The organism is Thioclava sp. ISO4 (assembly GCF_058105145.1).
In genome coordinates this window covers 2,755,172-2,811,175 of the sequence record NZ_CM176571.1, presented here as the reverse complement: position 1 = coordinate 2,811,175, position 56,004 = coordinate 2,755,172, and the positions used below count along the sequence as shown (strand labels likewise).

Here is a 56,004-nt window from a genome sequence, read left to right as displayed (position 1 = left end):
GCGAGCGCGGGCTGAGCCCCGAACGCCATGCCGAGCTGGCGCATCAGCTCGGCTTCGACCGCCCGCTCTGGCAGCAATATCTCGATTTCATCTGGCAACTCGCGCACGGCAATCTCGGCGACAGCCTCGTCACCCACAAGCCGGTGCTGGGCGAGTTCTTCGCGCTCTTCCCGGCCACGCTTGAACTGGGCATCTGCGCGATGTTCCTCGCCGTCGTGATCGGCGTTCCGATCGGCGTGCTGGCCGCGATCAAGCGCGGCTCGTGGTTCGATCAGGCGACGATGGGTACGGCGCTCGTGGGCTATTCGATGCCGATCTTCTGGTGGGGCCTGCTGCTGATCATCCTGTTCTCGGGCATCCTGCAATGGACGCCGGTCTCGGGGCGCATCTCGCTGATGTATTACTTCCCCAACGGCACCGGCTTCATGATCTGGGACGCGCTGATGTCGGGGCAATCCGGCGCGCTGACCTCGGCGCTGAGCCACCTGATCCTGCCTGCGGTCGTGCTCGCCACGATCCCGCTCGCGGTGATCGCGCGCCAGACCCGTTCGGCGATGCTCGAAGTGCTGGGCGAGGATTACGTGCGCACCGCGCGCGCCAAGGGGATGCCGCCGCGCCGCGTCGTGGGCGTCCACGCGCTGCGCAATGCGATGATCCCGGTTATCACCACGATCGGCCTGCAGGTCGGCATGCTGATGGCGGGCGCGATCCTGACCGAGACGATCTTCTCCTGGCCGGGCATCGGCAAATGGATGGTCGATTCGATCTCGCGGCGCGACTACCCCTCCGTGCAGGGCGGGCTGTTGATGATCGCGCTGATCGTGATGTTCGTGAACCTGATCGTGGACCTGCTCTACGGTCTGATTAACCCGCGTATCCGGCATAGGTGAGTGACATGTCCGAAGTGACCGAAACCGATATCCCGGCCGGCACGCGCCGCGCGCAATTCGCCGAGTTCTGGTTCTATTTCAAAGAAAACCGTGGGGCCGTGATCGGTCTGGTGGTGTTCGCGTTGATCGCGCTGGCCGCGATCGCGGCGCCGCTGATCGCGCCCTTCGATCCCGACACGCAGTTCCGCGACGCGCTTCTGGCGACGCCGCTGACGCATGATGCCAACGGCACCTTCCTGATCGGCACCGATGCGGTCGGGCGCGATATCCTCTCGCGCCTGCTGTTCGGCGCGCGCTTCTCGCTGTTCATCGGCGTGATGGTCGTGCTGCTCGCGCTCTCCGTGGGGGTGATCCTCGGCCTGCTCGCCGGTTGGTTCGGCGGCTGGGTCGACACCGTGATCATGCGGGTGATGGATATCATCCTCGCCTTCCCGTCGCTGCTGCTCGCGCTTGTCTTCGTGGCGGTGCTGGGCCCGGGGCTGATCAACGCGATGATCGCCATCGCCATCGTCTATCAGCCGCATTTCGCGCGTCTGACCCGCGCCGCGGTGCTGTCGGAGAAGAACCGCGATTACGTCATGGCCGCTCAGGTCGCGGGCGCGGGCCATATGCGCCTGATGTTCCGCACGGTGCTGCCGAACTGCCTCGCGCCGCTGATCGTGCAGGGCACGCTGAGCTTCTCGAACGCGATCCTCGACGTGGCGGCGCTTGGCTTCCTCGGCATGGGCGCACAGCCGCCGACCCCGGAATGGGGCACGATGCTGTCGGAAGCGCGCGAGTTCATCCTGCGCGCCTGGTGGGTCGTGACCTTCCCGGGTCTCGCGATCCTCGTGACCGTGCTGGCGATCAACCTGATGGGCGACGGCCTTCGCGACGCGCTCGATCCGAAACTGAAGCGGAGCTAAGCCAATGTCCTTGCTGAAAATCCGCAATCTCACCGTCGAATTCGACACCGCCCAAGGCGCGTTCCGCGCCGTGGACGGGATCGATGTCGAAGTCTCGGGCCGCGAAGTGCTCGCCATCGTGGGCGAATCCGGCTCGGGCAAATCGGTCTCGATGCTCGCGGTGATGGGGCTCTTGCCGCCCACCGCGACGATCACCGCCGACGAGATCACCTATGACGGGCGCGACATGCTGAAAATGTCGGGCCGCGAACGTCGCCGGATCATCGGGAAAGAAATCTCGATGATCTTCCAGGAGCCGATCTCTTCGCTCAACCCCTCCTTCACCTGCGGTTTCCAGGTCGAGGAAGTGCTGACGCGTCACCTTGGCCTGAAGGGCAAGGATGCCCGCAAACGCGCGCTGGAGCTGTTCGAGCAGGTGGGCATTCCCGAACCCGAGCGGCGGCTCAACAGCTATCCGCACCAGCTTTCGGGTGGGCAGTGTCAGCGCGTGATGATCGCGATGGCCATCGCCTGCAAGCCGCGCCTGCTGATCGCCGACGAGCCGACCACCGCGCTCGACGTGACGATCCAGAAGCAGATCCTCGATCTGCTGATGAGCCTGCAGGAGGAATATGGCATGGGGCTGATCATGATCACCCATGACATGGGCGTCGTGGCCGAGACCGCCGACCGCGTCTCGGTCCAGTTCAAGGGCCGCAAACTGGAGGAAGCCGACGTGCTCTCACTCTTCGAGAACCCGCAGCATCCCTATACGCGCGCGCTTCTGGCCGCGCTGCCGGAGAACGCGACCGGGGACCGTCTGCTGACCGTCGCCGATGGCTGGGAGGGCGTGCAATGACTGTGATCCTCGAAGGGCGCGACATCACGCGCGACTACATCGTCTCGGGCGGGTTCCTGCGCGGGGCGAAGACGATCCGGGCGCTGCACGGCATCTCGTTCTCGCTCGAGAAGGGCAAGACGCTGGCCATCGTCGGCGAATCCGGCTGCGGCAAGTCCACGCTGGCGCGCATCCTGACGCTGATCGACCCGGCCAATTCGGGCGATCTGTATATTCAGGACGAGAAGATCGACATCAAGGAAACCAAGGTGACGTCCGCCTTGCGCGCCAAGGTGCAAATCGTCTTCCAGAACCCCTATTCGTCGCTCAACCCGCGCCAGAAGGTGGGCGAGGTTCTGACCGAGCCGCTGATCATCAACACCGACATCCCCGCCAAGGAGCGCCGCAAGCGCGCCGAGGAGATGCTGGAGAAGGTCGGCCTCGAGCGCCAGCACTACAACCGCTACCCGCACATGTTCTCGGGCGGTCAGCGCCAGCGGATCGCAATTGCGCGCGCGCTGATGCTGAACCCGCAGATCCTCGTGCTGGACGAGCCGGTCTCGGCGCTCGATCTGTCGGTGCAGGCGCAGGTGCTGAACCTGCTCAAAGACCTGCAGGACGAGTTCGACCTGTCCTATATCTTCGTGAGCCACGACCTCTCGGTCGTGCGCTATTTCGCGGATGAGGTGATGGTGATGAATGCGGGCGAGGTGGTGGAATACGCCTCGCGCGATCAGATCTTCGCCAATCCGCAGCACGAATATACCAAGACGCTGCTGGCGGCGACGCCGATCGCCGATGTCGAGAAAATCCGGGAGCGGGTCGAGCGCCGCAAGGCGTTCTTGGCTGCGGAGAGCTGAGGGCAGGGCCCCTTGCGGGCACTTGCTAGTTAGGAAAAGGCCCGGGGCGATGCGCCTCGGGCCTTTTCGTTTTGTGAAGGTTTTGCTGCTCACACCTTGGCGCGGGCGACCAGCCCGGGCCGCGCCCGAGCCTCCCCCCGGGAGGGCGCATTGGCGATGTCGTCGCGGGCCCACGCGTCGTCCGGGCTTGCGAGATAAACCGCCCAGCCACAAGCGCATCAACGCGCCCACCCAAGGCTCGGGCGCGTCCCTTATCTCCCGGTCCACTCAGGCGCGCGCTTCTCCAGGAAAGCCCGCGCGCCTTCGGCTGCGTCCTCGCTCGCCATCACGGCTTTCAAGGTCCGCGCGTTCTCCTCCCAAAGCGGGTCGACCGCGCGGCGCTCGATCTCGCGCGACAGGCGCAGGGTCTCGCGCAGGGCGAAGGGCGCGTTCTTCGCGACTTCCTCGGCCAGTGCGAGCGCGGCTTCGAACGCCTGCCCGGCCTCGGCGCGGCGGGCGATCAGGCCCAGATCCCATGCCTCGGCGGTGTCGAACAGCCGCCCCGTCAGCAGCAATTCGCGCGCCCGGGCCGGGGGGATGAGGCTCGCGAGCCGCAGCGCGCCGCCCGCGCCCGCCACCAGCCCGCGCAGCACTTCGGGCAGGCCGAAGCGGCAGCCGTCTTCGGCCACGATCATGTCGCAGCCCAGGGCGAGTTCGAATCCGCCTGCGAGCGCGGCGCCGTGGCAGGCGGCGATGATCGGCTTGCTGCGGTGGGATTCCGTCAGGCCGCCGAAACCGCCTTCAGCAAATAGTAACTCCTCGACCTTACCTTCGGTGAAAGCGGCGAGGTCCATCCCTGCGCAGAACACTGCGCCTTCGCCGCGCAGGATGCCGATCTGCAGCGCGTCATCCGCTTCCAGACGGGCCACCGCCTCGGCCAGGGCGTGGCCGGCCTCGGCATTGATCGCGTTGCGCCGCTCGGGGCGGTTGAGAGTGATGATCGCGATATTGCCGCGGGTCTCGAAGAGGACGGGGCTCATAGGGCGGGCTCCTTGGGTAGGCGGGCGCGTAGCGCGTTGCGGATGATCTTGCCGGTGGTGGTCACGGGCATGTCGTCGATCACGTAGATCGCGCGGGGATATTCGTATTTCGCAAGCCGCGCGCGGACATGGGCGGCAAGGTCGTCGCGCAAGGCTTCGGTGTCGGTGTGGCCGGGGCAGAGCGTGACGAAAGCCGCGACGATCTCGCCGCGCAGCGGATCGGGCTGGCCCACGACGCCCGCCATCTGCACCGCCGGATGCGAGATCAGGCAATCCTCGATCTCGGCGGGGCCGACGCGGTAGCCGCCGGTCGAGATGATGTCGTCGTCGCGCCCCTTGAAGCGCAGCCGCCCACCGTCGCCGCTGACGCCCCGGTCGCCGGTCAGCAGCCAGCGCCCGTCGAGGCCGGTCACGAATTTCGCCTCGGTCGCGTCGGGTTGGTTGAAATAGCCCAGAAACATCACCGGGTCGGGCGCGCGCACCGCAATCGCGCCTTCTTGGCCATCGGGCAGAACCTGACCTGTCTGGCTGTCGACGATCGCGACCTCATGGCCCGGCACCGGCCAGCCCATCGCGCCGGGTTCGGGCGCGTCGAGGCTCGCGGCGGACGACACCACCATGTTGCACTCCGTCTGGCCGTAGAATTCGTTGATCGTGACCCCAAGCGCCTTGCGCCCCCAGTCGAGGAGCTGCGCGCCCAGAGGCTCGCCCCCCGAGGCGACCGAGCGCATATCGAGGCTCCACGACAGGCTCTCGGGATCGGCCTTCATCATCTTCAGCGCGGTTGGCGGCAGGAAGGCATTGCGCACGCTCAGCCGCCGGATCAGATCGGCGGCGGCCTGCGCCGAGAACTTGCGGAAACGGCAGGCCACGACCGGCACGCCGTGATGCAGCGCGGGCAGCAGCACGTCCAAGAGCCCGCCAATCCAGGCCCAATCGGCGGGCGTCCAGATCCGGTCGCCCTCCTGCGGAAGGAAATCATGGCTCATCTCGACGCCGGGCAGGTGGCCCAGCAGCACCCGGTGGGCATGAAGCGCGCCCTTCGGATTGCCCGTGGTGCCCGAGGTGTAGATCAGCACGCCAGGGGTCTCGGCGCTGGTATCGACGGGGGTGAATTCGGGCGTGGCCGCGGCGAGGGTCGCGTTGAAATCGGCCACGCCTTCCGCGCCGGTCCCGCCGTCATCGGTGACGAAGACGGTCTGCAGATCGGGCAATTCGGAGCGGATCGCGGCGATCACCTCGTAGCTCGCCGGGTCGGTCACCAGCACCCGCGCGCCGCTGTCGCGCAGCCGGTGGAGCAGCGCCTCGGGGCCGAACAAGGTAAACAGCGGCAGCGAGACGCAGCCCGCCTTGAAGGCTGCGATATGGGCGATGGCGGTCTCGCGGCGTTGCGGCAGCAAGATCGCCACCCGGTCGCCGGTCTCGCGCCCATCGCCGCCCACGCCCAGCCCGGCCAGCACATTGGCGAAGCGGTTGGACGCCGCGCGCAAGGCGCCGAATGTGGTCTCGCGCACCGCGCCGTAGCCGTCCTCTTCGACCTCGATCAGCGCGACGCGGTCGGGCTCGCGCGCGGCCCATTTGTCGCAGGTGTCGACGCCGATATTGTAGCGTTCGGGTATGTCCCATCGAAACGCAGCCCGCGTGGCCGCGTAATCCTTGCCGCGTGACAGCACCGGCTTTCCTCCCATTTTGCAAGCGGCGCGGGGGCCGCTCTCCTCCGCGCGCTAACAAAGCGTGGACGGGGCGGAATGTCCATCTCTGCTCACGGGCTCGTGAGGGGTGCCTCGGGCGCAAGCCGCCCCGCCGCCAGCGCGCTCAATCCCACCATCACAGTCGCGGTGATCATCACGGCGGGCAGCCCGCCCATCTGGTAGCTCAGCCCCGACAGCAGCGTGCCGATCAGCCGTCCGCCCGCATTGGCCATGTAGTAGAAGCCCACATCCATCGTCACCCGCTCGGCCTGCGTGAAGGCGAGGATGAGATAGGAGTGGAGCGAGGAATTCACCGCGAAGATCGCGCCGAAGGTCAGCAGGCCCGCCACCAGCACGGTGCTGAGCCACAGCGATGGCGTCGGGTCGATCAGCACGGCGGCGCTGAGCAGCGCAGGCACCGCAAGCAGCGCCAGCGCCCAGTGCCGCGCGGCCCCGATCAGCGCGCCCTCGGGGCGGGACTTGGCCTTCAGGATGCGCGGGGCGGCGGCCTGCACCGCGCCGTAAAGGATGATCCAGAGCGCCATGAAGGTGCCCACGAGGAAGAAGGCCGCGCGGTCGCCCGCGTGTGTGCCGTCCGACAGCACCGCGTAGAAATAGATCGGGATGCCGACGACGAACCAGACGTCGCGCGCGCCGAACAGGAAGACCCGCGCCGCCGACAGCCAGTTCACATTGGCCGATTTCGAAAAGACTTCAGAGAATTTCGCGCCCTTGCGCCCGCGCGGCAGGCCCGGTGGCATCGCCACGACGATCGCGGCGAGGATCAGCGCCAGCACCACCGCCATCGCGACCACGGCGTAATCGAAGCCGAGCGCCGCGAGAAGTGCCGCTCCCAGCAGGAAGCCCACGCCCTTCACCGCATTCTTCGACCCGGTCAGCACCGCGACCCATTTGAAGAGCCCGCCCTTGCCGGTCGGCGCCAGCAGCTTCACCGCTGATTTCGAGGACATCTTCGCAAGGTCTTTGGCGACCCCGCTGAGGCCCTGCACCACCATCACATAGGCCACCGAGGCCCCGATCGCCCAGGACGGGTTCAGCTGCGCCAGCGCGATCAGGGCCACGACCTGCAGCGACAGCCCCGCATAAAGCGTCGAGACCAGTCCGAACCGCGCCGCGATCCAGCCCGCCGAGAGGTTCGTCACCATCCCCGCGACTTCATACAGGATGAACAGGTAAGCCAGCTGCACCGGTGAGAAGCCCAGCGTGTGGAAATGCAGCAGCACCAGCATCCGGAGCGCGCCATCGGTGAGCATGAAGGCCCAATAGGCCGCCGTCACCGCGATATAGGCGGAGAAGCCCTCGGGGCGGCTGGCGGGGCTCTCGCTCACAGGGACGCCCCCACCATCAGCGCGACATCGGCCAGTCGGTAGGCATAGCCCATCTCGTTGTCATACCACGCATAGACCTTCACCTGCGTGCCGTTCACCACCATCGTCGAGGGCGCGTCGATTATCGAGGAGCGGATGTCGTTGGTGTAATCCGAGGATACGAGAGGGCGCGTCTCGTAGCCGAGGATGCCATTCAGATCGCCTTCGGAAGCAGATTTGAACAGCGCGTTGACCTCTTCGGCACTGGTTTCGCGCTCCACCTCGAAGACGCAATCGGTCAGCGAGGCGTTCAGCAGCGGCACGCGCACGGCATGGCCGTTCAGGCGCCCCTTCAGTTCGGGATAGATCAGCGTGATCGCGGTGGCCGAGCCGGTCGTGGTCGGGATCAGCGAATTAAGCGCCGAGCGCGCCCGGCGCAGGTCTTTTGCGGGGCGGTCCACGATGGTCTGGGTGTTGGTCACGTCATGGATCGTCGTGATCGACCCGTGTTTGATCCGCAGGTTTTCGTGGATCACCTTTACCACCGGGGCGAGGCAATTCGTGGTGCAGCTGGCCGCCGTCACGATGCTATGCGAAGCCGGATCGTAGGCGTCATTGTTCACGCCATAGACGATATTCGCGGTCGGGCCGTCTTTCACCGGGGCCGAGACAACGACCTTCTTCACGCCAGCGGCGAAATAGGGGGCGAGTGCTGCCTCGGATTTGAACACGCCGGTGCAGTCGATCACCACGTCGACCCCGTCGAGCGGCAGGTCTTCGATGTTGCGCGTGCCGATAAAGGGCAGGCGGGTGCCGTCGATGGTGACGCTGCTCTCGTCGCTCGCGAACTCCGCGTCCCAGCGGCCATGAACGGAGTCGAATTCCAGCAGATGCGCCTGCATCGCCGCATCGCCCACCGCGTCGTTGATCCATGCGATCTTCGCGCCGCGTGCCAGAAGCGGCTTCAAGGCGAGTTTCCCGATGCGGCCGAGGCCATTGAGGGCGTAGGTGGTCATGGTCAGTCCTTCAGTTGCGGCCGATGTCATCGACGGCGGATTGCAGCGCGATGCGGTCGAGCGTTGTCAGAGGCAGGGCGGTGAAGGCCTCGATCCGGCGGTGAAGCGCGCCATAGGCCTGCTGGAAGGCCAGCGCGCGCTCGGCCTCGGTGCCGGTGGCCTTCACCGGGTCCGCCATCCCCCAATGGCCGCTGATCGGCTGGCCCGGCCAGGGCGGGCATTCCTCGTTCGCCGCCAGATCGCAGACGGTGAAGACAAAATCGAGCGGGGGCGCGTCCTCTCCCTGAAACTCCGCGATGGTCTTGGCCCGCAGTGGCGTCACGTCATGGCCCTTGTCGCGCAGCACCTGCACCGCGAAAGGGTTCAGCTCGGAATAGGGTTTGGTTCCGGCGGAATAGGCGTTGAACCGGTCGCCCGCGCGGTCTCGCAGGATCGTCTCGGCAAGGATGGAGCGCGCCGAATTGCCGGTGCAGATGAACAGCACGTTGAATTTCCGGCCCGCCGCAGATCGGGTCATCGCAGGGTCTCCGCTTGGATCGGGCTGCGCGAGAGGGGAGCAGATATCGGGGCGGCCCTGACAGCAGTCGATCAGCAGCGCGTCGAAGAGGCTGCGCACGGTCTCCATCTCGATCCCGTAGCGTAGCGAGGTGCCCGCCCGCGTCTGACCGATCAGCCCGACCTCGCTGAGTGCCGCGAGATAGGCCGAGAGCGTCGAGGGTTTCAGCGCCAGCGCCGCGCCGATCTCGCCGGCGGGCAGCCGGTCGGGATAGCGGCGCATCAAGAGCCGGAAGATCGCAAGGCGTTGCGCATGGCCCAGCACGGTGAGCCGCTGAGGTGTCATCTGATCCATATTTCGAGGTGTTACGAAATAAGAGAGTCGGATCAAGTGAAGCTTTGATGACAGGGCGCTTTACACGCGTTAGTTGTAAACAATCCAACCAAGACGCCCGTGATATCAACGCAGTCGGAAACACTCACAAATTCGTGAAGAGCCAAGGAAATAGGGCCGAAACGAGACTTCCCCAGCGTCATGCAATTGCAGAATCCTCAGCAAAGCAAAGAGAACAAACGCATTTTCGCATCGCATCCGGGAGGGCAAACTGCACCGAAAACGGCAATTATGGTCGGTCTGCCATAATTTCTGCCGCATTTCGGACATGACTGGGCAAGAGAACTTTAAGCACGAACCGACCCAGCCGGTGCGTCGCCAAGAAGGGGGCGCGCGCCGTCCCTGTAACATTGGTGGTCTCGGTCGGCATGGGCGTGCCGGACCGTGTGTCACCCAAAAAACCGCATCGCCCCTGCGGAAAAGGAGAGCTCCCTCGTGTATGAAGCGAATTCCATCTTTGATTGGCATCGCCGTGGTTTCGAGGCGCTCAATTCTTACTGGGAGACGCTCGATCAGCTCGAACAGGCCGTAAAGGACGTCTCGGACGCCGATCTCGGCTTCGTCGAAGATCAGCTCGACAGCGTTCTGGAGACGATCGACGCGTTCGAGCCGACCGTCAGCGTCATCGGCCAGGTCAAAGCGGGAAAAAGCACCCTTCTCAATGCGTTGATCGGCAAGCCGGGGATGCTGCCCTCGGATGTGAACCCGTGGACCTCGGTGATCACGGCGCTGCATCTGAACGCGCGCCACCGCCCGATGGACACGCGCGCGCTTTTTCGCTTCTTCGACCGCCACGAATGGGATCGGCTTGTGGCAACCGGCGGGCGTCTGGGCGAGATGGCCAACCGCGCGGGCTTCGAGACCGAGGCCGAAAGCGTGCGCAAACAGGTCACCGCGATGCGCGATGCGACCGAGGCGCGCTTGGGCGAACAGTTCGAGGACCTTCTGGGCACCAGCCGCGCGTTCCCGACGCTCGATAAGGCGGTGCTGGATCAATATATCTGCTACGGCGATCCCGACGATCTGGCCGAGGGGGCCATCGAGGGCACCTACGCCGATCTGACGAAATCCGCCGATCTCTATCTCGATCTGCCGCATCTGCCGCGAGGCCTGTGCCTGCGCGACACGCCGGGCGTCAACGACACGTTCATGATGCGCGAGCAGATCACGCTGAACGCGATCGGCGACAGCCGGGCCTGTATCGTCGTGCTCTCGGCGCATCAGGCGCTGACCACGATGGATCTGGCGCTTCTGCGCATCATCTGCGCCATCGACGCGCGTGAAGTGGTGATTTTCGTCAACCGCATCGACGAGTTGGAAGATCCGCGCGGGGCGCAGGCCGCGATCCGCAACTCGATCCGCAAGACGCTGGGCCGGATGGGGCTGGGCGAGGAAATCGAGATCCTGTTCGGCTCGGGCTACTGGGCCAATTGCGCGATGGGCGATGTGAACGAGATGGCACCCGCCAGCCGCGCCGCGCTCGAGAAGATGACCGGCACCACGCCCAGCAGCGAGACCGAGCTGCGCCAACGCGCGATGGAAGCATCCGGGATCGGCGCGCTGATGCAGGCCGTCGTCACCCGCATCGTCGACGGGCCGGGGCAGGCTGTGCTGGGCGATGTGCAGGACGAGCTGGAGCGCATCATCGAGCGCGCCGAGACCGTCGATAGCGTCGCCCGCGTGGCCGATCCGTCCACCATTCTCAGCGAATCCAAACTGATGCTCCGCCTCGCCGAGATCGAGGAAGAGGCGGTCTCTGCCTTCAATAACGAGGCGGCGGGTCTGCGGGCCGAACTGCGCGAGCGGCTCGACCGGGCGCAGGAGCAATTCGTGGCCTCGGCGCTGGAGGCGCTGCAATCGCATATCGACACCTATGGCGAGATCGGCGCGTGGACCCATGACCCGACCGCGCTGCGCATGGCGATGAAGACGGCCTTCGCGTCGAATTGCGCGCGGCTGCGGCGCAAGGGGGAATCGGCGCTCGATATGGTGAGCGACGGGATCGACAGCTTCCTCGCCGCCGAGTTCGGCGTAATCCGCGAGGCCGATGTCAGCCGCTTCCCCGAACAGCCGCAACATCGCGCGCCGACCGTACTGGCGCGGATGATCACGCTGGATATGCAGGGCGCGTGGTGGCGCCGTTATTGGCGCTTCAATCGCAAGGGGGCGGCGCAGGCGCGCTATCGCGAGGTGATCATCGCGGAAACCACGCCTCTGATCGAAGATCTGATGACCGAGTATTTCGACCCCGCCATCGCGCGCAGCCGCGAGATCGTGGAGCGCTTCGCCTTCGATCAGGGTCAGTTCTGCAAGGCGGTGCGCGAGCGCTGCCTGTCGGGCGCGTCCGGTCACGATAAGGAAAGGCTCTCGGCATGAACTCGCTGCGCAAACGTGAACGCCCCGACTTGCCTGACCTGTCGAAAGCGCAAGCCCCGCAGGCCGCCGCGAAACCGCGCAAGCTGCGGGTTCTGGTCGCGGGCGAATTTTCGGCCGGGAAGACCAGTCTCATCAACGGGTTGTTGGGCGAGAAAGTGCTGCCCTCGCATGTCACCGCGACCGCGCTGCCGCCGATCTGGCTGGTGCGCGGCGGGGACCGGGCGCAGCTTTGGATCGACAAGGAAGATGTCGCGCGCCCGCTCGCCGATCTGGCGCAGCTCAATCTGGAGAAGGCGCGCTATTGCGTGATCGCCCATAACGCGCCGATCCTCGATCGGATCGACATCATCGACACGCCCGGTTCGTCGGACCCGAACATGCCGATGGAAAGCTGGCAGCGGATGCTGCGCTACGCCGATCTGGTGATCTGGTGCACCAACGCGACGCAGGCGTGGCGGCAAAGCGAGAAGGCGGTCTGGGACGAGATGCCCGAGGCGCTGCTGGCGCAGCCGATGCTGGTGGTGACGCATGGCGACCGTCTGGCTGATGAACGCACCCGCGCGCGACTGATGCGCCGGGTCGAGCGCGAGGCGGGGGAGGTCTTCCCGACGATCCGTCTGGCCGCGCTGACTGAGCCTTCGGACGTGGCGCAGATCGCGCGCGAGATCGAGCGGCTTGTCGGGCAGATCGACAAGCCTTCGGGGGCCGCGAACGAGACGGTCGCGAAATTCGTGGGCGAGCGCGACGTGATCGCCTTCCCGAAACCGCGCACGCCGGTCAAGCCGCGCCGTCTGCGCTCGGCGCGTCTGGTGAAGGCGGAAAGCGCGGAGCTGCCGGAGGTGACGGATGCCGAGCCGCTGATCCTCGACTCGCCGCTGCCGGAATACCCGCCCCTCGAGCGCACACCAGCGTCGGGCTCGGCTCGCGCGCTGTGGGAGGAACTTACGGCGGGCCGCGCGTTCACGGATGCCGCGGATGTCCTCGCCCATGTCGAACATCTGCTTGATCGGCTGGATGCCGAAACCCCGACCGATTCCGAGCCAGCCTACGCGAGCAAGAGGACCAAGCCATGAAGATTGCCCCGCAACTGCGTAAGGAACTCGACTTTCTCAACGGCGCTCTCGACCGGATCGAGGCCTCCGTCGAACGCAGCGCCCGTCCGCGGATCCGCGATCTGCGCTTGCGGCTGCATGACTGGGCCGCGCGCGTGGCGGTGATCGGGCAGGTGAAGGCGGGCAAGTCGACCTTCCTCAACGCCTTCCTGCACCAGCATGACTTCCTGCCCTCGGACGTGAATCCGTGGACCTCGGTCGTGACCAATATGCGCATCAACCTGCCCGAAGACCCGGTGACGGGCGCGCGGTTCGAGTTCTTCTCGGAGGCCGATTGGGACGAGATCATCAATGGCGGCACCCGCATCCGCAAGCTGACCGAAGAGCTGCTGCCGGGGTTCGACACCGACATCCTGCGCGAGCAGTCCGAGCAGATGCGCCGCCGCGCGCAAAGACGTCTCGGCAAGCATTACCAGATGCTGCTGGGTCAACATCACGATTACGACTTCCTCGCACCCGATCTGCTGCAACGCTATGTCTGCGCAGGGCCCGGCGCGGATGACGGGTTGGAGCGCGAGGCGCTTGGTCGCTATGCCGCGCTCACGAAAAGCGCCAATATTTACATGCGCTTGCCCGAATTTCAGGTGCCCACGATCATCACCGACACGCCCGGCGTGAACGACCCGTTCCTCGTGCGCGACGAGTTCACCTGTCGCTCGCTCGACCGCTCGGACGTGTTCATCATGGTGCTCTCGGCGCATCAGCCGCTGACCGACGTGGACCTCGCCTTGATCCGCATTCTCGCCAAGCAGGACGACAAGGATGTGCTGATCTTCCTCAACCGGATCGACGAGCTGGACGATTACGCGGTCGAAGTGCCCCGCGTCATCGCCGATGTGTCGCGCCGTCTGCGCGCGGCGATCCCCGATATCGACTTCAAGATCGTCGCGGGCAGCGCCTATCTCGCCGATCTGACGCAGCGCTCCGACGAGGAAGCCGCCTGGGCGCGTGCCGAGATGGATTCGATGGAGCTGGCGCAATACCTGTATTCGCGCTTTGGCCGGGTGCCCGAGGATCCGATCGACCGGCTGCTGCTGGCCTCGGGCGTCGAAGAGGTCAAACATGTGCTCTCTGCCGTGATCGACGGCGGGGTGGGGCGTCAGCAGCTCGCCCAGCTGCGCGGCGATCTGCGCGCGGAGCTGTCGGGGATGCAATTCGTCGCCCGCCGCGAACGCGACACGCTGCAGATGCAGATCGAGAGCATCCGCTCGGACGTGGCGGAGGCCGCGATCGAGGAAATGAGCGGCGAGATCGCGGCAACGGAATCGCTGCGCGGCGCGCTCGAAAACCATGTCGAGAGCGCCGAGCATCAGATCGAAGCGGTACTCAACCGCGGCTGGTCGGCGCTGGAGACGCGGCTCAACAAGAGCATCGAGGATTTCGTCCTGAGCCAGCGCGACCGGTTCGAGGATGTCCTGCGCACCAACCGGATCCGCGACGGCCGTCCGCCGCGCAGCTTCGAGACCGATACGACCGCGCTGCAGATCGCGCTCGAACGCGAGGTGACGAAAAGCTACGCCCGCTCGCGTGCGGCGATCGACGTGCTGCTCGACAATGCGATCCATGCCTGCCGCACCACGGTCGCGGACCGGTTCGACGATCCCAGCGAAGAGATCGACCTGTCGGATATGCCGCATGACACATTCACCTCGACGCTGACGCTGACCCGGCGCGCGCTGCGCATCAACTTCGCGCTGGAGCGGGGCTGGGCCTTCTGGCGCGGTCCGACCGTGAATATCGAGAAGACCCTCGACGGGTTGCGGATCGTGGCGGCGGAAGAACTGCGCCCGGCGGTCGAGAAGATCCTGCAGGCCTATGGTGAGGCGCTGGTGGAACGCGCCAGCGCAGGCGGGTCGCGGCTGCGGGTGATGGTGCGGATGATGGAGATGATCGTGCGCGAGCGGACCTTGCAGCTCAAGCAGGAGCGGGCCGAGTTGGAACGGCTGGCCCGTGATCCGCAGATGCAAAGCCGACTGGCGTCCCGGATCCAGAGCAAGCTGGAAGTGCTCGAACGGCGTCTGATCAATCTCGGGGCGATCGAGAGCGCCGTCAGCAGCACCATGGTGCCGCGGCGCAAACCCGCGACGCGCGCCGCGTGAGGGCGAAGGGGCCAATGATGTTCAAGCAAGAGATCAGCCGCGAGGACGCGCCGCCCGATCCGCATCGCGCGCCCCTGCGGGTGGCGATCTGCGGCGAGGTCAATTCCGGCAAGTCGACCGTGCTCAACGCGATTTTGCGCGCGCGCAGCATCGGCGACAATCTGGGCCGGACCGAGCGTCCGACGGTCGTCGCACGCTACCGCGCGACGCCGGGCGTGGTGATGCGCGACGCGACGGGGCGCGAGATCGACGCGGCGGAGGTCGAAGAAGGCTGGGCCGTGCCCTCCGAGATTTACGTCTATTCCGCGCAGCCGCATCTGCAGGGGTTCGAATTCGTCGAAGTGCCGCTGAGCCGCCCCGAAGACGTGAACGAAGAGCAGATCGGCCTGATTGCGACCTGCGACGTGATGATCTGGGTGACCATCGCCTCGCAGGCATGGCGGCTGACCGAAAAGACGATGATCGAGCGGCTGGGGCCGGCGCGCCCGTCGGACTGTCTGCTCGCGATCTCGCGCGGCGACAAGCTGCGCAACGATACCGACCGGGCGAAGCTGAAAGCGCGGGTTCAGCGCGAGTCGGCGGCCTATTTCTCGCGGGTCGCCTTCCTGCACGGGGCGCGCGATCTTCTGCGTGAGGCAGAGACATCCGATGAGGCCTTCCAGCGCAGCGGTGGTGCGGCGCTGATCGCGGCGCTCGGGGCGATGACGGGGCGCGCGGTGGTGGGGCTCGATACGCTCGATCCCGAGACCGAGGCGGATCTGGCGATCGGCACCCATGACGCGCCCTCGCCGCTGCTCTCCGAACATGGGGGCGCGGTACTGCCGTTCCGCGCGCGCAGCGTCCGCAAGCGCGCGGCGCAACCTGCAAATTCCGGCGCGCCCGTCGCGCCCCCCGGGGCCGAGCCCGAGTTCCGGCCGGACCCGCATCCCGTCGACCGCACGCCCGAAGTGTCGCCGCGACGGGTCACGCGTTCGTCCAAGCCGGGCCGTGACGCGGAGCGTGAACCCGGTCGTGAGCCGGGGCTGAATGTCACCGGGTCCGAAATGCCCGAAACCGAAGCCGAGATCGAGACCAAGCAGGAGAGCGCGCTCCTTCTGGCCACGACGCGGCTCAGGCTCGGTATCGAGCTGCCCGAAGGGTTGCAGCTTGCCGGGCGGATCGGCCCCAGTGATCGGATCTTGCGGCCCGTCAAAGGGTCCTCGGACGAGATCGTGGCCTGCGCCAAGGCGCTGGAGAATTTGATGGCCGGGTTCGCCAGAAATTACACCACCGTGTTCGGCGGCCAGCTAGACTCGATCACGGAGGCGGGCGACGATGTGCGCATCATGTTCGCAAGCGCGCCCGAGACCGGCCTGACCTTCGCGCAATTCACGGTCGACCTGATCGACGAGGCAGAGGCGCATGCGTTGTTTGCCCGCATGGCGGGCATCTTGGTCTGACGGGGCTTGGTCTGACGGCGGCGGCAGGTCGCCACCGCGATCTTCCGCCGCCCGCGAAGTGACGCGAAAACTGGCACCGCCTTTCACGAGAACGCAAGGTCATCCGACTATCGGTTTGCGCCGTGGCGGAGTGCGGCTAATCTTTCTCTCACGCCCCTGCGCGCCGGTGACTGCGGCCGCTCGGGTTTATGAAAAGTTTATTCCGCAGGGAGACCGAAATGTCCGATTTCAAGCGCCGTCTGGCTGCCCTCATGCTGGGCGCCGCCTCGACCGGGCTTCTGGCCGCCGGGCCTATTCAGGCCGAGACGGTGAAGCTCACGATCCTCGGGGTCGGCGATATTTACAATTTCGACGGCGATGGTGAGCGTGGCGGTTTCGCGCGGCTCAACGCGGTCGCCAAGAAGGAGCGCGCGGACAATCCCAACACGCTCTATGTCTTCGATGGCGACATGCTCTCGCCCTCGCTTCTGTCGGGGATCGACGAAGGTCAGAACACGATCGACCTGACCAATATCGTGCCCTTCGACATCGCGGTGCCGGGCAACCATGAGTTCGATTTCGGGCCGGCGAATTTCGAGAAGAAGATGGAAGGCTCGAAATACCCCTGGGCCGCGATCAACATCACCCAGGCCGACGGCTCGCCCATTCAGGGCCTTGGCGGCGTGATGATGAAGGAGATCGCTGGGCTCAAGGTCGCGCTGGTGCCGGTGGCCCAGGACACCACGCCCGAGGTCGCCAATTCGGGCGATCTGAAATTCCAGCCCACCGTCGACACGGCAATCGCAGCTGCCAAGAAAGCCCGCGAGGACGGCGCGGATCTGGTGATCGGCGTCGTGCAGACCGACCAGTCGAACGACCGCAAGCTGATCGCGAGCCAGGATTTCGACGTGATCATGTCGGGCGACGACCACCTCAATGCGATGTTCTATGACGGGATTACGGCTTACGTGGAGACCTCGATCGACGCGCGCTACCTGCAGCCGCTCGATCTGACCGTCGACATCTCCGAGAAGGACGGCAAGCGCAAGATCAGCTGGACCCCGAATTTCCGCTGGATCGACACCGCGAACGTCACGCCGGACCCGGAATCGATGAAGCTGGTCAACGGGTTCAAAAAGCAGCTCGACGACAATCTGGGTCAGCAGATCGGTACGTCGGAGACCGAAATGGACTCGCGGCGCAACGTGGTCCGCTCGCAGGAGAGCACGATGGGCGATCTGATCGCCGATGCGCTGCGCGATGCGACGAAGGCCGATGTCACGCTGATCAATGGCGGCGGCATCCGGGGCGATACGACCTATGACGCGGGCCACAAGATCACCCGCAAGGACGTGCTGACCGAGCTGCCCTTCGGCAACAAGACGGTGGTCACCGAGATCCCCGGCTCGCAGATCCTGAGCGCGCTGGAGAACGGCTTCAGCCAGGTCGAGAAGGGGGCGGGCCGCTTCCCGCAAGTCTCGGGCATGAGCGTGGTCTATGATCCGAGCGCGCCTGCGGGCTCGCGCGTGGTCTCGGTCGAGGTGGGCGGTCAGCCGCTCGACAAGGACAAGGTCTACAAGGTCGCGACCAACGATTACATGCTGGGCGGCGGCGACGGTTATACCGCGCTTGGCGGTGGCAAGATCATCGTGAATGCGGGCAACGGCAATCTGATGGCCAATGACGTGATGACCTATATCAAGGGCAAGGGCACGGTTGCGCCCAAGCTCGACGGTCGGATCAAGAAACAGGGCGAGTGAGTTCGGCCTGATCGGATCGAGAGGCGGCGGGGCAACCTGCCGCCTTTTTCATTGCGCTGAGGGACGCGCCCGAGCCTCGGGCGGGCGCTTGGGGGCTAAGCGCGCGGATCGAGGTCATCCGGATTTGGCCGCAATAAAGTGCAGACCACATGGCGAGGGACGCCCGCCCGGCGATCGGGCGCGGCCCTGCGTTGCCCTCACTCCAGCGGCGGCGCGCTCGCCTCAACCACGGTCTCCATCGCGACATAGCTCGACGAGGAATGGACATGGGGCAGGGTGGACAGATCCTCCGACATGATCCGCCGGTAATCGGCCATGTCGCGGGCGCGGATCTTCACCAGATAATCGAAGCCGCCCGCGATCATGTAGCACTCTTCGACCTCGGGGATCGCGCGCACCGCGGCGTTGAACGCCTTCAGCGCGGTCTCGCGCGTATCGCTCAATTTCAGCTCGATATAGGTGACGTGGGTCAGGCCCAGCTTGATCGGCGAGATCATCGCCCGGTAGCCCTTGATGAGGCCGGTTTCCTCCATCTGACGGATGCGCGCGGCCACCGGCGTCTTCGACAAGCCGACCCTGCGCGCTATCTCAGCCACGGGGAGGCGTGCATCGGCGATAAGCTCGTTGAGGATTCGCCTGTCGATCGCATCGATCTCTTCACTCATGGGCTGCGTAGTCTCCTAAAATAAGTCGTAGAGACCATCGCTTAGCAAATCTTTGAGCCAATCGCCTAGAGGAAATCGAATAGCATCAGCCAATCAGATTTAGGGAGGATCGCATGGGCGACACGTTCGATCAGTTCACGACGCAGGCGAAATTCGCCGATGAAGCCGCAGTTCTCGAGCGCCTGAAAGGCCAAGCCGAACTGAGCGAGAGTGATCGCACGCAGATCTCTGCCCGCGCGGCGAAGCTCGTGCGTCGCATCCGGACCGAAGCCAAGCCGACGCTGATGGAGCATTTCCTCGCGGAATACGGCCTGTCCACGCAGGAAGGCGTGGCGCTGATGTGCCTCGCCGAGGCGATGCTGCGCGTGCCCGATGCCGAGACGATCGACGCGCTGATCGAAGACAAGATCGCACCGTCCGACTGGGGCAAGCATATGGGCACCGCGTCGTCCTCGATGGTCAACGCCTCGACCTGGGCGCTGATGCTGACGGGCCGCGTGCTCGAAGACGAAAAGCCCGGCATGGCGGGCGTGCTGCGCGGGGCCGTGCGCCGTCTGGGCGAGCCGGTGATCCGTGCCGCAGTCAGCCGCGCGATGAAGGAGATGGGCCGCCAGTTCGTCCTCGGCGAGACGATCAAGGACGCGCTGAGCCGTGCCAAGAAGCTCGAAGATCGCGGTTATACCTACAGCTACGACATGCTGGGCGAGGCCGCGCGCACCGCGCGCGACGCCAAGCGCTACGCGAAGGATTACGCCGACGCGATCGCCGCCATCGCGAAGGTCTGCAAGGACCGCCCCGTGGCCGAAAACCCCGGCATCTCGGTGAAGCTCTCGGCGCTGCATCCGCGCTACGAGGTCGCCAAGGAGGAGCGCGCCATGGCCGAGATCGTGCCGGTGCTCAAGGATCTGGCGAAGGCCGCCAAGGCCGGGAATATGGGCCTCAATATCGACGCCGAGGAACAAGACCGTCTGGTGATCTCGCTCAAGATCATCAAGGAGGTTCTGTCGGACCCCGAGCTGGCCGGCTGGGACGGGTTCGGCGTCGTCGTGCAGGCTTATGGCAAGCGTGCGAGCCTCGTGATCGACTGGCTGGGCGCTTTGGCCGAAAAACTCGACCGCAAGATCATGGTGCGTCTGGTGAAGGGCGCCTATTGGGACACCGAGATGAAGCTGGCGCAGGTCGAAGGCCTGCCGGATTTCCCGCTGTTCACCACGAAGGCGGCGACCGATGTCAGCTACCTTGCCAATGCGCGCAAGCTGTTCAGCTATACCGACCGCATCTATCCGCAATTCGCGACCCATAACGCCCATTCGGTCGCCGCGATCCTCGAGATGGCCGAGGGCCGTCCCTACGAGTTCCAGCGCCTGCATGGCATGGGCGAGCGTCTGCACGAGATCGTCCACCGCGAGGAAGGCACCCGCTGCCGCATTTACGCTCCCGTCGGCGCGCATCGCGACCTGCTGGCCTATCTGGTGCGCCGCCTGCTGGAGAACGGCGCGAACTCTTCCTTCGTGCACCAGATCGTCGATGAGGACGTGGCCCCCGAAACCATCGCGGAAGACTCGTTCGTGCAGCTCGAGAGCGCCGAACGCTCGGTGATGCTCAAGCTTCCCTCGGAGGTGTTCGCCGAGTCCCGCGAGAATTCCATGGGCTTCGATCTGACCGACGAGGGCACGCTGGCGCGTATCGACGCCGCCCGCAATGTCGCGATCCCGGATGCGGGCCCGCTGGTGGCAGGCGAAGCGACGGGCGACGCCGTGGCCGTCATCAACCCCTCGACCGGTGAAGAAGTGGCCCGCGTCACCGAGGCCGACGAGGCCTGCGTCGCGGCCGCCATCGACGCCGCGCGCCCCTGGCAGGCCCCGGTCTCCGAGCGCGCCGCCGTACTGCGTCGCGTGGCCGAGCTTTACGAGGAGAACTTCGGGCCCTTCTTCGCGGTGCTCGCGAAAGAGGCGGGCAAGAGCCAGCTCGACGCCGTGGGCGAATTGCGCGAGGCGGTCGATTTCCTGCATTACTATTCGGCGCAGGCCGAAGAGAGCGACCCGACCGCGCGCGGCATCTTCGCGGCGATCAGCCCGTGGAACTTCCCGCTGGCGATCTTCACCGGGCAGATCTCGGCCGCGCTGGCTGCGGGCAATGGCGTGATCGCGAAACCGGCCGAGCAGACCCCGCTCGTCGCCGCGATCGCCGTGCGCCTGATGCATGAGGCGGGCGTGCCGCGCGACGTGCTGCAACTGCTGCCCGGTCAGGGTGAGACGGTGGGCGCGGCCCTGTCGTCCAACCCGAAGATCGCGGGCATCGCCTTCACCGGCTCGACCGAGACGGCGAAGATGATCCGCCGCGCGATGGCCGACAATCTCGACCCGACCGCACCGCTGATCGCGGAAACCGGCGGTCTGAACGCGATGATCGTGGACTCCACCGCTCTGCCCGAACAGGCCACGCGCGACATCATCGCCTCGGCCTTCCAGTCGGCGGGTCAACGCTGCTCGGCGCTGCGCTGCCTCTATGTGCAGGAAGACGTGGCTGACGGGCTGATCTCGATGATCAAGGGCGCGATGGACGAGCTGTCGCTGGGTGATCCGTGGTATCTGTCGACCGATGTGGGCCCGGTGATCGACGACGAGGCGCAGGCCGATATCGCCGCCTATATCGCGACTGCCGAGAAAGAGGGCCGCGTGCTGCACAAGCTCGACGCGCCGTCGAAGGGGCATTTCATCGCGCCGACGCTGGTGAAAGTCTCCGGCATCGAGGCGCTGGAGCGTGAGGTCTTCGGTCCGGTTCTGCATATTGCGACCTATCGCGCCGAGGATATCGAGAAGGTGTTCGCCGCGATCAACGCCACCGGCTACGGGCTGACGGCGGGCTTGCACAGCCGGATCGACAACCGCGTGCAGGAGGTCTCGGACGCGCTGCATGTCGGCAACCTCTACGTCAACCGCAACCAGATCGGCGCGGTCGTGGGCTCGCAGCCCTTCGGCGGCGAGGGGCTGTCGGGCACGGGTCCGAAAGCGGGCGGGCCGCTGTATCTGACGCGCTTCGCGATGGCGCCCGAGGCGTCTTCGAAGAATGGCGAATGGGGCCACAAGGCCGATCTCGATGCGCTGCGCAAGAAGCTGGCGAAAGCGGCGGCGAAGGCCGAGGCGAGCGAGCCGCTCGAAGCGCTCGAACTGCCGGGACCGACAGGCGAGGCGAACACGCTGCGCCGCTATCCGCGCGGGCCGATCCTGTGCCTCGGGCCGGGTGAGGCTGCGCAGGTCGCGCAGATCAAGGCGGTCGAGAAGCTGGGCGGCGTGGCCGTCGGGGCCGATGGCAAGATCGCCCCGGAAGTGCTTGAAACGCTAGAGAATATCGCGGGCGCCATCTGGTGGGGCCACGATACGCGGGCCCTCGTGAAAGCACTGGCGAAGCGTGAAGGCCCGATCCTGACGCTGACCACCGGTGCGGTGCAGACGGCCGATGTCCTCCACGAGCGGCATCTGTGCGTCGACACCACGGCGGCGGGCGGCAACGCGGCGCTGCTGGCGGGGTAGACCCCGCTAGCCCACATCCTCGGAGGCCACCGACATCGCCTTGATGATCGCGTGGCACGCCATCCCCTCGGTCAGGCGAAGTGCCTCGACCGAGCGGGTGGTGAGCCGGGCCAGCAGGTGGTCTTCGCCCATCTTCAGGCGCACATAGACGCTGGGGGGACCTGCGGGACGCAGCTCCGCGACGGTGACGGGCAGGATGTTGAGCGCGGACAGCCCCTCGGGGCGGCCCACCGCCAGTGTCACGTCGCCCGCATGAATACGCAGCCGCAGCGACTGGCCGGGCTGACCCGCCGGATAGGGCAGCAGCACCGGCCCGCCGGCAGTCTCGATCCGGGCCAGCCCATCGGCCTCCTGCGCCTGAACCCGGCCCGAGATCACCGCGCCTGCTTCGCGCTGCCCGAGCGCCGGGGCGAGTGTCGGATCGGACAGGATTTCGCGCGCCGGGCCGAAGCCGCGCAGGCGTCCGGTCTCGATCAGCGCGATCGAGGTCGCAAGCCGCGCGACCTCGGCGGGGGCGTGGCTGACATAGAGAATCGGTAGTTTAACTTCGTCCCGTAACCTCTCGATATACGACAGAATTTCGGACTTCCGCGCGGCGTCCAGCGCGGCCAGCGGCTCGTCCATCAGCAGCATGCGCGGGTTTGACAGGATCGCGCGTCCCAAGGCGACGCGGCTTTTCTCGCCGCCCGAGAGCGCGGCGGGACGACGGTCGAGCAGCGCGCCGAGGCCGAGCATGTCGATGATGCGGTCGAACTCCGGCGCGGTCTTGGTTGCGTTGAAGCGCTGGCCGTAAAGCAGGTTCGATTTGACGCTCAGATGCGGGAAAAGCCGGGCGTCTTGAAACACATAGCCGATGCGGCGTTTGTGGGGCGGCAGGCAGATCCCGGCGTCCGTATCCAGCAGCACCTCGCCATTCACCACGATCCGCCCCCGGTCGGGACGTAGCAGCCCTGCGACCGCGTTCACCACCGTCGTCTTGCCTGCGCCGGAGGGGCCGAACAGCGCGGTGACGCCCTCGGGCGCGGTGAAATCGACGTCGAGATCGAGCGCTGGCAAGCGATGGCTGAGCGAGATTTCCAGCATCAGTTATGCCCCGCGATCCGCGCCGCGATCCGCCGCGCCAGCCATTCCGAGATCAACAGCGCACCAAGCGCCAGCGTGACCGAGATCACCACCAGCCGCGCGGCATCCGCCTCTCCGCCCGGCACCTGCAATTGCGAATAAATCGCGAGCGGCAGGGTCTGGGTCTGGCCGGGAATGTTCGACACGAAGGTGATCGTCGCGCCGAATTCGCCCATCGCCTTGGCGAAGGCGGTGATGCTACCGGCGAGGATGCCGGGCAGGATCAGGGGCAGGGTGATCGTTGCGAAACTGGCGAGGCGCGAGGCCCCGAGGGTGGAAGCCGCCTGTTCCAGCTTCGGGTCGACCGCCTCGATCGCGAGCCGGATCGCGCGCACCATCAGCGGAAAGGCCATGATCCCGGCGGCCAGCGCCGCCCCGCGCCACGAAAAGGCGACCGTGATCCCGATTTTCGCCAGGGCCGCCCCGAGCACCCCGTTCGGCGCGAAGCCGATCAGCAGCAGGTAGCCGGTGACGACGGGCGGCAGGATCAGCGGCAGATGCACCAGCCCGTTGACGAGGCTGCGCCCGGGAAAGCGCCAGCGCGCCAGCGCATAGGCCACGAACAGCCCCGGCGGCAGCGAGAGAGCCGTCGCCCAGCCCGCCACTTTCAGCGACAGAACAACCGCTTGCCAGTCGGAGGGCGACAGCCAGCTCATTTCAGCGTCTCGAAGCCTTGGTCGTGGAAGATTTTCGCAGCCGCGTCGGATTTCAGCTCGGCATAGAAGCTTTTGGCCGCGTCTTTATCGGTGAGGCGGGCGGCGGCGTAGCGGATCGGCGGGTGGCTGTCCGCGGGAAAGGTCGCCACGACATGCACGCGCGGCTCGGCCACGGCGTCGGTCGCGTAGGTGATGCCGTAGGGGGCGGCGCCAAGCGCCACCATCGCCAGCGTCGCGCGCACGTTATCGGCCTGCGCGACTTCGGGCGCCACCTTGGTCCAGAGCCCGTAATGCTCGAGCGCCGCCTTGCCGTATTGCCCGGCGGGCACAGCGTTCACCAGCGACATCGCGAGCTTGCCGCCCTGCAGGAGCGCATTGAGGTCCAGATCCGGCGAGATCGTCACCGGCGTGGCCTTCGGGTCATGGGCGATCAGCACGAGATGGTTGGCCAGCAGGTCCTCTTGCGTCTCGATGCGGCCCGTCTTCGCGACCGTCTCCATCCAGCCCGGATTGGCGGAGATGTAGATATCGGCAGGCGCTCCGGCGGCGATCTGACGGGCCAGCGCGCCCGAACCCGCGTAGGAGATATGCGCCACATCGCCGGTCTTCTTCTCCCATGCTTTCGCCACTTGATCGAGCGCGGTCTTCATCGAGGCAGCGGCAAAGATCGTGACGTCCTCGGCGTGGGCGGGCAGCGCGAGGCTCGCCGGGATCAGCGCGAGGGCGAGGATGCGGGGCAGGGACATGGGGCCTCCTTCGATATGTTCCATCAGACATATTGCAGCGCAGACCGCCAAAGGCAAGCGCGCGGAGGGTTCAAAGGGGTGCAAAAAAGGGCCGACGCATCGCTGCGCCGGCCCGTTCGGGTCGTCTAAGGGAAAGGCTTAGCCGCCCGAGTTTTCGTTTTGCGCGGGCACGGAGGCCTGATCGCCGGACGGGTAGCCGGGACCCATCAGCTCACCATCGACTTCCTTGCCGTAGTAGCCCTGATGCTTGTGGTGCCATTTGTCGAAAGCGTCCTTCACCGTCACGTCGCCGATCTGGCGCGGGTCGTTCGGGCGCGGATGGCTGTCGACGAAGGCGGCCACGTCCCAGGCTTCCTGCACGCTGAGCTTGTTCGGCTCCGACAGCGGCATGTTGTGCTTGATGAAGGCGGCGGCGGCGTCGACCTTGTGCATGCCCGCCCCCCAGTTGAAGCTGTGCGGTCCCCAGAGCGGCGGGAAGACGACCTTGCCGTTGATGTCCTTCTGGCCCTGACCGTCGGCGCCGTGGCAGACCGCGCAGTTCTCGGCGAAGACCTCTTCACCGCGCTGGCGCGAGGGGTCTTGCGCGGGTTTGTCGATCTTGCCGAAGCCTGCGCCTTCCGGTTTCTCGCCCGTGGGCAGGCCCTTGGACATCCAGAAGAAATAGGCCTGCAGGTCGCGATAGACATCCGAGCCATAGGGCGGCGGGCCGCCCGAGGGCGAGCCTTGCGCGTTCATCGAATAGGTGAAGCAACCCTTGATGCGGTCCTCCATGGTATTCACCATTTTGTTCTTGCCGCGATATTTCGGATAGACCGGGTAGGCGGCCCACATCGGCGCGGAATAGGCCTGACGGCCCGCATCGAGGTGGCAGTTCGAACAGGACAGGTCGTTGCCCACGAAGTCATGCGCGTTGGTGCCGGTATCGTTGAAGATAGCCATGCCGCGGCGCACCGATTTGCCGAAATCGTCATCGGGGATGGTGCTTTCCGCAGGCGGCTGGAACAGCGCGGCCTGCTTGCCGTCGCTGCCGCCTTGCACCGCGGCGGTCTCGGCTTCGCTCTGATCGCGGGTGGCGCCGGTCAGCCAGCTGGGGGCAAGGCCGAAATCGACGAGGAGCGAGCCCAGCACGACCAGCACGAGGCCGCCGCCCACTGCGAGGATCGCCCGCAGCACGGTTTGCCCGCGGGAGGATTTGGTCTCTCCGCGCGGAGGGATATCGGACGGGTGCTTGTTACTCATTGATCCACTCCTTCACGGACCGGGATGTTGCTCTCCATCGCGGCCAGTTCGGTTTTGTCCATCGCCGGCATCGGCGCGAGCGAGGCGAGGTAGTCGGCCACGGCACGGCGATCCGCGTCGTTCAGGGCCTTGCCGATCCCCGCCATCAGGCCGAGCGGCGAGTTATGGCGCGAACCGCCCGCCCACATCGCGAGCTGATGCGCGACGTAGCTGGGCTGTTGCGCGGCGATCCCGGGGAAGTTCGGCGCGACGCCGACGCCCGAGGGCCCGTGACAGGTGAAGCAGGCCGGAACGCCGATCGACCAGTCGCCCTGTTTGGCGAGCTGCGCGCCGCGCTTGAGATCGCCCTGCAGCGAAGGTTTCGCGCCCGAGGGGCTGCTCATGCTCGCGTAGTAATTGGCCAGCTCGCCGATCTCGCGATCGCTGAGCCCCTTGGCGACATAGGCCATCGAGTCGTTGAACCGGGTGCCTCTCTGGAAGTCATGCAGCTGCTTGGCCAGATAGGGTGCCGGAAGGCCCGCCAGACGCGGCACGGTCTCGATGCCTTCGCCCTTGTCGCCGTGACAGCTTGCGCAGGCCCAGACGGTGTCGGTGCCCTGGCCCACGAGCTGGGCGACACGCTCGGAATCGGCGCTCTGATCGGCCGCTTCGGAGTTCGGCTGCGCGGGCAGGTCGTTGATCAGCCCGGCAAGCCCGGCCCCGCCATCGAACGGGTCCTTGTCGCCTGCGACCTTGCGGATATCGGCGACCTCGGGGGCGCTGATCGTCTTGGCGTCGTCATTGAGCCCGGTCGCGACATAAGACGCGATTTCGGAGATTTCGGTGTCGCTGAGTACCGAGCCGAAGGCGGGCATCTGGCCCTCATAGCCGTCGCCATTGACGTTGAGCTTGCCGCCGATGCCGCGCATCACGATATGGGTGACGGCTTTCGCGCCGCCCAGCTTCACGACATCCGAGCCGTGCAGCGGAGGGAAGGCGCCGGCCACGCCTTCGCCCGCATCGCCGTGGCAGGTGGCGCAATTGTCGGCAAACAGCGTCTTGCCCGCGTCCAGATCGGGTGCGGCGGCCTGAACGAGCTTGGTGCCATCCTCCTTGGCCACCTCTTCTTGCGTCTTGTCGGCAACCTGAACGGCGGTGCTGGTCTGGACCAGCATGATCACCCCCCAGATCGCGAGGGCGATCGCGATCGAATAGACGGGCCACGGGATGCGGCGGGTTTCCTCGAACGGCTCGAAGGTTTCGTCGGGACGCCGGGGATCGGGTTTCTTATCGGTCATTCTTGTCTCCCTGGTCTCAGTTCGAGGCCGTGGTGGCATCGGTCGCGTCGCGTTGTTTCTCGGCGATCAGTGCGTAGCCGTTGTCGCGCAGGCCGTCCTTCGGCGGGGCGTATTGGCGCTTCATGCCCTGCAGATAGGTCACGAGGTCGAGCGCATCCTGCTTGGCCACGATCACACCGGATTTCGGCGCGTATTGCGCGGGCAGCTTGACCACCACATCGTCGGGCCCGGCCTTGTCCTTATGCTCGAAGAGGTAGGGATAGGCGGGCATGATCGACCAGCTCGCGATGGCGCGGGGCTGGTAGAGGTGGGTCAGCTGCCAGGCCTGCGAGGGCATCCGGTCGCCGATATCCATCAGGTCCGGCCCGGTGCGCATCGTGCCCAGCTGGTGGGGGTCGTCATAGGCATAATCGCCCGCGACCGAGGCGCGGCCCCAGCCACGTTCCGCATCGGGGGCCTGCGCCAGCGAGCGCGACTGCTGCGAGTGGCAGTAGAGGCAGCCCATCGAGACATAGACGGCACGTCCGCGCGCCTCGGCCTCGGTGTAGGGTTTGAGCCCCTGCGACGGGCCTTGCGCGCTGATCTGCATGCCCGGCGCGATCACCAGGAACAGGGTCGCGAGCGCAAGGATCGCCAGCGCCGTGATTGCGAGAGGAAGATAGCGGTTCATTCTGCAGCCACCATGTTTTCGGTTTCGGTCTCACGGGTCTTCTTGGCGAAGCCGATCGCGATGAGGTTGATCGCCAGCAGCACGTGGCCCAGCGTCATCAGCCCACCGCCGAGCGAGCGGCCTTCGAGATAGGGCTTGAGCAGGATCACGCTGTCGGCGAAGGGCTTGGTTGCATCGAGCTGGGCGAGGCCCTGCAGGATGCCGCCGATGGTCAGCGAGAAGAAGTAGACGGCAAAGCCGATCACGTTCAGCCAGAAATGCCATGCGATCATGCGCGGGAAGGGCCAGTATTTGCCCGTTGCGCGCGGCACGATCTGATAGATCGCGCCCATCAGCACCAGCGACACGAAGGCATAGGCGCCCAGATGCGCGTGCGCCACCGTGTAATGGGTGAAGTGGGTGATCGTGTTGACCGAGCGCAGCGCCTCGATCGAGCCCTGGAACGAGGCCAGCGTATACATCACCGCCCCGAAGGAGATGAAGCGCAGCGGCATCGAGTCCTTGAGCGCCCAGAGGTTGCTCGCCACCGTGACGTGCTGGTTGATCGCCACCGCGATGACGGGGACGAACATCATCACCGAATGCACGACCGAAAGCGTCACCAGCCAGGTGGGGACGGGGCCGCCGATCAGGTGGTGGATGCCGACTTGGCTGTAGAACAGCGCCAGCGCCCAGAAGCCCACCAGCGACAGCGCGTAGGAATAGACCGGTTTGCCGATGATTTTCGGGATGAAGTAATAGGCCGTGCCCACGCCCAGCGGCGTCAGCCACAGGCCCAGCACGTTATGCGCATACCACCAGTTCATCGTGGCCTGCTCGACGCCGTGATGGACGCCGGGGATGTTGGCGACGATGAAGAGCACCGGGAACCACAGCACGCCCGCGAGGAAATACCAGCCCGAGACATAGATGTGATGAACGTTGCGGTTTTTCGCGGTCGCGATCAGCGGGGCCACGAAGCACGCCGCACCTGCGGCGAGGATGATGTCGATCTGCCACGGGATCTCGAGCCATTCGAGACCGTCGGTCCAGCCGTTCGCGATGGCCAGAACGCCCGCCGCGACGCCGATATTCCACAGCACGATCCCGAGCTTCAGAAGGCCCGTCATGCGCAGGTTGGTGCGGAAGATGCGCGGGATGATCCAGCACACGGCCGCAAGACCGCCCTGGCTCGCCCAGCCATAGGCGACCGAGTTGAGGTGAACGGTGCGCATCCGCCCGAAGGTCATCTGCGCGGTCCCCGACATCAGGTCGGGCAGGTGGAGTTCGAGCGAGGCGGCCAGCCCGTGCAGCGAGCCGTAGATCAGCCAGAACACCGCCGCCGCGATGAGCCACATCACGACGCTGGACGAGTTCGCGTCGATGCCGCTGCGGGCGGTGTCGAAATGGTGGGGCTTGTCGGGATAGTCGATATCCGCGCCCTCGCCGGGCTCGAAAATGGTCCGCGCGTCATCGGCGTCTGGCGTATGGACCTGCTTGTTCGCGATCGCCCAGATCAGGATCGTCAACGCCAGAAGCGAGATGACGAAGCTGAGCGCGAGCAGCAGGCCGAGCGTTTCGGTGATTTGCATAGGCTGGCTCCGGTGTCAGACTTGACCCGGGCCGAGCCGGTGCGACGCGTGGATGCTCGTCACTGTTCCATTCTCCCTTTAGCCCGGTTGGTCGGTTTGCTTTCACATCTCTTTCACGAACAATGCACGGCGGAGTGACCGGTTCCCAAACATTCAGATATGTGCAGATGTCGGGCGCTCCGACCCCCGCTCAGGGACGATCACGACCATGTGGCGCGGGGCCTTATGTTCGCGAACGCTAAGGATGGTGCAGTCACGGGGGCGCGACCACCTCACCTCACGCGATGATGAATTTGGTTGAACGGACCCCGCATCGCGCCTTCCTGTGCGGAAAGCGCGCGCGCCGGGCACGGCTTGTTTTTCTAGCGAAAATGGCATCGTGAGATGCTCGCGAGGCGCTCCCGGCGGGCTGATCGCGGCAACGATCGCGTGATCCGCACCTCACGTTTGCCGTGAGACGGGTTGAAGCGTGGGGCAAAGTTCCAAGAGGGCCGGTCGGTGCGCCGATTTCGGAGCCGAAGACCCGAGCGGGGAACCGGGCGGGGCCTCAGCGCGATTCTGGTGCGGGAACGGCGAGGCGGGTAGCTTCTCGGGGATGCCTGCGACGCGCCGCGAACGATGCAATTGAAAGGCAGGGACGACAGTGGCCGCGCAGAAGAATTTCAAGGATCACGCCGCGAATGAACGGACCTTTCTGGCCTGGCTGCGCACGGCCATCGCGATCGTCGGCGTCGGGCTGACCGCCGCAAAGCTGACCCGGGCGGATATTCCCGGCTGGTCCGATCTCGCGATGGTGCTGAGCGGCGGGGTGGTGGTGATCCTCGCCTTCGTGCGGATGCGGATGCTGCGCGCCCTGATCGACTCCGAGGAACCGCCGGACGAAAAAGGCACCAACTGGCCCGATCTGCTGCTCTTCGCGCTGGTGATCGCGCTCATGGTTCTGCTCGGGATTTTCATCCTGCATGTCCGCTGACGCCCTTGCATCTTCGCCGCGGCACGGGCTTGATGCCGCCAAAATGAAGGAGGACATCACATGAAACTTCTGCGTCATGGGCTGATCGGGGCTGAGAAGCCGGGGCTGATGGACGATCAGGGCGTGATCCGCGACCTGTCGGGGCAGGTGGCCGATATCGGGGGCGCGGTGCTCTCGGATGACGGTCTGGCCGCGATCGGCTCGCTTGATGCGTCGGAGCTGCCAGTCGTGCCGGAAGGCACGCGTCTGGGCGCGCCGGTGGCCGGGATCGGCAAGATGATCTGCATCGGGTTGAACTATGCCGATCACGCCGCGGAATCCGGGGCGCAGGTGCCGCCCGAGCCGCTGATCTTCATGAAGGCCACCTCCGCGATCCAAGGGCCGAACGATCCGATCGTGCTGCCGCGCGGCTCCGAGCAGACCGACTGGGAGGTCGAGCTGGGCATCGTGATCGGCAAGCCCGCGAAATATGTCTCGGAAGAGGATGCGATGGAGTTCGTCGCGGGGTTCGTGCTCGCCAATGACGTCTCCGAGCGCAGCTATCAAAAGGATCGCGCGGGCCAGTGGACCAAGGGCAAGAGCTGCGACAGCTTCGGCCCGCTCGGCCCGTATCTGGTGACGCGCGACGCGGTGGCCGATCCGCAGAAGCTGGCGATGAAGCTGAGCGTGAATGGCGAGGTGATGCAGAACGGCTCGACCGAGACGATGGTTTTCGGTGTGAAGACGCTGGTCAGCTATCTGTCGCAGTTCATGACGCTACATCCGGGCGACGTGATCTCGACCGGCACCCCTCCGGGCGTCGCGATGGGGATGGAGACCCCGCGCTTCCTGCGTCCGGGCGACGTGGTGGAGCTGGAGATCGAAGGTCTGGGCAAGCAGCGCGCCGAGGTCGTGGCTGACGCCTGAGGGCGCTGTCAGAAAACAGGGCAGGGCGCGCGGGTCTCTCGCGCGCCCTTTTTCATGGGCGCTTACAGCCGGATCGGGTCGTCCTTGGCGATCCGGTCGAACTCCATCAGCGTCTGCACCAGCTTCGGCATCTGGTTCAGCGGGATCATGTTCGGCCCGTCCGAGGGCGCGGTGTCGGGCGCTTCATGGGTCTCGATGAACACGCCCGCAATCCCGAGGCTGACGGCGGCGCGCGCCATCACCGGCGCGAATTCGCGCTGACCGCCCGAGGAGCCGCCCTGACCGCCGGGCTGTTGCACCGAGTGGGTGGCGTCCATGATCACCGGATAGCCGGTCTTCGCCATCTCGGGCAGGCCGCGCATATCGGCGACCAGCGTGTTGTAGCCAAACGACGTGCCGCGCTCGGTCAGCAGGATATTCTCGTTGCCCGTCGAGGCGACCTTGTCGGCCACGTTCGGCATGTCCCACGGCGCGAGGAACTGGCCCTTCTTGATGTTCACGACGCAGCCGGTCTCGCCCGCGGCGAGCAGCAGATCTGTCTGACGGCACAGGAAGGCCGGGATCTGGATCACGTCGACCACCGCGCCCGCGATGCGGGCCTGCTCGGCGTCGTGGATGTCGGTCAGCACCGGGCAGCCGATCTCGGCGCGCACCTCTTCGAGGATCTTCAGACCCGCGTCGATGCCGAGGCCGCGCTTGCCCTTGAGGCTGGTGCGGTTGGCCTTGTCGTAGCTGGCCTTGAAGATGAACTGTGCGCCGGCCTGATCGCAGGCGCGGGCCATTTCCTTCGCGATCATCATCGCATGGTCGCGGCTTTCCAGCTGGCAGGGTCCCGCGATCACCGTCAGCGGGCGGTCGTTCGAGACGGTCAGCCCGCCGATTTTCACGTCTTTCATTTCTTTCTCCGCAGCCTCGTGACGGGCCGCTCAGGGGTCAGCTCGAGACCTGCTCGCGCAGGACCGAAGCTGTGAGCGACAGCATCAGATAGATGCCCGAGAAGATCAGGAAAGCCAACAGCGTGTTCTCGAAAGCGCGCGGATAGGTGGGCTCGTCCGGGGCGACGGGGCGCACGCCCATCTCCAGATAGCGCACCTGCTTGTTGGCCTCGATCCGGGCGGTTTCCATCTGCTGGGCGGCCGCCGACAGCAGCATCTGCCGGGTCTGCAACTCGCCCTGAGCGATCTGCAGCTGGCCGGTGACGGCGGCAAGCGACTCGCCCCCCGTGGCCTGCCGCGCGGTCGTCAGTTGGCCGCGCGTGGTGTCGAGAAGCGCCTGAATGCGCTTGATATCGCCCTGCACGCCCGCGACCCGCGCCTGATTGGGCCGCGGATTGTCGAGCAGCTGCCCCAGTTCGAGACGCTTCTGCTGCAACTGGTTTTCGAGATTGGCGACCTGACCCATCACCATCGAATTCTCGCTGACGGGATCGAGCACGCCGACCTTTTCCTGCAGCTGCTGCACCTTGGATTGCGCCGCGAAGACCTTGGCCTCTGCATCCTCATAGCTTTCGCGCGCGCCCTTCATCTGGTCGTCGCGCAGCCGCGAGGTGAGCTGGTCCACCTGCGCCTCTGCATAGGAGATCAGCGACTCGGAGAATTTCTGCGATTTGACCGGATCGGGCGCGATCACTTCCATCTTCACGATGCCCTCGGAGGGGTCGTAGCCGATCTGCACCATCTTGGAATAGAGCCGGTAGGCCTGCTCGTCGGTCGCGTTTTCCGGCAGTCGCTGCAGCGGGTCGATGCTCTGATCCTCGAAGGTCTGCTTGAACCCCTGATCGCGGTCGAGCCGCTGCATCGCGTCGCGCGATTGCAGATAGGACTGCACCGTGACCGAGTCCTGATTGGTGGCGAGCTGCGTGCCCGAGAACAGCGATCCCAGCCCGGAATTGCCCATCCCTTCGGCTTTCTGGATCACGAAGGCCGATTTCGTCGCATACATCGGCGTGGCCATCGCGAAGTAGTAATAGGCGGCCATCAGCGTCGGCAGCACCACGAAGAAGCCCAGCCGCGCGCCCAGCAGCATCAGCTTGCGGCGGCGGCGTTTGGCGATGTCGCGCTGGATGCGCAGAATCTCGGCGGCGCGGCGGTCCGCGTTCATCACCTCGGTGGAGGGGACCTGACCCTGCTTGATCGTCTGCGGCAGGTTCACGCGGGTATCGGCGCCCGGCCCGTCGGTGCGCGCCAGCGCCCGCGAGGTCGCTTCCGCCTCGCCGGGTTTCACCAGCGCCACGATATTCGAGCGGTCGAACGGGTCGATCCCGCGGCGGCGCAGAAGCAGCACGGCCTCGAAATCGGAACTGGCCTGAACGCCGTGCTTCTGGGCCATGCGACGCGCGAGCCGCAACTGGCGACCGGTCAGCCCTTCGGCGCGGATCGCGTCGATTTCTTCCTCGGGGGTGCGCTGGCCCGCGTCGATCACATCTGCGCCGGACTGGCCTGCGGTCGGGAATTTCTGATCGCCGAACCCGTCATCCTGCGGCTCGAACAGGTTGGACGGATCGTCCGGCTGGCGCTGCGGGTGCGGCTTGCGCTGTCGTTGCGGCTGCGGCGCCTCCGCGGAGGGCGCGCTTTGCGCAGCGGAGGCGGCGGAGGCGTTCGAAGCGCGCGGCGTTGCAGGCTCGGAGGCAGGGTAGCCCGCGCCCGATTGCAGCGGCATGGCGCCCAGTTGCAGCGAGCCATCGCTCCCCGTGATCACCGGACCATCGCGGCGGATACGGAATTTCGGGGCCTTAGGACTGGTAGTCATACAACCGCTTCGCTTCTTCCAGAGTGTCGAACTGATAAAGTTGCCCGTCGCGCAGCACCGCCGCGCGATTGCAGAATTTCTCGATCGTGGCGGGCTGGTGCGAGACTACGACCACGGTGGAATCGCGCAGCCGGTCGCGCAGGATCGAACCTGCCTTGCGGTTGAACTCCACATCGGTGGTCGAGGGCATCCCCTCGTCGATCAGGTAAATGTCGAATTCCAGCGCCAGAAGCAGGGAAAACGTGAACCGCGCGCGCATCCCCGAGCTGTAAGTGCCCACGGGCTGGTCGAAATATTCCGCGATGCCGGTCAGCCAGCGCGAGAAGGCCTCGACGTAATCGGGGTCGAGCCCGTAGAGCCGCGCGATGAACCGGGCGTTTTCGCGCGCCGAGTGTTTCGAGACGACGCCGCCCATGAAGCCCAGCGGGAAGGATACGCGGCTGGAGCGGCGAATCTCGCCCTCGTCGGGTTTTTCCAGCCCCGCCATCATGTTGATGATCGTGGTCTTGCCGGTGCCGTTGGGCGCGAGAATGCCGAGGCTATGGCCCAATTCCACACGGAAGCTGGCGCCTTCGAGGATCACCTTGCGCTGCTTACCGGTCCAGAAGGATTTGGAGACGTTCTCGAATACGATCATAAGCTCTCGGTCCGGGGCTCCAATTATACGCGCCTCGCCACTAAACCACGGGGGGCGCAGGCTGAGAACCCACCTAACCTTGGATTTGGGCAGGATTATGTTCACTTGGAGGAGGGTTATGCAACGAGGAACACATTGACACCAGAGAGGAAACTATGACCCGCCCCGTGCAAGAGGAAATCCGGGCCTGTCGCATCTGCGCGGCGCGGTTCCGGGCGACGGCCACGGGGCATTCTCCACGTCCTGTCGCTTGGTTCGGCGCGGGGGCGCGCATTCTGGTCGTGGGGCAGGCGCCGGGGCTGCGGGTGCATGAGACGGGCGTGCCGTTCAATGACCGCTCGGGGGACCGTCTGCGCGACTGGATGGGTGTGGACCGCGAGACCTTCTACGACACGGCCCGCATCGCGATCGCGCCGATGGCGTTCTGCTTTCCGGGCTATGACGCGAAGGGCTCGGACCTGCCGCCGCCTTTGATCTGCGCCGAGACATGGCGCGAGCGCGTCATGGCCGAGATCGGCCCGGTCGATCTGACGCTTCTGGTGGGCGGCGCCGCGCAGCGCTGGCATCTGGGCAGCCGCAACGTGACGCAGACCGTGATGGGGTGGCGAGACCACGCGCCGCGCCTCTTCCCCTTGCCTCATCCGTCCTGGCGCAATACGGGATGGCTGAAGAAAAACCCGTGGTTCGAGGCCGACCTGCTGCCGGTCCTGCGCGCCCGGGTGAAGGAGCTGAAATGACCCCCTATGACCGCGCCCATGCCGCGATGGAATCTGAGCCCGACAATGAGGCCAAGCGCCTCGCCGTGTTCGACCGTCTCGCCGATGCCGAGCTTTTCCTTCTGCTGGAGGAAGAGCCCGAGGACGAAAACATCAAGCCGCAGGTGTTCTCCACCGAAGAGGGCGATTTCGTCCTCGTCTTCGATACCGAGGATCGTCTGGGCGAATTCGCCGACGGCCCGCAGCCCTATGCGGCGCTGCCGGGCCGGGTGATCGCGCAGCATCTGGTGGGCGAGAATATCGGGCTGGGCGTCAATCTCGCGGTGGCGGACTCGGCGATGCTTCTGCCGCCCGAGGCGCTCGACTGGCTGACCGAAACGCTCGCGCATACGCCGTCGGAAGCGCAGGGTCGTCCGGTGGAGTTCACCGCACCCGACCTGTCGCCTGCGGTGATCGCGCTGCTGCTGCCCGCCTTCGAGGCGAAGCTGCATCAGCTGGCAGGCATCGCGCAGGCCGCGGTGCTGGGCGGCGTGACCTATGAGGACGGCCACCGGGGCCATGTGCTCGCGGTGATCGGCGCGCATGAGCATTTCCGCGCCGGGATCGCCAAGGCGATGGGCGAGGCGCTGACCTTCTCCGGGCTGGACGCGGGCGAGCTGGACGTGACCTTCCTCGAGCCCGAGGAAAAGGCCGCGCAGATTCTGCTGGACAAAGGCCTCGTGCTGCATGTGCCCGAGCCGGAAGAGGAAGAGGTGCAGGAGATCGTCCCCGGTTCCGCCCCCGGCATGGACCCGAGCAAGCCGCCGAAGCTGCGCTAAGGCGCGCCCGGCGGCGCTCGCTTATCGGTCGGATGCCGGGGCGGCCTCGTCGGGCTCGCCCGTCACCTCGTTCTTCACCTGACCCCATGTGAGCAGCGTGAAGACCGCCGTGCCGCCCGCGACATTGCCCGCCAGCACCGGCAGGAAGAACCGGCTGAACGCTTCGGCAAGACTTATCTGGCCCGCCCAGACCAGCAGCCCCGCCTCGACCGAGCCCGCGATGACGTGGGCCGAGCCCGAGGCGGCGAGCAGCCATGTCATCGCGAGGATCACGAGGAAAGAGCTGCCCTGCGCGGCGGGCATGATCCACACAACGGCGGCGATGATGATCCCCGCAGGCATCGCGCGGTAGAAGTTCTGCCCCATATCCCCATCGGTCGCGTGACGCGCCACCGCAAGCAGACTGTCGGTCATCTCGTCGGGGATGACATGCGGGATGCTCAGAAAGCCCGAGGCGATCGCGCAGCCCAGCACGTTGGAGGCCAGCACGATCGCCCAGAGCCGCAGCATCTTCAGCAGGCAGGTCAGCGAGCGGTCCGCCACCACCGGCAGCACGGTCGTGATCGTGTTCTCGGTAAACAGCTGCATCCGCCCGAAGATCACCACCATGAACCCGGCCGAATAGCCAAGCGACTCGACCAGTATCCGCCAATCCTCATCGGGCAGACGGGCATGCAGGCTCGCCTGCGCGATGACCGAGAGGCTGATGAGGATGCCCGCCGCGAGACCCGACCACACGAGCGAGATCAGCGGGCGGTTCAGCTCTTCGTCGCCGTCATGGCGGATCACGGCATAGATCAGCCGCGCCGAAAGGCGCGAGGCCTGCATCACCGAGCGCTTTTCATGCCTTTCGCGCACGGCATTCGAGGCTTTCGCGCCCTCGTCGTCGGACTGGTTTTGATCGTTACTCTGGGAACCATGTGATTTCATAAATCGAGAACACCGCCAGGCGTTCTTTGTTCCCGAGCCGCGACCGCATCATCCCTGTTCGCTGGCGAACACCTTGTCGATCATCGCCTGCGTGCCGCGGGCGTCCTCAAGCGTCCACATATAGGGGGCGCCCTCGGTGACATGACGCACGAAGGCCTCCACCTGGATGACGTATTGATTGACGCCCGGATAGCGGATCACCTCGTCCGGTTTGCCCTTGCGGATCAGGGTGACTTCGGCCTGATCGAAGACATTCGCGTTGAACGGGCAGGTGAGGCGGATCACACCTTCGGAGCCTTGGAACACCGCTTCCTGACGCGGGTGCAGCCGGGTCGAGGTCATCGCGCCATAGGTGAAACGGCCCTTGTCCGAGATCATCTCGCCGGTCACCTGTACGAATGTGTCGACATCATTCTCGCGATGGATGACAGCGCGCAGATCGCCCGGTTCGGCCCGCGCGGCGAAGCGCACGCAGGAATAGGCATAGACGCCGATATCGGGGATCGAGCCGCCGCCCATCTCCGGCTTGTTGCGGATATTGGTGGGGTCGGGGTTGTTGAAGGTGAAGGCCACATCGGCGTGACGCAGCTCGCCGATCGCGCCCGCATCGAGCCAGTCGCGCACCTGCTGCCATTGCGGGTGATGCACGATCATATAGGCTTCGGTCGCGAATTTACCGGCGGCGTCGCGCGCGTCTATCAGCCCGTCGATCTCCTCGGCCTTCATCGCGATCGGCTTTTCCGTCAGCACATGCTTGCCTGCCGCCAGCGCCTTCTTCGTCCATTCGACATGGAGCGTGTTGGGCAGCGGGATATAGACCACGTCGATCTCGGGGTCGGCGAGCAGCGCGTCATAGCTGTCATGGACCTTAAGATCGGGCGCGAAGGCCTTGAACGGATCGGCTTTTTCGGGGCTCGACGTCGCGAGCGCTGCCAGCCGCGCGCCCTCAGCCGCGTGGATCGCCCGGCCCATATGCTCGCGCGCGAATTTCGCAGCTCCCAGAATGCCCCAGTTCAAAACGGTCATAGACTACCCTCCTTTTGGCGAGGCGATGGTAGCGCAATCAGGATGAGGTGCAACGGGGGCGCGTTGACGGAGGAGGGCGCATCGCTAGGCTGGGTCGAAACAGAAGGGCCGCCGATGATGCGCGTGATGACGATGCTTCTCAGCCTCGGGCTGACGCTTGCCTTCGGCTATGCCTATTACGCGCAATATTTCCGCTGGCGGGGCTGCTTCAATGAAATGGGGCGCTGCTTCGATCCGGAGGAGGGCGTGGTCTATAATGCGCAATCCGGCGCGGTCTGGCTGGCGCTCGCCTGCGCAGCCTTCGCCGCTTTCCTGTACCAGGTGCGGCACATGACGCGGGCGCGGCGATAGCGAGCGGCGCAAAGAAAATCGCCGCCCCCGGACGGGAACGGCGACATACAACAACACTCGTTAACGTTCGCGCGTCAGCTGGGCACGTTCATCCCTTTTTCCCGTGCCAATTCGGTCATGCGCTTTTGCAGCTTCTCGAAGGCGCGCACCTCGATCTGGCGGATGCGCTCGCGCGAGACGTCATAGACGCCCGAAAGCTCCTCGAGCGTGACCGGGTCGTCGCGCAGGCGGCGCTGCATCAGGATGTCCTTTTCGCGATCGTTGAGGACGTCCATCGAGGCCATCAGCATCTCGCGGCGGGCTTCCATCTCTTCGGACTCGGCATAGGCCTCGGCCTGATCGGCATCCTCGTCTTCGAGCCAATCCTGCCACTGCGCGGCCCCGCCTTCGTCACCGGCACCAATCTGCGCATTCAGCGATGCGTCCGAACCCGACATCCGCCGGTTCATCGAGATCACTTCTTCCTCGGTCACGTTCAGATCGGTCGCGATCTGCTTGACGTTCTCGGGGCGCATATCGCCGTCCTCATAAGCGCCGATTTTGGATTTCGCCTTGCGCAGGTTGAAGAACAGCTTCTTCTGCGCCGAGGTGGTGCCCAGTTTCACGAGGCTCCACGAGCGCAGGATGTATTCCTGAATCGCGGCGCGGATCCACCACATCGCGTAGGTCGCGAGGCGGAACCCCTTCTCGGGATCGAAGCGCTTCACGGCCTGCATCAGACCGACATTGGCCTCCGAGATCACCTCGGCCTGCGGCAAGCCATAGCCGCGATAGCCCATCGCGATCTTCGCGGCGAGACGCAGGTGCGAGGTCACCAGCTGGTGCGCGGCCTCCGTGTCCTGGTGGTCGGCCCAGCTCTTGGCCAGCATATATTCCTGTTCCGGCTCCAGAAGCGGGAACTTCCGGATTTCCTGAAGATAGCGGTTCAGCCCCTGTTCAGGACTCGGGGCCGGAAGGTTCGTGTAGCTCGTCATCGTCTCCCATGTCTCCCTTTTGGCGGCTGCTCAATATGGGGATCGCCCCCCGATCTTTCAAGAAACGCAGGGCAGTGGCGATTGGTTCACCGAAATCCGCCCTGACGCAGTCGCATAGAAAGATCAACGTATCGTAACGGGATTTCCGTCGCAGATGTGTAAAAAAACATCTGACGCCTCACAAGATCGGGGCGAGGACCGACATCAGATTGTTGATGATTTTCCAGTGCAAAGGCCATTCGGCGATGCGCTCCGGGTCGATCCGGCGGGCCTGCGCGATCCAGTGGCGCTGGCGTTCGCCGAGCGCGAGCCCGAGTTCGTGATCCTCGATCAGCACGCAATTCTCGTAATTCAGCTCGAAGCTGCGGCGGTCGAGATTGGCCGAGCCGAGGATCGCCACGCGGCCATCGGCCAACAGCGTCTTGGCGTGGAGCAGGCCCGGCCCGTGCTCCCAGATCTCGACGCCCGCCTCGGCCAGCACCGGGTAGAAGCTGCGCGCGGCATGGGCGACGAAGCGCGAGTCGTTGCGCCTTGGCACGATCACCTGCACCCGCACGCCCCGGCGTTTGGCGGCGCGCAGCGCGGAGGCGATCTCCTCGCCCGGCACGAAATAGGGGGTGGAGAGCGTCAGCGTCTCGCGCGCGGCCCCGATCACCGCAAGGAACACATCCGGCACCCCGCGCGTGTCCAGCATCGGCCCCGTCGCGAAGGCGACCGCCGTGCCCGGACGCGCGGTCGGCGCGGCGGGGGTCGGGAGCACGAGGTCCGAGATTTCCTCGTGGCTATGGGTCACCCAGTCGGTCGCGAAGATATGCTGATGCTGGGCGGCGAGCGGCCCCTCGATCCGCAGCATCACATCGGTCCAGGGCGCGAACCGCGCCTTGATGCGGAATTCGGGGTCGGCGAGGTTGCGCGAGCCGGTATAGGCCACATGCCCGTCGATCACGGCGAGCTTGCGGTGATTGCGCAGGTCGATCCGCATCGTCGCGAGCTTGAAGAGCGGCCAGCGGAAGGAAAAGGCGATCGCGGTCTTCACGCCGGCCTTTTTCATCGCCCGCCAGTGGCGCGACTTGATGAAGCCGCGCGCGCCAAGCCCGTCGACGAGGATGCGCACCTGCACCCCGCGCTCCGCCGCGCGGGTCAGCGCTTCGGCCATGGCGATGCCGGTCAGATCGCTCAGCCAGATATAGGTGATCAGGTGGACGCTCTGGGTGGCGGCGTCGATATCGGCGATCAGCGGCTCCAACTGATCGGCCGGGTCGGGCAGGAAGGCGATCGCATCGCCGGTGCTGGGCGCATAGCCGTTGATGGCGGCGGCCCGGGCGAAAGCGGCGCGATATTCCGGCGTGACGGCCTCGAGGTCTTCAGGCTCGACCGGATCGGGCGCGGGCAGGGCATCCACCGTCGCCTGCAGCTTGCGCGCGATGCGCTGGTTGAGCCGCGTCTCGCCGATCAGGATGTAGAGGATGACGCCCAGAAACGGCACCGAGAGGATCAGCACCGTCCAGCTTGCGCGCACCGCAGGCGGTTTGTCGGGCCGGGTGAGCACCCGCAACAGCGCGAGCACCTGAGAGCCGAAGTGAATCAGCAGCGTCAGAAGCTCGGCCCACCAGACGTTCACGGGCCCGTGCCGCCGGTTGGGGGCGTGGAGGCGGCGCGCAATGCGTCGATCAACGCGGTCATATCCTCGGGCAGGGGTGCCTCGAAGGACAGCTCCTCTTCGGTGACCGGATGGATGAAGCCCAAAATCGCCGCATGAAGCGCCTGACGCGGGAAGGCGCGCACGGCTTCTGCCGCCGCGGGTCCGACCGCTTTTTCCGAGATCTTGCGCTTGCCGCCATAGGTCTGGTCGCCGATCAGCCCGTGGCCCGCATAGGCCATATGGACGCGAATCTGATGGGTGCGGCCGGTTTCCAGCCAGCAATCGATCAGCGCCGCCGTGCCGTTGAAATCCTCGATCGTGCGGGCGCGGGTGACGGCGTGACGGCCGCCATTGGCGACCACGGCTTGTTTCTGCCGGTCGGTTTTGTGGCGCGCGAGCTGGGTGACGATCTTTAGCACGCCGCCTTGCTCGAAGCTGACGCCGTTCAGCCCGCGCAGACGCGGATCGGAGGCCTGCGGCACGCCATGGCAGAGCGCGCGGTAATGGCGATGCACCGTATGCGCCTCGAATTGCGCCGCCAGCCCGTGATGCGCGCGATCCGATTTCGCGACGACCAGCAGTCCGGACGTGTCCTTGTCGATGCGGTGCACGATGCCGGGGCGCGCCTCGCCGCCGATGCCCGAGAGGTTGCCGCCGAAATGGTGCAAGAGCGCGTTCACGAGCGTGCCTTCGGGCGTGCCCGGCGCGGGGTGCGTAACCATGCCAGCAGGCTTGTTCACCACGATCAGGTCGTCGTCCTCCCACAGCACTTCGAGCGGAATGTCCTGCGCCACCGTCTCGACCTCTTTCGGAGGCTCCAGCGCGATCTGATAGACCTCGCCCTCGGCGACCTTGGTTTTCTGATCGGTCACGGCCACGCCCTCGCGGCTGACCGAGCCCTCCGCGATCAGTTTCGCCAGACGCGAGCGCGAGAGGGCCGCTTCCTCTGGCACAGCCGCCGCCAAGGCCTTATCAAGGCGGGGACCCATGCCGGGTCCGATCTCGATGCTGAGGATTTCCTTATTCATGTCCGACCTGCCTGACGAAGAGCCTGCCACCACGCTGCCACCCGATCTTCGCTTTCTCAAGATACTGGTGACCACGCTTGCGGCGGTGATGATCGTCGGGCTTGTAGCGATCGTGGCGCTGCTTGTCATCCGCTTGCAGCAACCCAATCCGTTGCCGCAACTGCCCGCCGCGATCACGCTGCCCGAAGGCGCGCAGGCCGAGGCCGTGACCTTTGCGCGCAGCTATACGGTCGTGGTGACCGATGGGGGGCAGGTGCTGGTCTATGACAAGGCCGGGCAGAACGTCGGCGACCTGACGCTTGGGGCTGAGGGCGGGAATTCCGATGGAAATTGACCTCGAGATCGAAGACGCCCGCTGGGAGACGGTCGGGCTGGAAGAGCTGATAACCCGCGCCGCGACGCTGGTGCTGGAGGATCGCGGGATCGAGGCGGAGCTGTGCCGCCTCTCGGTTCTCGCCTGCGATGATGCCCGCATCGCCGAGCTGAACGGCGAATATCGCGACAAGGCGAAGCCCACCAATGTGCTCAGCTGGCCCGCCGAGGAGCGCGGCGCGGAAGACCCCGGCGCGCATCCCGAACCGCCCGCGCCCGATGTCTTCGGCGAAATAGAGCTCGGCGACCTCGCGATCGCCTATGAAACCTGCGCCCGCGAGGCCGAAGAACAAGGCAAAACGCTTTCCGATCACACGCTGCATTTGCTCATCCACGCGGTGCTGCATCTGCTGGGTTATGACCATATTCGCGACGAAGATGCGCAAGTAATGGAACAAATCGAAATCCGGCTTCTTGAAAGCGTAGGAATTCGTAACCCATATGTGTAAGACTAGGCGCATTCCGCGTCATCTTTCGGAAAGGAACAATGGGACAGGTCGCCGACGGAGTTACCTCCGCCAATGCCGGTAGTTCGGAGAATTCGGAACCCGGTCAGTCTTCGGAGCCCGCTTCGCGCGGGTTGCTCAGCCGCTTTTTCGGGCAACGCCCCATGGAAGAAGAGGCCCCACAGGTAGAAATGCCGCCCAAACCCGCGCCAGCGCCGCTGGGGCTGGGAAACCTGCGCAAGATGCGGGTGGGCGACGTCGCCATTCCCAAAGTCGAGATCGAGGCCGTTCCGGTCTCCATCAGCCGCGACGAGTTGGTGGAGAAGTTCCGCCAGCACGGCTATTCGCGACTGCCGGTCTTCAAGGAAACGCTCGATACGCCGCTGGGCCTTGTCCACCTGAAGGACTTGGCGCTGGAATACGGGTTCGGATCGGGCAATGGCCGGTTCTCGCTGCGCAAACTGATCCGCCCGCTCCTCTACGTTCCGCCCTCGATGCCGATCGGCGTGCTCTTGCAGAAGATGCAGGTGCAGCGCACCCATATGGCGCTGGTGATCGACGAATATGGCGGGGTCGACGGGTTGCTCACGCTCGAGGATCTGATCGAACAGGTGATCGGCGAGATCGAGGACGAGCATGACGAGGCCGACGACGCCTATTGGCGCGAGGAAAAGCCCGGCCAATGGGTCGTGCTGGCCCGCGCGCCGGTCAACGAGTTCGAAGCGCAGATCGGGATGCGGCTGTCTGACGAGGAGGCCGATGACGAGATCGATTCGATGGGCGGTCTGGTCTTCATGCAGCTTGGCCGGGTGCCTGCGCGTGGCGAGGTCGTGGTGACCGAGAACGGCGTCGAATACGAGGTGGTCGATGCCGATCCGCGCCGGATCAAACGTCTGCGCGTGCGTCTGCCAGGAGTGGCGCCCGCCGAGTGAGCGGGCTATGACGCGCCCATGATCGCGACCCTCCGAGACGGCTTCCGTGCCCCCTTGCGCCCGCGCTGGCAGAGCTTGGCTCTGGCGGCGCTCTTCGGTGCGCTGTTCGCTCTGGGCCAAGCGCCGTTGGGTCTGTGGTGGATCGCGCTGCCCGCTTTGGCGGCCTCGATCTGGTTCGCCTCCGCCGAACGCTGGCGGGCTTCCGTGATCTGGATCGGGTTTGCCACCGGCTTCGGCTATGCGCTGGCTGCGATGTTCTGGATCGTCGAGCCCTTCATGGTCGAGGCCGATGTCTATGGCTGGATGGCGCCCTTCGCGCTCGTCTTAATGGCTGCGGGCATGGGCGCGTTCTGGGCGATCGGCTACGGGCTCGGGGCCTATGCGGGGCAGGGGCCGCGCTCGCGCGCATTGGGAATAGCGCTCGGCATGGCGGCCTCGGATGCTCTGCGCTCTTACGTCTTCACCGGGTTTCCGTGGGTGCTGGTCGGCCATATCTGGATCGACTCGCCGATCGCTCAGGCGGCTGCCTTTGTAGGGCCGCTCGGGCTCAGCCTGATCACCCTGCTGATCGCGGCGGCACCGGCGATGACGCGCCGGATGCGGATGCCCGCAGCGCTCGGGATCGTGGGCGCGGCGCTGGTGGTTCTGGTCGGGCTGTGGCTCGGCGGGGTGGCGCGGCTCAACGCGCCGGTGGCCCCGAGGCCCGAGCCGATCACCCTCCGTCTGGTGCAGCCCAACGCGCCGCAGGACCTCAAATGGCTGCCGCAATACCGGATGAAATTCTTCCAGCGGCTTCTGGACCTGACGAAAGCCGATCCCGCGCCCGGTCAGCGCAAGCCGGACCTGATCGTCTGGCCGGAAACGGCGGTGCCGTTCCTGCTCGACCATCCGCAGGGCGGGCTCGAGATGTCGACCGAGGCGGCGGGTGGCATTCCGCTCGCGATGGGGGTGCAGCGCAGCCAAGGCAGCCGCTATTTCAACTCGCTGGCCGTCATCAGCCCCGATGACCAAATCGAGGCGCTTTACGACAAATCCCACCTCGTGCCCTTCGGCGAATACATGCCCTTCGGCGATACGCTGGCGAAGATCGGAATCACTGCATTCGCGGCGCAGGTCGGCAATGGCTATTCGGCGGGGCCGGGGGAGAAGCTGCTGAACTTGGGCAAGCTCGGCCATGTCGCGCCGCTCATTTGCTACGAGGCGATCTTCCCGCAGGACCTGCGCGGCTTCTCGCAGCGCCCCGACTGGATCTTGCAGGTCACCAATGACGCGTGGTTCGGCACGCTCAGCGGACCCTATCAGCATTTCGCGCAGGCGCGGCTTCGCGCGATCGAACAGGGCCTGCCGCTTGCGCGCGATGCCAATACCGGGGTCACCGCGATGATCGACGCGAAGGGGCGGATCACGGCGAGCCTCGGGCTGGACAAGATGGGCAAGTTGGACGTCGAATTGCCCCCGAGCCTGCCGCCGACGCTCTATTCGAAGCTGGGTGACGCACCGTTCATCGCGCTGATTGTTGCAGCCTTAGCGCTTCTTTCAATCTTTGCGCGTATTTCGATTGACCCGACCGGCAGGCGCTCCTAGCTAGAAGGCCGAACCACCCCAACGGCTTCCTGACGGGGTGGGGATATCAACAACGGAGCACCCCTTCATGGCACGCGCGAATTACGTCTTCACCTCCGAATCCGTTTCGGAGGGGCATCCCGATAAGGTCTGTGACCGGATTTCGGATGCCGTTCTCGATACTTTCCTGGCTGCAGAGCCCAACGCGCGGGTGGCCTGCGAGACCTTCGCGACGACCAATCAGGTCGTGGTCGGCGGCGAGGTCGGTCTGGCCGACAAAACCAAGCTCGCCGAATATCTCGAAGGCATCGACAAGATCGTGCGCGAATGCGTCAAGGATATCGGCTACGAGCAGGACGAGTTTCACTGGGCGACGCTGAAAGTCGCGAATTTCCTGCACCCGCAATCGGCCCATATCTCTCAGGGCGTCGACAAGGACGGGGCCGGCGATCAGGGGATCATGTTCGGCTTCGCCTCGGATGAGACGCCCGAACTGATGCCCGCTCCGATCCATTACTCGCACGCGATCCTGCGCCGTCTGGCCGAGGCGCGCAAATCCGGCGCCGAGCCCGAGCTGCGCCCCGATGCGAAATCGCAGCTGTCTGTGCGCTACGAGAATGGCCGCCCCGTTGGCGTGAGCCAGATCGTGCTTTCGACCCAGCACGCGCATGAGCATCAGACCTCGGACGATATCCGCGCGATCGTCGAGCCTTACATCCGCGAGACCCTGCCCGAAGGCTGGATCACGCCGGAAACCGAATGGTGGGTGAACCCGACCGGGACCTTCGTGATCGGCGGCCCGGACGGCGATGCGGGTCTCACCGGGCGCAAGATCATCGTGGACACTTATGGCGGCTCGGCCCCGCATGGCGGCGGCGCGTTCTCGGGCAAGGATCCGACCAAGGTGGACCGCTCGGCGGCTTATGCGGCGCGCTATCTGGCGAAGAACGTGGTGGCGGCCGGCATGGCGCGCAAATGCGTGATTCAGGTGTCCTACGCGATCGGCGTGGCGAAACCGCTGTCGATCTATGTCGACACGTTCGGCACCGGCGAAGTGCCTGACGAGGTGATCGAAAAGGCCGTGGGGCAGGTGATGGACCTGACGCCGAAAGGCATCCGCGACACGCTCGACCTGTGCAAGCCGATCTACGAGCGCACCGCGGCGTACGGCCATTTCGGCCGCGCGCCCGAGGCCGATGGCGGCTTCTCTTGGGAGAAGACCGATTTGGTCGAGGCGCTGAAGAAAGCGGTGTAAGCTGCGCTTGAGTGAAATTAGCGACGGGCAGGGGGAAACCTCTGCCCGTTCGTTTTTGCCGCGTTCGATAATGAGGGGCGCGCCCGACCCTTGGGTGGGCGCTTCCCTCCGCTTGTGGCTTGGCGCTTTATCTCGGCAGCCCCGAACGACGTGCGAGCCCGCGACGACATCGCCAATGCGCCCTCCCATGGGGAGGGTCGGGCGCGGCCCGGGGCTGGTCGCCCCGGGCGTGTTAACGAATACAGCCACCTTGCGCCCTCCGACGGTCCGCGCCACTCTCCGCCGAAAACCGGAGGAGAGAGACCATGCCCGACGCCCTGCGCTATGCCGCGATCATGCTTGCTGCCGGGATCGGCATTCCGGTCCTCGCCGCGCTCAACGCCCAGCTTGGCAGCCGCATCGGCTCGCCCGCGGTGGCGGCGGTGGTGCTGTTCTCCGTGGCGCTTTTGGGGGCGGTGCTGGCCGTCGCGGTCACGACGGGGCCCTCGGGCTTCGCGCGCATTCCCGATCAGCCGAAATACCTCTTTCTCGCAGGCGTGCTGATCGCCTTCTACGTGCTCTCGATCACCTTCATCGCGCCGCGCTTCGGGGTCGGCAATGCGGTGTTCTTCGTGCTGCTGGGGCAGATGATCTCGGCCGCTGCGATCGACCAGTTCGGCCTGTTTGGGGCGCTCGTGCGGCCCATCACCTTGATGCGCGGGGCGGGGATCGGCTTCATGTGCCTCGGGCTGTTCCTCATTCAGAAGGCTTGAACCTTTCGTGCGACGCGGCTAGAGGCCCCTCCCATGAGCGAGAATGACACCCCCGAACAGCCCTGGCGCAACTTCTACGGTCGCCGCCACGGCAAGACGCTGAACAAGGCGCAGAAGGACTATCTGCGCGAGGACCTGCCGGGCCGTTTGCCCGGTCCCGTCGGTTGGGACGTGAACCCCGACCGCGAGCCGCTCGACATGGCGACGCGGTTCAAGGGCAAGCCGGTCTGGCTCGAAGTGGGCTTCGGCGGGGGTGAGCATCTGGCGCATATGGCGCAGACCTATCCGGAGGTGGAGTTCATCGGCTGCGAGCCTTTCGTGAACGGCGTCGCGATGCTGCTGGGCAAGCTGCGCCGCGAGAAGATCCCGAACGTCGCGGTCCATCCCGGCGATGCGCGCGACCTGATGGACGTGCTGCCCGCGGGCTCGATCTCGAAGGCGTTTCTGCTCTATCCCGACCCGTGGCCGAAATCGAAACACCACCGCAGGCGTTTCGTGACGCAGGAGCATCTCGAGCCGCTGCATCGCGCGCTGAAACCGGGATCGGAATTCCGCGTGGCGACCGACATCCCCGACTATGTCCGCCAGACTGTCGAGGAAGTGCCGCAGGCAGGCTTCGAGCCTCTGTTCGAGGTGCCCGCCGCCTTCGATTTCGACGATCCGCAACCGGTTTCGGGCGATTGGGATACGCCGTGGGAGGACTGGCTCTCGACGCGCTACGAACAGAAAGCGCTGCGCGAAGGCCGCAAGCCGCATTACCTGACCTATCGGCGGATCTGAGCCCTTCCGCCTCCCGCCAGATCGCGCTAACAGGGGCGCGTTGAAAAAAGGGAGGCACTATGTCCGGCCACGGCACTCCGATCAAGATGACTTCGCGCAAATGCGGGCCCCTCAAGGGCACGGCGGAGGTTCCCGGCGACAAGTCGATCAGCCACCGCGCGCTGATCCTTGGCGCGCTCTCGGTGGGCGAGACGAAGATCACCGGCCTGCTCGAAGGCGAAGACGTGCTCGACACGGCCAAGGCGATGCGCGCCTTCGGCGCCGAGGTCACGCAGCACGGTCCCGGCAGCTGGTCGGTGCATGGCGTGGGCGTGGGCGGCTTCGCCGAGCCCGAGGACGTGATCGATTGCGGCAATTCCGGCACCGGCGTGCGCCTGATCATGGGCGCGATGGCGACCTCGCCGATCGTGGCGACCTTCACCGGTGACGGCTCTTTGCGCAAACGCCCGATGGGCCGCGTGACCGACCCGATCCGGCTGTTCGGGGCGCAGGCTTTCGGGCGTCATGGCGGGCGTCTGCCGATGACCATCCTCGGTGCGCCGAGCCCCGCACCCGTGCGCTACGCGACGCCGATGGCCTCCGCGCAGGTGAAATCGGCGGTGCTGCTGGCGGGTCTGAACGCGCCGGGTCAGACCGTCGTGATCGAGAAGACCCCGACCCGCGATCATACCGAGCGGATGCTGCGCGGCTTCGGTGCCGAGATCACCACCGAAGAGACCGAGCAGGGCCATGTCATCACGTTGCAGGGCCAGCCCGAGTTGAAAGCCCAAGAGGTCGCCGTGCCGCGCGATCCGTCTTCGGCCGCTTTCCCGGTCTGCGCGGCGCTGATCGTGCCGGGCTCGGAGATCGTCGTGCCGGGCGTCAGCCAGAACCCCACCCGCAACGGGATCTTCATCACGCTGCGCGAGATGGGGGCCGATCTGACCTTCGAGAACGAGCGCGAAGAGGGCGGCGAGCCCGTGGCCGATCTGCGCGTGCGCTATTCCAAGCTGCACGGGATCGACGTGCCCGCCGAGCGCGCCTCGGCCCAGATCGACGAATATCCCGTCCTCTCGGTCGTCGCGGCCTATGCCGAGGGCGTGACCCGGATGCCCGGCGTACATGAACTGCGCGTGAAGGAAAGCGACCGGATCGACGCGATGGCGCGTGGGCTGGAAGCCAATGGCATCAAGATCGAGGAAGACGAGGATACGCTGATCGTGCATGGCTGCGGCCCCGAGGGCGTGCCGGGCGGCGGCACCGCCGTGACCCATCTCGACCACCGCATCGCGATGAGCTTCATGGTGCTGGGCATGGCCGCGCAACAGCCGGTCTCGGTCGATGACGGCTCGCCCATTGCCACATCTTTCCCGATCTTCGAGGACCTGATGGCCGGGCTTGGCGCGGAGATCGTCCGGGCGGACCGGTGAGCCGGGCGCAGGTCGCCTTTGTCCTGCTCGCGGCCCTGACGGGGGCGGTCTATCTTGCGATGACGCTCGTTACCTTGCCGCATCTTCGGGATGCGGCGGGCGGTCTGGCGCCGTTCGATTTGCGTCCGGGTGGCTACAGTGCTGCGCAGGCCCGCGCGCTCCTCGATGCCCTGGACGCACCGGCGCGACAGTATTACCTCTCGGTTCAGCAGCGTCTCGATCTTGTCTTTCCGGCCTTGGAGGCGGTGACGCTGATTGTCGCCTTCCGTGCCCTTGCAAAGGGCTGGCTTGCCGTGGTGTTGTCGATCGTAGCGGCTCTTGGTGCTGTGTTTGACTATCTCGAAAACCATGCCGTTGCCGCATTGTTGCGGTCCGGCACGGTCACGGATGACATGATCGCCTTTGCGAGCAGATGGACGCTTCTGAAGAGCGTCGCAGTCACTTTGAGCCTGACGGCCCTGACGCTATTGATCCTGCGGGCAGTTTATTTGCGGATGAAACGATGAAATTCACAGTCGCCATCGATGGCCCCGCCGCTGCGGGCAAAGGTACGATCAGCCGAGCCGTGGCCGAACGGTTCGGGCTGGCGCATCTCGACACCGGTGCGCTCTATCGCGCGGTGGGCATGAAATCCGAGACCGAGGGGCTGGAGCCCATCGCGGCGGCCAAAGCGCTTTGCCCCGAAGATCTGGAGCGTGACGACCTGCGCACGATGGAGGCGGGGCAGGCGGCCTCGATCGTCGCCGCGATCCCCGAGGTGCGCGCGGCGCTGGTGGCGTTTCAGCGCGACTTCGCGGCGCGCGACGGCGGTGCGGTGCTCGACGGGCGCGATATCGGCACGGTGATCTGCCCGCAGGCGGAGGTGAAGCTGTTCGTGACCGCCTCGCCGGAGGTGCGCGCGCATCGGCGCTGGCTTGAGCTGGGCGGTGACGAGGCCGACGTGCTGGAGCAGGTGCGCGAGCGCGACGCCCGTGACATGGGTCGCGCCGACAGCCCGTTGCGTCCGGCGGTGGATGCGCTGGTGATCGACACTTCTGACCTCAGCATCGACGAGGCGGTCGCCCGCGCCGCCGATCAGATCGAGGCCCGCCGCGCGGGCGATCTGGACTAGGGGGCGGGGATGCTGCGCTGGGTTCTCCTCTCGCTGGTTCTTGCCTCGCAGGCCACCGCCGAGGGGCGCCCGCAGGGTCTGCTGTGGAGCGAGACCGACCTGCCGCGCACCATGCCGCTGCAGATCAAATCCGCCCCGGATCGCGATCTCTATATCGTGCTGCGCGATGCCAAGACCGGGCAGGACGTGATGGGCGCCTATGCGCAGGGCGGTGAGTTCTTTCGCCTGCTGGTGCCGCCGGGCCGGTTCGAAGTGCAGGTGGCGCTCGGGCCTGCGGAGGACTGGGAGGGCGGTGCTGCGCTGTTCGGCCCCGAGACGGAAAGGCTACGCCTCGACCCGCCGCTCGATTTCGGGGTCACGGGCTACGCGCGGAAGGGCGGGCATCTGATCGATCTGCGCGATCTCGGCGATATCGGCCAGAAAAGCCTTGGAATCTGTCAGCGCCTCGCGCTCGATTTCGACAGCGTGAACACCGCGCCGGAGGCGGTGCGACCCGGCGTAAAGCCCCGTGACCCAATGGAAATACCTGAGTTCCCGGAGCCGAAATACCGCCGCGTCGACCGCATTTGCGATTGATGTAAAGGGACGCTTGAAATATATCTTCACGAAGTGGTGAACTTTTTTCCCGACTCTCGCGTTGGGTATTGGTGAATGTATTTCGAGGGTGGACCGATGCGCTTGTCCCTGATTTTGGCCTGCATGCTGTCATGCGTGTCCTTTGCGACCGCTCCGGCACGCGCCGACGGCCCGGCGGCGACGCCCGAACCGATCGCGGTGAAGGCTCACTCGTCGATGCCGGTGCCGGGGGACTTGTCCTTCGATCTGGTGGAGGGCGAGACGGTCTCGCTCGCCGATTTCCGTGGCAAGGTCGTCCTCGTGGTCAACACCGCCTCGAAATGCGGCTTCGCCCCGCAATTCACCGAACTGCAGCAGATGTCGGAGACCTATGGCCGCGAGGGTCTGGTGATCCTCACCGTGCCGTCGAACGATTTCCGGCAGGAACTCTCCAGTGCCGAGGAAGCCAAGCGCTATTGCGCGCTGACCTTCGGGGCCGAATTGCCGATGGCGCAGCTCGCCAAGGTGAAGGGGCCGCAGGCGCATCCGTTCTATCGCTGGATGCGCGAAACCGAGGGGTTCGAGCCGAGCTGGAACTTCAACAAGGTGCTACTGGGCCGCGACGGCTCGGTGATCGCGACCTATCCCGCCAGCGCCGAGCCCCTTTCGGCCTGGATGCTGGGCGACGTCAAAGCCGCTCTCGCCACCGCGAGCCGAGGCTGAGCGAGAGGCCGCGCAGCCTGTCTATGACGCAATAAATGCTTGCGATACTGGCCGATCGCGCCTATATGGGCGCGGTCTGAGACAGGTTGGGACTCACCCGACCCGTATGCTATTGCAGCACGGACATTCCAACGAAAGACCGGCGGAGCCAACCGCAAGGCCAGAAAACCGAAGATGAAAAGGAAAATCTGAACGCATGTCGCAAAATGCAACCATGGACGAATTCGAAGCCCTTCTGAACGAGAGCCTCGAAATCGACACCCCGAACGAAGGTTCGGTTGTTAAAGGCAAGGTCATCGCCATCGAGGCGGGCCAGGCCATCATCGATGTCGGCTACAAAATGGAAGGCCGCGTCGAACTCAAAGAATTCGCCAACCCCGGCGAGGCTCCGCAGATCGAAGTCGGCGACGAAGTCGAAGTGTATCTCGACCGTGTCGAGAACGCTCGCGGCGAAGCCGTTATCTCGCGTGAGAAAGCCCGCCGCGAAGAGGCATGGGATCGTCTCGAAGCAGCTTACGCCAAAGAAGAGCGCGTCGAAGGCGCTATCTTCGGTCGCGTCAAAGGCGGCTTCACCGTCGATCTGGGCGGCGCTGTCGCGTTCCTGCCCGGCTCGCAAGTGGACGTGCGCCCGGTGCGCGACGCTGGCCCGCTCATGGGTCTCAAGCAGCCGTTCCAAATCCTCAAGATGGACCGTCGTCGTGGCAACATCGTTGTCTCGCGTCGTGCGATCCTCGAAGAGAGCCGCGCCGAACAGCGCGCCGAAGTCATCGCGAACCTCTCCGAAGGTCAGGTCGTCGATGGTGTGGTCAAGAACATCACCGAATACGGTGCGTTCGTTGATCTGGGCGGCGTCGACGGTCTGCTGCACGTCACCGACATGGCATGGCGCCGCGTGAACCACCCGTCCGAGATCCTGTCGATCGGCGAGACCGTCAAGGTCCAGGTCGTCAAGATCAACAAGGAAACCCACCGCATCTCGCTCGGCATGAAGCAGCTGCAGTCGGATCCGTGGGACTCGGTGGAATCGAAGTACGCTCTGGGTTCGGTGCACACCGGCCGCGTGACCAACATCACCGACTACGGCGCGTTCGTCGAGCTGGAGCCGGGTGTCGAAGGTCTCGTGCACGTGTCCGAGATGTCCTGGACCAAAAAGAACGTCCACCCCGGCAAGATCGTTTCGACGAGCCAGGAAGTCGACGTCATGGTCCTCGAGATCGACACCGCGAAGCGCCGCGTCTCGCTTGGCCTCAAGCAGACCATGCGCAACCCGTGGGAAGTCTTCGCAGAGACCCACCCGGTCGGCACCGTCATCGAAGGCGAAGTCAAGAACATCACCGAATTCGGTCTGTTCGTTGGCCTCGAGAACGACATCGACGGCATGGTGCACCTCTCGGACCTCAGCTGGGAACAGCGTGGCGAGGATGCGATCCAGGACTACCGCAAAGGCGACATGGTCAAGGCCGCTGTCACCGAAGTGGACACCGACAAGGAGCGTATCTCGCTCTCGATCAAGGCGCTCGACGCCGACACGTTCTCCGATGCCGTTGACGGCGTGAAGCGTGGTTCGATCGTGACCGTGACCGTGACCGCGATCGAAGACGGTGGCGTCGAGGTGGAATACAACGGCATGAAGTCGTTCATCCGCCGTTCGGACCTCGCCCGCGATCGTGCCGACCAGCGCCCCGAGCGCTTCCAGGTTGGCGATCACGTCGATGTCCGCGTGACCAACGTCGACTCCAAGACCCGCAAGCTGGGTGTGTCGATCAAGGCGCGTGAGATCGCTGAAGAGAAAGAAGCCGTGGAACAGTACGGTTCGTCGGACTCGGGTGCGTCGCTGGGCGACATCCTGGGTGCCGCGCTCAAGGGCGACCAATAAGAGATCGAGCCGCTTGGCTCAACGAGAGGCCCCGCCGATTGGCGGGGCCTTTTTCGTTCCGCAAAGCCTTGGCGATCCGCAACGACGATTCGCTTAACGGGTGACGCGTGGGCGGGCGAAGCGCCGAATTTCTGCGTTTGCGAAGGCGGTTCCGTCGGCGGCAGACCGCTAGGGGCTCGATTTTACGTGGATTTTCCGGGTCTTTGCTGTTCCGCGTTGCAACGATTGGTCCTATAATTGGGAAATGACGCATGTGAGAGCCGGGGGGACACCCGGCCAAGCCCGTGGGGGGAGATAACAAGATGATCCGCTCTGAGTTGATCACCAAGATTGCCGAGGAGAATCCGCATCTCTACCAGCGGGATGTCGAAAAAATCGTAAATACGATCTTCGACGAGATCACCGAGGCGCTGGCCTCGGGCGACCGCGTCGAGCTTCGTGGGTTCGGGGCCTTTTCCGTCAAGAAGCGCGACGCGCGCACCGGTCGGAACCCGCGCACCGGCGAGGCGGTTGAGGTCGAGGAAAAACACGTACCCTTCTTCAAGACCGGTAAGCTGCTGCGCGACCGGCTGAACGGGAAAGAGGAATAAGAGCTAATGATTCGAGCGCTTCGGCTGCTGTTTCTCGGTCTGCTCGCCGTGGTCCTGATCGGGCTGGCGCTGGCCAATCGTCAAATCGTCACGCTGCGGGTGCTGCCGCTCGAGGCGGGCAGCTTCCTGGGCTGGGACTGGGCGATTCAGGTGCCGCTGTTCCTCGTGATCCTCGCGGGCGTCCTGCTGGGCCTTCTGATCGGCTTCGTCTGGGAATGGGCGCGCGAGTCGCGTCTGCGCCGCAATGCCCGCCAGTCGGACCGTAAGGCGCGCAAGCTCGAAGCAGAGGTGCAGACCCTGCGCCACGACAAGACCGGCCCGAAGGACGACGTGCTGGCGCTGCTCGAACAGCCCTCGCGCTGAGATGCCCACCGTCGCCATAGACCGCAACGCGCAGGGTCTCGCCCGCGTGAAGATCTGCGGGCTGCGCAAGGCCGAGGATATCGCCGCCGCCGTCGAGGCGGGCGCGCGCTATGTGGGCTTCGTCTTCTTCGCCAAATCCCCGCGCCATCTGGAGATCGCCGAGGCGCGCAAGCTGGCCCAAGAGGTCGAGCCGGGCATCGCTAAGGTCGGTCTGGTGGTGAACCCGAGCGACGAGCTTCTCACCGAGATCACGGATGCCGTGCCGCTCGACATGATCCAGCTTCACGGTTCGGAGACGCCTGAGCGCGTGACGGAAATCCGCGCCAAGTTCGGTCTGCCGGTGATGAAAGCCGTGGGCGTGGCCGATGCCGCCGATCTGCCGAAGATCGCGGAGTATGAGGCGGTGGCCGATCAGATCCTGCTCGACGCCAAGCCGCCGAAAGAGGCGGAGCTTCCGGGCGGCAACGGGCTGTCCTTCGACTGGCGGCTGATCGCCGGGCGCACCTGGGAAAAGCCGTGGATGCTGGCCGGCGGGCTGACGCCGGACAATGTGGCGGAAGCGATCCTGCTGACCGGTGCGCGGCAGGTCGATGTCTCCTCGGGCGTGGAAAGCGCGCCGGGCGTCAAAGACCCCGAGAAAATCCGCGCTTTCATCCAGGCGGCCCGTCAGGGCGCGGCCTGAGCGGCGCCGGACCCCGCTAAGACGCGAGTATTTTTGGCCAGATGCAGGGGCGGGGATTTATCTCGCCGCGCTTTGACGCTAGACCGATCCTCACGACAAGCGCGAGGTGTGCCATGGCTGACGATCTGATCAATTCCTTCATGAATGTGCCCGATGAAAACGGGCGCTTCGGCATTTTCGGCGGCCG

The 56,004-nt window shown here is 65.4% G+C and carries 53 protein-coding genes and 1 riboswitch (2 of these 54 only partly in view); of the genes, 32 read left to right on the top strand and 21 right to left on the bottom strand.

Annotation, left to right across the window (positions count from 1 at the left end; genetic code table 11):
- The 4 genes in view from AC2TZ7_RS13800 to AC2TZ7_RS13785 are tightly spaced (at most 5 nt apart) and all read left to right on the top strand, a layout consistent with a single transcriptional unit that may run on beyond the window.
- A protein-coding gene (locus AC2TZ7_RS13800; RefSeq protein ID WP_098411147.1) for an ABC transporter permease subunit crosses the window boundary here: on the top strand, window positions 1–890 show its 3' portion. Its footprint begins 118 nt before the window's first position; 890 of the gene's 1,008 nt are visible here — the last part of the coding sequence; the start codon falls outside the window, past its left edge; the stop codon is at window positions 888–890.
- A 5-nt stretch (window positions 891–895) separates the two neighbouring features.
- Window positions 896–1,795, top strand: a complete 900-nt coding sequence (locus AC2TZ7_RS13795) for an ABC transporter permease subunit (protein ID WP_098411146.1) — start codon at window positions 896–898, stop codon at window positions 1,793–1,795.
- 4 nt (window positions 1,796–1,799) lie between these two features.
- Window positions 1,800–2,633, top strand: a complete 834-nt coding sequence (locus AC2TZ7_RS13790) for an ABC transporter ATP-binding protein (protein ID WP_134332712.1) — start codon at window positions 1,800–1,802, stop codon at window positions 2,631–2,633.
- Complete coding sequence (locus tag AC2TZ7_RS13785) at window positions 2,630–3,472, top strand: dipeptide ABC transporter ATP-binding protein (protein ID WP_489864665.1); 843 nt, start codon at window positions 2,630–2,632, stop codon at window positions 3,470–3,472. The genes AC2TZ7_RS13790 and AC2TZ7_RS13785 overlap by 4 nt, the downstream gene beginning before the upstream one ends.
- 251 nt (window positions 3,473–3,723) lie before the next feature.
- Here AC2TZ7_RS13785 and AC2TZ7_RS13780 read toward each other — a convergent pair whose 3' ends face one another.
- The 5 genes from AC2TZ7_RS13780 to AC2TZ7_RS13760 all read right to left on the bottom strand — a co-directional run bounded on the left by AC2TZ7_RS13780 (window position 3,724) and on the right by AC2TZ7_RS13760 (window position 9,376).
- The gene (locus AC2TZ7_RS13780) at window positions 3,724–4,491 is read right to left on the bottom strand and encodes a crotonase/enoyl-CoA hydratase family protein (protein WP_489864664.1); all 768 of its coding nucleotides are present in this window, start codon (window positions 4,489–4,491) and stop codon (window positions 3,724–3,726) included.
- Window positions 4,488–6,164 carry an AMP-binding protein gene (locus AC2TZ7_RS13775; RefSeq protein WP_489864663.1) on the bottom strand — a complete coding sequence of 559 codons (1,677 nt, stop codon included), beginning with the start codon at window positions 6,162–6,164 and terminating at the stop codon, window positions 4,488–4,490. Before AC2TZ7_RS13775 ends, AC2TZ7_RS13780 begins: the two co-directional genes overlap by 4 nt.
- A gap of 89 nt (window positions 6,165–6,253) precedes the next feature.
- Window positions 6,254–7,531: an organoarsenical effux MFS transporter ArsJ gene (gene arsJ / locus AC2TZ7_RS13770; protein WP_489864662.1), complete on the bottom strand. Its 1,278-nt coding sequence runs from the start codon at window positions 7,529–7,531 to the stop codon at window positions 6,254–6,256.
- A complete protein-coding gene (locus AC2TZ7_RS13765) occupies window positions 7,528–8,526 on the bottom strand; it encodes an ArsJ-associated glyceraldehyde-3-phosphate dehydrogenase (RefSeq protein WP_489864661.1) in 999 nt (332 codons plus the stop codon). Before AC2TZ7_RS13765 ends, arsJ begins: the two co-directional genes overlap by 4 nt.
- A 10-nt stretch (window positions 8,527–8,536) precedes the next feature.
- The gene (locus tag AC2TZ7_RS13760; protein ID WP_489864660.1) at window positions 8,537–9,376 is read right to left on the bottom strand and encodes an arsenate reductase/protein-tyrosine-phosphatase family protein; all 840 of its coding nucleotides are present in this window, start codon (window positions 9,374–9,376) and stop codon (window positions 8,537–8,539) included.
- A gap of 474 nt (window positions 9,377–9,850) precedes the next feature.
- On the opposite strand from AC2TZ7_RS13760, the gene AC2TZ7_RS13755 reads away from it, so the two are divergent.
- From AC2TZ7_RS13755 to AC2TZ7_RS13735, 5 genes are all read left to right on the top strand, one after another.
- Entirely contained in the window at window positions 9,851–11,791 is a 1,941-nt protein-coding gene (locus AC2TZ7_RS13755; RefSeq protein WP_489864659.1) for a dynamin family protein, read from the top strand.
- The gene (locus AC2TZ7_RS13750) at window positions 11,788–12,864 is read left to right on the top strand and encodes a dynamin family protein (protein ID WP_489864658.1); all 1,077 of its coding nucleotides are present in this window, start codon (window positions 11,788–11,790) and stop codon (window positions 12,862–12,864) included. The genes AC2TZ7_RS13755 and AC2TZ7_RS13750 overlap by 4 nt, the downstream gene beginning before the upstream one ends.
- Window positions 12,861–15,002, top strand: coding sequence for a dynamin family protein (locus tag AC2TZ7_RS13745; RefSeq protein ID WP_489864657.1), 2,142 nt, complete (start codon window positions 12,861–12,863; stop codon window positions 15,000–15,002). Before AC2TZ7_RS13750 ends, AC2TZ7_RS13745 begins: the two co-directional genes overlap by 4 nt.
- A 14-nt stretch (window positions 15,003–15,016) precedes the next feature.
- The gene (locus AC2TZ7_RS13740; protein WP_489864656.1) at window positions 15,017–16,441 is read left to right on the top strand and encodes a GTPase; all 1,425 of its coding nucleotides are present in this window, start codon (window positions 15,017–15,019) and stop codon (window positions 16,439–16,441) included.
- Between the two features lie 218 nt (window positions 16,442–16,659).
- Window positions 16,660–18,180, top strand: coding sequence for a bifunctional metallophosphatase/5'-nucleotidase (locus AC2TZ7_RS13735; protein WP_489864655.1), 1,521 nt, complete (start codon window positions 16,660–16,662; stop codon window positions 18,178–18,180).
- Window positions 18,181–18,377: 197 nt separating this feature from the next.
- On the opposite strand, the gene AC2TZ7_RS13730 is transcribed toward AC2TZ7_RS13735, so the two are convergent.
- Window positions 18,378–18,845, bottom strand: coding sequence for an Lrp/AsnC family transcriptional regulator (locus AC2TZ7_RS13730; protein ID WP_098411135.1), 468 nt, complete (start codon window positions 18,843–18,845; stop codon window positions 18,378–18,380).
- Window positions 18,846–18,958: 113 nt separating this feature from the next.
- On the opposite strand from AC2TZ7_RS13730, the gene putA reads away from it, so the two are divergent.
- A complete protein-coding gene (gene putA / locus AC2TZ7_RS13725; RefSeq protein WP_489864654.1) occupies window positions 18,959–22,378 on the top strand; it encodes a bifunctional proline dehydrogenase/L-glutamate gamma-semialdehyde dehydrogenase PutA in 3,420 nt (1,139 codons plus the stop codon).
- Between the two features lie 6 nt (window positions 22,379–22,384).
- Here the strand turns inward: putA and modC are convergent, their stop codons facing one another.
- The 7 genes from modC to AC2TZ7_RS13690 form a co-directional block, all read right to left on the bottom strand.
- Window positions 22,385–23,464 carry a molybdenum ABC transporter ATP-binding protein gene (gene modC / locus AC2TZ7_RS13720; RefSeq protein WP_489866819.1) on the bottom strand — a complete coding sequence of 360 codons (1,080 nt, stop codon included), beginning with the start codon at window positions 23,462–23,464 and terminating at the stop codon, window positions 22,385–22,387.
- Entirely contained in the window at window positions 23,461–24,156 is a 696-nt protein-coding gene (modB, locus tag AC2TZ7_RS13715; RefSeq protein ID WP_489864653.1) for a molybdate ABC transporter permease subunit, read from the bottom strand. Before modB ends, modC begins: the two co-directional genes overlap by 4 nt.
- Entirely contained in the window at window positions 24,153–24,902 is a 750-nt protein-coding gene (gene modA, locus AC2TZ7_RS13710) for a molybdate ABC transporter substrate-binding protein (RefSeq protein WP_489864652.1), read from the bottom strand. Before modA ends, modB begins: the two co-directional genes overlap by 4 nt.
- 138 nt (window positions 24,903–25,040) lie before the next feature.
- Complete coding sequence (locus tag AC2TZ7_RS13705) at window positions 25,041–26,141, bottom strand: c-type cytochrome (RefSeq protein WP_489864651.1); 1,101 nt, start codon at window positions 26,139–26,141, stop codon at window positions 25,041–25,043.
- Entirely contained in the window at window positions 26,138–27,418 is a 1,281-nt protein-coding gene (locus AC2TZ7_RS13700; RefSeq protein ID WP_489864650.1) for a c-type cytochrome, read from the bottom strand. The genes AC2TZ7_RS13705 and AC2TZ7_RS13700 overlap by 4 nt, the downstream gene beginning before the upstream one ends.
- A gap of 16 nt (window positions 27,419–27,434) precedes the next feature.
- A complete protein-coding gene (locus tag AC2TZ7_RS13695) occupies window positions 27,435–28,088 on the bottom strand; it encodes a cbb3-type cytochrome c oxidase subunit II (protein WP_489864649.1) in 654 nt (217 codons plus the stop codon).
- Window positions 28,085–29,659, bottom strand: coding sequence for a cbb3-type cytochrome c oxidase subunit I (locus AC2TZ7_RS13690; RefSeq protein WP_489864648.1), 1,575 nt, complete (start codon window positions 29,657–29,659; stop codon window positions 28,085–28,087). Before AC2TZ7_RS13690 ends, AC2TZ7_RS13695 begins: the two co-directional genes overlap by 4 nt.
- Window positions 29,660–30,302: 643 nt before the next feature.
- Here AC2TZ7_RS13690 and AC2TZ7_RS13685 point away from each other — a divergent pair.
- Entirely contained in the window at window positions 30,303–30,632 is a 330-nt protein-coding gene (locus tag AC2TZ7_RS13685) for a YidH family protein (RefSeq protein ID WP_489864647.1), read from the top strand.
- A 60-nt stretch (window positions 30,633–30,692) separates the two neighbouring features.
- Entirely contained in the window at window positions 30,693–31,538 is an 846-nt protein-coding gene (locus AC2TZ7_RS13680) for a fumarylacetoacetate hydrolase family protein (protein WP_489864646.1), read from the top strand.
- Between the two features lie 62 nt (window positions 31,539–31,600).
- Here the strand turns inward: AC2TZ7_RS13680 and kdsA are convergent, their stop codons facing one another.
- The 3 genes from kdsA to AC2TZ7_RS13665 are packed head-to-tail and all read right to left on the bottom strand — an operon-like array spanning window position 31,601 to window position 34,923.
- Entirely contained in the window at window positions 31,601–32,434 is an 834-nt protein-coding gene (kdsA, locus tag AC2TZ7_RS13675; RefSeq protein ID WP_078550102.1) for a 3-deoxy-8-phosphooctulonate synthase, read from the bottom strand.
- A 37-nt stretch (window positions 32,435–32,471) separates the two neighbouring features.
- Complete coding sequence (locus tag AC2TZ7_RS13670; protein WP_489864645.1) at window positions 32,472–34,286, bottom strand: KpsE/RkpR family capsule polysaccharide export protein; 1,815 nt, start codon at window positions 34,284–34,286, stop codon at window positions 32,472–32,474.
- Window positions 34,270–34,923 carry an ABC transporter ATP-binding protein gene (locus AC2TZ7_RS13665; RefSeq protein ID WP_098411126.1) on the bottom strand — a complete coding sequence of 218 codons (654 nt, stop codon included), beginning with the start codon at window positions 34,921–34,923 and terminating at the stop codon, window positions 34,270–34,272. The genes AC2TZ7_RS13670 and AC2TZ7_RS13665 overlap by 17 nt, the downstream gene beginning before the upstream one ends.
- A 155-nt stretch (window positions 34,924–35,078) precedes the next feature.
- On the opposite strand from AC2TZ7_RS13665, the gene AC2TZ7_RS13660 reads away from it, so the two are divergent.
- Both AC2TZ7_RS13660 and AC2TZ7_RS13655 read left to right on the top strand, forming a co-directional pair.
- A complete protein-coding gene (locus AC2TZ7_RS13660; RefSeq protein ID WP_489864644.1) occupies window positions 35,079–35,660 on the top strand; it encodes a uracil-DNA glycosylase family protein in 582 nt (193 codons plus the stop codon).
- The gene (locus tag AC2TZ7_RS13655; protein ID WP_489864643.1) at window positions 35,657–36,457 is read left to right on the top strand and encodes an SseB family protein; all 801 of its coding nucleotides are present in this window, start codon (window positions 35,657–35,659) and stop codon (window positions 36,455–36,457) included. The genes AC2TZ7_RS13660 and AC2TZ7_RS13655 overlap by 4 nt, the downstream gene beginning before the upstream one ends.
- 21 nt (window positions 36,458–36,478) lie before the next feature.
- On the opposite strand, the gene AC2TZ7_RS13650 is transcribed toward AC2TZ7_RS13655, so the two are convergent.
- Together AC2TZ7_RS13650 and AC2TZ7_RS13645 are read right to left on the bottom strand one after the other, a co-directional pair.
- On the bottom strand, window positions 36,479–37,387 hold the full coding sequence (locus tag AC2TZ7_RS13650) for a formate/nitrite transporter family protein (RefSeq protein WP_489864642.1): 909 nt from the start codon (window positions 37,385–37,387) through the stop codon (window positions 36,479–36,481).
- Window positions 37,388–37,435: 48 nt separating this feature from the next.
- Window positions 37,436–38,413: a Gfo/Idh/MocA family protein gene (locus AC2TZ7_RS13645; RefSeq protein WP_489864641.1), complete on the bottom strand. Its 978-nt coding sequence runs from the start codon at window positions 38,411–38,413 to the stop codon at window positions 37,436–37,438.
- 114 nt (window positions 38,414–38,527) lie between these two features.
- Here AC2TZ7_RS13645 and AC2TZ7_RS13640 point away from each other — a divergent pair, with 114 nt between their 5' ends.
- A complete protein-coding gene (locus AC2TZ7_RS13640; RefSeq protein ID WP_489864640.1) occupies window positions 38,528–38,764 on the top strand; it encodes a hypothetical protein in 237 nt (78 codons plus the stop codon).
- A gap of 74 nt (window positions 38,765–38,838) precedes the next feature.
- Here AC2TZ7_RS13640 and rpoH read toward each other — a convergent pair whose 3' ends face one another.
- The 3 genes from rpoH to AC2TZ7_RS13625 form a co-directional block, all read right to left on the bottom strand.
- On the bottom strand, window positions 38,839–39,738 hold the full coding sequence (rpoH, locus tag AC2TZ7_RS13635) for an RNA polymerase sigma factor RpoH (protein ID WP_098411120.1): 900 nt from the start codon (window positions 39,736–39,738) through the stop codon (window positions 38,839–38,841).
- Between the two features lie 178 nt (window positions 39,739–39,916).
- The gene (gene cls / locus AC2TZ7_RS13630; RefSeq protein ID WP_176536012.1) at window positions 39,917–41,359 is read right to left on the bottom strand and encodes a cardiolipin synthase; all 1,443 of its coding nucleotides are present in this window, start codon (window positions 41,357–41,359) and stop codon (window positions 39,917–39,919) included.
- On the bottom strand, window positions 41,356–42,408 hold the full coding sequence (locus tag AC2TZ7_RS13625) for an RluA family pseudouridine synthase (protein WP_489864639.1): 1,053 nt from the start codon (window positions 42,406–42,408) through the stop codon (window positions 41,356–41,358). The genes cls and AC2TZ7_RS13625 overlap by 4 nt, the downstream gene beginning before the upstream one ends.
- Between AC2TZ7_RS13625 and AC2TZ7_RS13620 the strand changes: the two genes are divergently transcribed.
- The 17 genes from AC2TZ7_RS13620 to trpB all read left to right on the top strand — a co-directional run.
- On the top strand, window positions 42,407–42,742 hold the full coding sequence (locus AC2TZ7_RS13620; protein ID WP_489864638.1) for a DUF6476 family protein: 336 nt from the start codon (window positions 42,407–42,409) through the stop codon (window positions 42,740–42,742). The two genes, AC2TZ7_RS13625 and AC2TZ7_RS13620, sit on opposite strands and share 2 nt — an antisense overlap.
- Window positions 42,732–43,229, top strand: a complete 498-nt coding sequence (ybeY, locus tag AC2TZ7_RS13615; RefSeq protein WP_489864637.1) for an rRNA maturation RNase YbeY — start codon at window positions 42,732–42,734, stop codon at window positions 43,227–43,229. Before AC2TZ7_RS13620 ends, ybeY begins: the two co-directional genes overlap by 11 nt.
- 38 nt (window positions 43,230–43,267) lie before the next feature.
- A complete protein-coding gene (locus AC2TZ7_RS13610; RefSeq protein WP_098411115.1) occupies window positions 43,268–44,158 on the top strand; it encodes a hemolysin family protein in 891 nt (296 codons plus the stop codon).
- Between the two features lie 18 nt (window positions 44,159–44,176).
- Window positions 44,177–45,742: an apolipoprotein N-acyltransferase gene (gene lnt / locus AC2TZ7_RS13605; protein ID WP_489864636.1), complete on the top strand. Its 1,566-nt coding sequence runs from the start codon at window positions 44,177–44,179 to the stop codon at window positions 45,740–45,742.
- A 10-nt stretch (window positions 45,743–45,752) separates the two neighbouring features.
- Window positions 45,753–45,802: riboswitch (SAM-SAH riboswitch) on the top strand.
- A 7-nt stretch (window positions 45,803–45,809) separates the two neighbouring features.
- Complete coding sequence (gene metK / locus AC2TZ7_RS13600) at window positions 45,810–46,976, top strand: methionine adenosyltransferase (protein WP_098411113.1); 1,167 nt, start codon at window positions 45,810–45,812, stop codon at window positions 46,974–46,976.
- A 305-nt stretch (window positions 46,977–47,281) separates the two neighbouring features.
- Window positions 47,282–47,728: a DMT family transporter gene (locus AC2TZ7_RS13595; protein ID WP_078570975.1), complete on the top strand. Its 447-nt coding sequence runs from the start codon at window positions 47,282–47,284 to the stop codon at window positions 47,726–47,728.
- Window positions 47,729–47,761: 33 nt separating this feature from the next.
- Window positions 47,762–48,508, top strand: a complete 747-nt coding sequence (gene trmB / locus AC2TZ7_RS13590; protein WP_489864635.1) for a tRNA (guanine(46)-N(7))-methyltransferase TrmB — start codon at window positions 47,762–47,764, stop codon at window positions 48,506–48,508.
- 59 nt (window positions 48,509–48,567) lie between these two features.
- The gene (gene aroA, locus AC2TZ7_RS13585) at window positions 48,568–49,917 is read left to right on the top strand and encodes a 3-phosphoshikimate 1-carboxyvinyltransferase (RefSeq protein WP_489864634.1); all 1,350 of its coding nucleotides are present in this window, start codon (window positions 48,568–48,570) and stop codon (window positions 49,915–49,917) included.
- Window positions 49,914–50,423, top strand: a complete 510-nt coding sequence (locus AC2TZ7_RS13580) for a hypothetical protein (RefSeq protein WP_489864633.1) — start codon at window positions 49,914–49,916, stop codon at window positions 50,421–50,423. The genes aroA and AC2TZ7_RS13580 overlap by 4 nt, the downstream gene beginning before the upstream one ends.
- Complete coding sequence (locus AC2TZ7_RS13575; RefSeq protein WP_489864632.1) at window positions 50,420–51,028, top strand: (d)CMP kinase; 609 nt, start codon at window positions 50,420–50,422, stop codon at window positions 51,026–51,028. The genes AC2TZ7_RS13580 and AC2TZ7_RS13575 overlap by 4 nt, the downstream gene beginning before the upstream one ends.
- Before the next feature lie 9 nt (window positions 51,029–51,037).
- Window positions 51,038–51,604: a hypothetical protein gene (locus AC2TZ7_RS13570; RefSeq protein ID WP_489864631.1), complete on the top strand. Its 567-nt coding sequence runs from the start codon at window positions 51,038–51,040 to the stop codon at window positions 51,602–51,604.
- Between the two features lie 96 nt (window positions 51,605–51,700).
- On the top strand, window positions 51,701–52,306 hold the full coding sequence (locus AC2TZ7_RS13565) for a glutathione peroxidase (RefSeq protein WP_489864630.1): 606 nt from the start codon (window positions 51,701–51,703) through the stop codon (window positions 52,304–52,306).
- Between the two features lie 196 nt (window positions 52,307–52,502).
- Window positions 52,503–54,182 carry a 30S ribosomal protein S1 gene (rpsA, locus tag AC2TZ7_RS13560; protein ID WP_078540696.1) on the top strand — a complete coding sequence of 560 codons (1,680 nt, stop codon included), beginning with the start codon at window positions 52,503–52,505 and terminating at the stop codon, window positions 54,180–54,182.
- Between the two features lie 302 nt (window positions 54,183–54,484).
- On the top strand, window positions 54,485–54,772 hold the full coding sequence (ihfB, locus tag AC2TZ7_RS13555; RefSeq protein ID WP_075774953.1) for an integration host factor subunit beta: 288 nt from the start codon (window positions 54,485–54,487) through the stop codon (window positions 54,770–54,772).
- A 6-nt stretch (window positions 54,773–54,778) separates the two neighbouring features.
- Window positions 54,779–55,135 carry a lipopolysaccharide assembly protein LapA domain-containing protein gene (locus AC2TZ7_RS13550; RefSeq protein ID WP_255266468.1) on the top strand — a complete coding sequence of 119 codons (357 nt, stop codon included), beginning with the start codon at window positions 54,779–54,781 and terminating at the stop codon, window positions 55,133–55,135.
- 1 nt (window position 55,136) lies between these two features.
- Window positions 55,137–55,817 carry a phosphoribosylanthranilate isomerase gene (locus AC2TZ7_RS13545; protein ID WP_489864629.1) on the top strand — a complete coding sequence of 227 codons (681 nt, stop codon included), beginning with the start codon at window positions 55,137–55,139 and terminating at the stop codon, window positions 55,815–55,817.
- A gap of 113 nt (window positions 55,818–55,930) precedes the next feature.
- Window positions 55,931–56,004: the start of a tryptophan synthase subunit beta gene (trpB, locus tag AC2TZ7_RS13540; protein ID WP_489864628.1), read on the top strand. 1,159 nt of this gene lie beyond the right edge of the window; only the first 74 of its 1,233 coding nucleotides appear in the window; its start codon is at window positions 55,931–55,933; its stop codon lies off the right edge, out of view.

Bases quoted from the DNA above. Each gene is read 5' to 3' on its own strand.
- lnt (WP_489864636.1), top strand. From the start codon at position 44,177: ATGATCGCGACCCTCCGAGACGGCTTCCGTGCCCCCTTGCGCCCGCGC.
- AC2TZ7_RS13750 (WP_489864658.1), top strand. From the start codon at position 11,788: ATGAACTCGCTGCGCAAACGTGAACGCCCCGACTTGCCTGACCTGTCG.
- metK (WP_098411113.1), top strand. From the start codon at position 45,810: ATGGCACGCGCGAATTACGTCTTCACCTCCGAATCCGTTTCGGAGGGG.
- aroA (WP_489864634.1), top strand. From the start codon at position 48,568: ATGTCCGGCCACGGCACTCCGATCAAGATGACTTCGCGCAAATGCGGG.
- AC2TZ7_RS13640 (WP_489864640.1), top strand. From the start codon at position 38,528: ATGATGCGCGTGATGACGATGCTTCTCAGCCTCGGGCTGACGCTTGCC.
- rpsA (WP_078540696.1), top strand. From the start codon at position 52,503: ATGTCGCAAAATGCAACCATGGACGAATTCGAAGCCCTTCTGAACGAG.
- AC2TZ7_RS13645 (WP_489864641.1), bottom strand. From the start codon at position 38,413: ATGACCGTTTTGAACTGGGGCATTCTGGGAGCTGCGAAATTCGCGCGC.
- AC2TZ7_RS13660 (WP_489864644.1), top strand. From the start codon at position 35,079: ATGACCCGCCCCGTGCAAGAGGAAATCCGGGCCTGTCGCATCTGCGCG.
- modB (WP_489864653.1), bottom strand. From the start codon at position 24,156: ATGAGCTGGCTGTCGCCCTCCGACTGGCAAGCGGTTGTTCTGTCGCTG.
- AC2TZ7_RS13760 (WP_489864660.1), bottom strand. From the start codon at position 9,376: ATGGATCAGATGACACCTCAGCGGCTCACCGTGCTGGGCCATGCGCAA.
- AC2TZ7_RS13625 (WP_489864639.1), bottom strand. From the start codon at position 42,408: ATGAATAAGGAAATCCTCAGCATCGAGATCGGACCCGGCATGGGTCCC.
- kdsA (WP_078550102.1), bottom strand. From the start codon at position 32,434: ATGAAAGACGTGAAAATCGGCGGGCTGACCGTCTCGAACGACCGCCCG.
- AC2TZ7_RS13730 (WP_098411135.1), bottom strand. From the start codon at position 18,845: ATGAGTGAAGAGATCGATGCGATCGACAGGCGAATCCTCAACGAGCTT.
- AC2TZ7_RS13575 (WP_489864632.1), top strand. From the start codon at position 50,420: ATGAAATTCACAGTCGCCATCGATGGCCCCGCCGCTGCGGGCAAAGGT.
- AC2TZ7_RS13790 (WP_134332712.1), top strand. From the start codon at position 1,800: ATGTCCTTGCTGAAAATCCGCAATCTCACCGTCGAATTCGACACCGCC.
- AC2TZ7_RS13765 (WP_489864661.1), bottom strand. From the start codon at position 8,526: ATGACCACCTACGCCCTCAATGGCCTCGGCCGCATCGGGAAACTCGCC.
- AC2TZ7_RS13620 (WP_489864638.1), top strand. From the start codon at position 42,407: ATGTCCGACCTGCCTGACGAAGAGCCTGCCACCACGCTGCCACCCGAT.
- AC2TZ7_RS13655 (WP_489864643.1), top strand. From the start codon at position 35,657: ATGACCCCCTATGACCGCGCCCATGCCGCGATGGAATCTGAGCCCGAC.
- ihfB (WP_075774953.1), top strand. From the start codon at position 54,485: ATGATCCGCTCTGAGTTGATCACCAAGATTGCCGAGGAGAATCCGCAT.
- AC2TZ7_RS13595 (WP_078570975.1), top strand. From the start codon at position 47,282: ATGCCCGACGCCCTGCGCTATGCCGCGATCATGCTTGCTGCCGGGATC.
- ybeY (WP_489864637.1), top strand. From the start codon at position 42,732: ATGGAAATTGACCTCGAGATCGAAGACGCCCGCTGGGAGACGGTCGGG.
- AC2TZ7_RS13695 (WP_489864649.1), bottom strand. From the start codon at position 28,088: ATGAACCGCTATCTTCCTCTCGCAATCACGGCGCTGGCGATCCTTGCG.
- AC2TZ7_RS13700 (WP_489864650.1), bottom strand. From the start codon at position 27,418: ATGACCGATAAGAAACCCGATCCCCGGCGTCCCGACGAAACCTTCGAG.
- AC2TZ7_RS13785 (WP_489864665.1), top strand. From the start codon at position 2,630: ATGACTGTGATCCTCGAAGGGCGCGACATCACGCGCGACTACATCGTC.
- trmB (WP_489864635.1), top strand. From the start codon at position 47,762: ATGAGCGAGAATGACACCCCCGAACAGCCCTGGCGCAACTTCTACGGT.
- modA (WP_489864652.1), bottom strand. From the start codon at position 24,902: ATGTCCCTGCCCCGCATCCTCGCCCTCGCGCTGATCCCGGCGAGCCTC.
- AC2TZ7_RS13545 (WP_489864629.1), top strand. From the start codon at position 55,137: ATGCCCACCGTCGCCATAGACCGCAACGCGCAGGGTCTCGCCCGCGTG.
- AC2TZ7_RS13670 (WP_489864645.1), bottom strand. From the start codon at position 34,286: ATGACTACCAGTCCTAAGGCCCCGAAATTCCGTATCCGCCGCGATGGT.
- AC2TZ7_RS13705 (WP_489864651.1), bottom strand. From the start codon at position 26,141: ATGAGTAACAAGCACCCGTCCGATATCCCTCCGCGCGGAGAGACCAAA.
- AC2TZ7_RS13745 (WP_489864657.1), top strand. From the start codon at position 12,861: ATGAAGATTGCCCCGCAACTGCGTAAGGAACTCGACTTTCTCAACGGC.
- putA (WP_489864654.1), top strand. From the start codon at position 18,959: ATGGGCGACACGTTCGATCAGTTCACGACGCAGGCGAAATTCGCCGAT.
- AC2TZ7_RS13570 (WP_489864631.1), top strand. From the start codon at position 51,038: ATGCTGCGCTGGGTTCTCCTCTCGCTGGTTCTTGCCTCGCAGGCCACC.
- AC2TZ7_RS13690 (WP_489864648.1), bottom strand. From the start codon at position 29,659: ATGCAAATCACCGAAACGCTCGGCCTGCTGCTCGCGCTCAGCTTCGTC.
- rpoH (WP_098411120.1), bottom strand. From the start codon at position 39,738: ATGACGAGCTACACGAACCTTCCGGCCCCGAGTCCTGAACAGGGGCTG.
- AC2TZ7_RS13565 (WP_489864630.1), top strand. From the start codon at position 51,701: ATGCGCTTGTCCCTGATTTTGGCCTGCATGCTGTCATGCGTGTCCTTT.
- AC2TZ7_RS13780 (WP_489864664.1), bottom strand. From the start codon at position 4,491: ATGAGCCCCGTCCTCTTCGAGACCCGCGGCAATATCGCGATCATCACT.
- AC2TZ7_RS13650 (WP_489864642.1), bottom strand. From the start codon at position 37,387: ATGAAATCACATGGTTCCCAGAGTAACGATCAAAACCAGTCCGACGAC.
- AC2TZ7_RS13680 (WP_489864646.1), top strand. From the start codon at position 30,693: ATGAAACTTCTGCGTCATGGGCTGATCGGGGCTGAGAAGCCGGGGCTG.
- AC2TZ7_RS13740 (WP_489864656.1), top strand. From the start codon at position 15,017: ATGATGTTCAAGCAAGAGATCAGCCGCGAGGACGCGCCGCCCGATCCG.
- AC2TZ7_RS13735 (WP_489864655.1), top strand. From the start codon at position 16,660: ATGTCCGATTTCAAGCGCCGTCTGGCTGCCCTCATGCTGGGCGCCGCC.
- AC2TZ7_RS13610 (WP_098411115.1), top strand. From the start codon at position 43,268: ATGGGACAGGTCGCCGACGGAGTTACCTCCGCCAATGCCGGTAGTTCG.
- AC2TZ7_RS13550 (WP_255266468.1), top strand. From the start codon at position 54,779: ATGATTCGAGCGCTTCGGCTGCTGTTTCTCGGTCTGCTCGCCGTGGTC.
- AC2TZ7_RS13665 (WP_098411126.1), bottom strand. From the start codon at position 34,923: ATGATCGTATTCGAGAACGTCTCCAAATCCTTCTGGACCGGTAAGCAG.
- AC2TZ7_RS13795 (WP_098411146.1), top strand. From the start codon at position 896: ATGTCCGAAGTGACCGAAACCGATATCCCGGCCGGCACGCGCCGCGCG.